We start from the raw sequence: 54433 nt of genomic DNA on the forward strand, positions 1-54433 counted from the left end.
TCGACGGTCCGGTCGCGGCCCTGCGCGTCGAAGGTGCGCCGGGGCTGGGTGCCCTCGCTGAACCGCGCGAGCCGGGTCAGCCCCTCGTCCGCGACGGCGGCGAGCAGGTCGTCGCCGTCCCACGAGAGCCGGCCGTACCGGGCGACGGTCCGGTCGAGGTCGCCCGACCACGACTCGGAGGCGCCGGGCTCCGAGTCGCCGGCGTCATCGTCAGCAGCGCCGAGGACGTCTGCGACGTACACCTCGGACGGGCGGTACCAGTTCTCGGGGTCGCCGCCGACGAACGCCAGGCGGTCGCCGTCGGGGTGCCAGCGGAGCCCGCTCGCGGTCAGGTCCGAGTCGGTCAGCTTCCGGCAGTCGCTCCCGTCGGGCGCTATCGTGTAGACGTCCATCACGTAGCTGTCGTCGGGCCGGTCGGTCCGGTTCGAGAGGAACGCGATGCGGTCGCCGTCGGGCGACCAGGCGGGCTGGAGGCCGGTCGCGGGCTCGCGGGCGCCGCCGCCGTAGGCGTCGTCGAGCCGGGTCGCCTCGCGGGTGTCGCAGTCCACCACGAACAGGTAGGTCGTCACGTCGTCGAGCCAGCCCTGCCCGTCGAACTTGTGCTGGAGGCGCTCGGTGACGATGGGGCCGTCGTCCTCCCGGCGGGACTCGAGGTATTCGCGCTGATCGTCGGTGGGGTCGCGGGCCGCGACCGCGAGGCGCTCGCCGTCGGGTCCCCAGTCGAATCCCTTGACACCCTCCTCGAAGTCGGTGAGCTGGCGGGCGTCGCCGCCGAGGTCGAGGTCGAACACCCAGACCTGGGGTTTGGGTTCGTCGGCGTCGCCCTTCGACTCGTCGTCCTCGTCGGTCTCGGCGTCGTCGCCGGATTCCGCCCCGTCCGTCGCGTCTCCGTCCCCCTCGTCGTCCGAGGCGGCGCCTCGACGAGTCACCGCGATCTCCGCGTCGGTGTCGCGGGCGGCGGTGAACGCGAGCTTCGTCCCGTCGGGGCTCCAGACCGGCGCCCCCGCGTCGGAGGCCCGGGTGAGCCGGTGTGGCCCGCGGCTCCCGTCGGTCGGGACGACGAACAGCGAGCTCCGGCGGTCGTCCTCGGCGCGGTCGAACTCGTCGGCGACGAAGGCCGCGCGGTCGCCGTCGGGCGAGACGGCGAGGTCGGTCGCGAGCGTCAGGTCGTAGAAGTCCTCGCGGTCGAGCGGGTCGCTCATGCCCGACGCGTCGGGACCGGCCACCTTCAGCGTGTGGGCACGGGCAAGCCGGGAGTCGGCGGAGGAGCGCTCCGGGCTCGACCGACCGGGCGAGCCGACGCCGGAAAACCGACTCGGCGAACCGCTCACGCCTCCGTCGACGTCGAGACGGCGTAGACGCCGACCGTCATGACGAGGCCCCCGGCGACGAACCCGGACCCGAGCGTCTCGCCCAGCAGGGCCGCGCCTAGGAGGGTCCCGACCGCGGGCTGGGCGAAGAAGAAGACGGCCACGGTGCCGGCGTCGACGTACTCCAGGCCCTTGTACCAGAGGTACCAGGCGGCCGCGGTGGACGCGAGCCCGAGGTAGCAGACCGCGGCCGCGACCGGCAGCGTGAGCGACAGCTCGCCGAGCGCGGTGCCCGTCACCGCGAGCTCGGCGGCGGCGAGGACGCCGAGCATCGGCACCGCGGCGACGGTCGAGTAGGTCGCGGTCTCCAGCGCCGAGTAGGTCCGGACCAGCGGCTTGCCGTAGACGGTGTAGGCCGCCCACGCGAAGCTCGCCGCCAGCAGCGCGGCGACCCCGACCGCGTTGCCCGACGCCATCCTGGTCAGGTCGTACCGGCCCGCGAGCACGAGGAGGGTGCCGACCGCGGCCAGCGCCATCCCGCCGACCTTCCGGCGGGTCAGCGGTTCGGAGAGCGCCGCGACCCCGAGCAGCAGGGTGAACACCGGGGTCAGCACCGTCAGCAGCGCGCCCTGGCTCGCGTTCGTGAGGTCGGTGCCGACGAACTGGGTGACGATGGTCGCGGTGACGGCGGCGCCGAGCGCGACGAACCGCCGGCGGTCGGCGCGCGAGAACGACCGGGCCGGGCGGGCGCGCCGGACCACGACCAGCAGGGCCGCCGCCCCCAGCGCGACCCGGAGGAACCCGAGCGTCACGGGCGGAATCGCAGAGAACCCCCACTTGCTGACCACGTACATCCCGCCCCACAGCGAGGCCGCGGCGAGCGGCGCGACGGCGTAGACTGGGTTCTCGGCCACGGTAGGTGGGACTGTGCGCACTCTGGTATTTGAACGTTCGTGACTCGCACCGAAGAGCCGGGACTCCGTCGGGGCTGTCCGCCGCCGGGGGCGGAAGCGGCCGGCTGAGAACCAGTATTGTGTGACGCGTGCAAAACGGTTAAGCCCGTCGGGGCCCAACCAGAGGGTAATGAGCGAAGACGAACTGGAGTCCATCCGGAAGCAGAAGCGCGACGAACTCCTCGGCGAGGCCGGAGGCGAGGCCGGTGAAACTGACGAAGGTGAGGCCACCGCCGGCGCGCCCGACGAGCCCGTCCACGTCGAGAGCGTCGAGCAGTTCTCCTCGGTGACCACCGACTACGACGTCGTCCTCGTCGACTTCTACGCGGACTGGTGCGGACCGTGCAAGATGCTCGAACCCGTCGTGGCGTCGGTCGCCGCGAACACCGACGCGGCGGTGGCGAAGGTCGACGTCGACGAGCACCAGGGGCTCGCCTCCCAGTACGGCGTCCGGGGCGTTCCCACGCTGGTGCTGTTCGCCGGCGGCGAGCAGGTCGAGCAGCTCGTCGGCGCCCAGGACGAGTCGACGCTGACGGACCTGATCGAGCGACACAGCTCGTAGCGCAGCCGCGGACGAGTAATCTTGCACGGACCGTTCACGACCCACAGTCGTTAAGGCGGACCCCGCCCCACACCGAGACGATGGGTTTCCACACGTTCGACCCCGCGTCGGCCGACAGGCTCGAGGACGAGTCGCGGTACCGCTACTGCTCGCGCGAGGAGCTGGTCGCCGCGCTCGACCTCGGTGACGGCCGGGACGCGACGGTCGCGGACCTCGGAAGCGGGACCGGCTTCTACACCGACGACGTGGCCCCGTTCGCCGGCGAGGTCCGGGCCGTCGACGTCCAGTCGGAGATGCACGACCTGTACCGCGAGAAGGGCGTCCCCGAGAACGTCGAGCTGGTGACCGCCGACATCGGGGACCTCCCGTTCGCGGACGGCGAACTCGACGCCGCGTTCTCGACGATGACGTTCCACGAGTTCGCCGGCGGCGGGCACGCCGAAGGCGGCGAAGGTGACGAAGACGACAGTGGAAGTCGTGGCGGTGACGCCGGCGGCGAAATCGAGGTCGCGCGCGTCCTCCGGGACGGCGGCCGGTTCGTCGTCGCCGACTGGACTGCCGCCGGCGACGGCGAGGACGGGCCGCCGGTCGCCGAGCGCTACGACCGCGACGAAGCCGTAGCCCTGCTGGAGGGCGCGGGGTTCGACGTCCTCAGGGCCGACGAGCGCCCCGAGACGTTCTTCGTGGTCGCGCGGGTCTAACTCGGCGAACCGGCCGTCTCGGTCACTCTCGGAGCCGCCGCCGGCGCTCCTCGAACTCCTCGTCGGAGACGTCTCCCCGAGCGTACGCCCGGCGCAACTCCGCCAGGGCCGGGTCGGTCGTCTCGCCCGCGGCCCTCCGGTAGAGCAGGTAGCCGGCGCCGACGAGCACGAGCAGCCCGGCGACCCAGAAGTCGAGCATCCACGTCGGCGTCGCGCCCCCGAACCCGCCGGGGCCGACCCGCCCGTCCGCCGGCGCGTGTATCCACCAGCCCATCCCCATCATCGGCCACGCGAACAGCAGCATCACGACCGGGAGCAGCAGGAGGACGGCGATCACCGTTATTGCCAGCCGTGAGAGTTGGGCGTTCGACGACATACCGGGCAAGACGACGTACCAAGACGTATTCTGTGTGCTGTACCGAGACGTATCGACCGATACCGGGTCCGACACACGGTACTCCGACTGGTCCTCGCTCTGTGGGTCGGTCTACTCGGTAGACGACCGGCCTGCTCCCTCGACCTGTCACCCGGAAGGTATTACTTGAGTTCCGTCCAAGTGTGAGCGAGTCCCCGCCGGCGCGCGGGCCGAGACGGACGAGCGCGGGTGCCGGTCGGCGAGCCGACTCGGCGGAGTGTCGGTCCACCCCGGAGAGCGTCGGCCGACTCGACGTCCCATGACGACGGTGCCCCGTCCCGACAACTGGCTGATCGTCCTCGGCGCCACAGTCGCGACGCTCGCCGTGGCGGCCGCCCCGACGCCCGCGGGCCTGTCAGTCGCGGGCCAGCGGGCGCTCGCGACGGCGACGTTCGCGGCCGTCCTCTGGATCACCGGGGCGCTCCCGCTGGCCGTGACCGCGCTGACGGTGCCGGTCTGGCTGGTCGTGCTGGGGGTGTACCCGACGCTGGCGGAGGCGCTGACCGGGTTCGCCGACCCCGTCGTCTTCCTGTTCCTCTCGACGTTCGTGCTGGCCGCCGCGCTCCAGAAGCACGGGCTGGACCGGCGGGTCGCGCTCCGACTGCTCGCGCGCGTCGGCACCACGCCCCGCCGGGTCGTGCTCGGCGTGATGGTCGCCACGGCGGGGCTCTCGATGCTGATCTCGAACACCGCGACGGTGGCGCTGATGGCCCCCATCGCGGTGGGCGTCGTCCGCCAGATCGACGCTGCCGCCGACCGTTCCGTGGAGAACCTCCACGCCGCGACCCTGTTGGGGGTGGCCTACGCCGGCAGCATCGGCGGCATCGGCACCCTCATCGGCACGCCGCCGAACGCCATCGTCGTCGCGCAGCTCGCCGACGCCGGCCACGAGGTGAGCTTCGCCGACTGGCTGGTCGTCGGCCTGCCGACGGTGGCCGTGACGCTCCCGCTGGCGTGGTTCCTGCTCGTCCGGCTCTATCCGCCAGAGCCGGTCGACGTCTCGGGCGCCCGGGCCGGTGCGCGTCGGGCGGCGGCGTCGGCGGGGTCGCTCGACCGGGCCGGCCGGCGCGTGGCCGTCGTCGCCGTCGCGGTCGCCGCCCTCTGGCTGCTAGGCGGGCTAGAGTTCCTCTTCGCCGGGTACCTGCCCCCAGAGTGGGTGACGACGCTGTTCGGCGGCGAGGGCGCGTGGATCTTCAGCGAGGGAGTCGCTGCACGCGGTGAGGCGGGGTATCAGGGACTGCTCTACTTCGTCGTGGTCGGCCTCGCGGCGGTGCCGGTCCTCTTCCTCGCGGGCGGCGTCGAGTGGGAGGACGTGGAGGGCATCGACTGGGGGACGCTGCTGCTGTTCGGCGGCGGCCTCACCCTCGCCGACGCGCTCTCGGACACCGGCGCGACCGGGTGGGTGGCGGGCCGGGTCGTGGCGGCCTTCGGAGACGCGCCGCTGGCGATCCTGCTCGCCGCGATCGTCGCGCTGACGGTGGTCCTGAGCGAACTCGCGTCGAACACCGCGACCGCCGCCGTGCTCGCACCCGTGCTGATCGAGGTCGGACGCGGGTTCGGGACCGTCGGCAGTGCGGTGGTCGGCGGGGGGAGTGCAGGTGCCGGCGGTGGGTTCGCCGGGCTCGGCGGCGGCGTCGAGGCGGCCGTCCTGCTCCCGCTCGCCAGCGCCGTGGCCGCGAGCTACGGGTTCGCGCTCCCGGTCGCGACCCCGCCCAACGCTATCGTCTTCGGGACCGGGGAGGTGACCCGGGGGCAGATGCTCCGGGCGGGGTCGGTGCTGGACGCGGTGTTCGTGGTCGTGACGACCGCCGTCCTCCTGGTGCTGGCGGTGACAGTGTTACCGGCGGTGGTGTGAATTATCGTCAGTCGTCGTGGAACGCTGCTCCCTGGCCTAGATCATCATTTTTCTTTTACTTTCCCACCCGACTGACCCGACTGTCTCTCCCACCCGACTGTCTCGTGATCTCTACCCCCGTCGTGCGGGTTGGCAACCACCCGCAACCTTATACGTGCCCGGTCCTAACTTCGGGTTAATCCGCTCGCCGGCATACGATTCTGTTTCGACGGGACGACCGATCACTGGCCGTCCTGGAGCGTTTCGCGGGCCGACGACGGGAGGACAATGACGAGCGACAACGACAGCGAGAGCAGACCTACTCAGTCGAGTTCCCGGAACGATTCGGCCGACTACGAGCGCCTCTACCGGGAGGCGATCCCCTCGACCGTCTCGGTACACGCCGCGGTCGAGACCGACGACGGGACCCGTCCCGCCGGGACCGGGTCCGGGTTCGTCTACGACGACGATCACGTGCTCACGAACCAGCACGTCGTCACGCCCCCCGTTCCGAGACGGGCCAGGAGGGGAGGCCGAGGGAGTGACGGACGCAGGTCCCAGTCCGAGCCGCCTCGGACGGCCGTGGGCCGGTTGGTGGAGGTCCGGTTCAGCGAGGGCGAGTGGCGGACCGGCGAGGTCGTCGGCGCGGACGCGTACACCGACCTCGCGGTCGTCCGGGTCGAGGACGTGCCCGCGTACGCCGACCCGCTGCCGATCGCCGACGAGAACCCGAGCCCCGGCCAGCGCGTCGCCGCGCTCGGCAACCCGATGGGCCTCGACGGGACCATCACCGCGGGCATCGTCAGCGGGGTCAACCGCACGACACCGACCGGATCGGGGTTCACCATCCCCGACACCGTCCAGACCGACGCCGCCATCAACCCGGGCAACTCCGGCGGGCCGCTGGTGACGATGGACGGGGCGGTCGTCGGCGTGAACCGGGCCAAGCAGGGCGAGAACATCGGTTTCGCCGTCTCGCCCGCCATCGTCCGGCGGGTGGTGCCCGAACTCGTGGCGAACGGCGAGTACCGCCACTCCTACCTCAACGTCCGGACGGTCAACGTCTCGCCGACCGTCGCCGAGGCGAACGACCTCGACGAACCCGCCGGCGTCCTGGTCGTCGACGTCCGGCTCGGTCCCGCCAGCGGCGGTCTCAGGGGGTGTCACGGAACGCGGGACGTTCGCGGCCACGAAGTGCCGGTCGGCGGCGACGTCATCGTCGGCATCTCCGGCCGACAGGTCCGCTCCCACGAGGAGCTGATGCGCTATCTCATCACGGAGACCGAACCCGACGAGGCGGTGACGGTGGAACTGATCCGGCACGGCGACCGTGTCGAGGAGCAGATTACGCTGGGCGAGCGACCGGCGCCCGGCGCCGACTCGAACCGGCAGCCGCGAGCGCGCCCGGACGAGAGTCGCGATCCGCAGCCGCGTCGGGACGATTCGGCCGCTTCTGGCCCGGATTCACACGTGGCTGGCACGAATTCACACGTGGCTTCTGGCCCAGACTCACACGTGGGGAGTGGTTCGGACTCACACCGGGGGAGTGGTCCAGACTCGGAGAGCGGTCTGGACGTGGAGGGTGATTAGAACGGAGAGGACGGTCCGGACAGGTGGAAAGTAGGCTGGCCGGGGAGAGCGGACTGAACGGGGAGAGTAGACGGAACGGGGGAGTGGACGGAATGGAGAGAGTAGACGGAACGGGGGAGTGGACGGAACGGAGAGAGTGGCCGGAACGGAGAGAGCGGACCGGACACGGAGTGCGGTTCGGGCGAAGCGAGCGGTTCGGACGGAGACGACGATGGCCGGGAAATCCCGAGTTAGGGACACATATCCCAGTAGTACGTATCGAAACTGGTGATACGGGGCGAGTTTCGTTCCTGCGTAACCCCGTCGTTTCCGCTGTTTCGAGAACAGGACGACCGATCTACTCGGTGGTCTCACGTCGTCCTGCGGCGTTTCACGCCACACTGCGGTTGTTTCACGTACGGACCACGTACGGATTCTCTCGAAGCGGAGCTAATAGGACTCGGGGGAACGATTCCGAACTGGGCGGTCAACCCCACCGTTTCCGCTGTTTCCGCGCGTTTCCCGGACCGGACGCGACTCGGTCGACGTAACACCACGATTTCCGCTGTTTCGAGTGCTGGTCCTCGAACAGTGTGTCCGGTGCTGCTTTTCATCGCTAATGTTATTCATCCCAATAGACGTTCCGGACTCCGTAGTCCGAACTCCGTAATCGGGTGTTCGGTTCCGACGTTCGGTTCGGTCCCTCACGTCCGGTTCAGTCTCTCACATCTGGTTCGGTCCCGACGTCCGCACTTCGCTATGACGTGGGTTCAGGTGAGCGAGTAACGCCTCGTCCAAGTTGAACTGCGAGAAGGACACGATGGTCGTTGCGAGATTCCATTGCGAGATTGTAACGGGGAGATCACACCCACACCACCGTTTCCGTTGTTTCTCCGTTTAGACGGTCTCCGTCCGGAGATGGTGGTTACGGAGGCGGACACCCACCCCATCGTTTCCGCTGTTTCGGCAGAGGAGGACGGTGGTGATCTACGAGTAGCTGGTTTGACCCACCTCTGAATCAAGTGTCTACCTAGTAGTCTATTTAGTCAAATTGGCCTACGGATATGGTTTCAGACGGAAGGCAATAAACCTTTCCTTTCTCTAGAGTAACTCCAACACACCTCCACCTCTACGACAAAAGCTCCGGAAACGATGGGGTGGGTGTGTCTTTAAGTTATCACGGACAGCGGAAACCCTGCTCCGTCGAAGACCGACGACTGCCTATAAAGATTCGGGACAGAAGAAACAGCGGACGCACCGCCTACCACGAGCCTTTATAAGCCCGTCCGTTCAAGGACCGCTCATGTCGTCGTTCAGCTTCGACCGGGACAACTCCCTCTACAAGAACCGGGACGCGCTGCTGGAGGAGTACACTCCCGACAACCTCGTGGGCCGCGACGAGGAGCTGGAGGAGTACCACGCCGCGCTCCAGCCCATCATCAACGGCGAAGCCCCGTCGAACATCTTCCTCTACGGGAAGTCCGGCGTGGGGAAGACGGCGGCCACCCGCTTTCTGCTCAACCGGCTCCAGAACGACGCGGCGAAGTACGACGACATCACGCTCAACGTCATCGAGATCAACTGCGACGGACTCAACTCCAGCTACCAGGTCGCCGTGCGGCTCGTCAACACGCTCCGGGACCCGTCCGAGCAGATCAGCAACACCGGCTACCCGCAGGCCCAGGTCTACAGCTTCCTCTGGGAGGAGCTCGACCAGCTCGGGGGCACCATCATCGTGGTCCTCGACGAGGTCGACCACATCAACGACAACTCCATCCTCTACCAGATCCCGCGCGCCCGGAGCAACGGCTACCTCGAACACGCCAAGATCGGCCTCGTGGGTATCTCCAACGACCTCTCGTTCCGCGACTCGCTCTCCGCCAAAGTCCGCTCGTCGCTCTGCGAGAAGGAGGTCTCGTTCCCGCCGTACGACGCCACCGAGCTCCAGAAGGTGCTCAGCCAGCGCGAGCAGGTCGCGTTCCACGACGGCGCGCTCGCCGACGACGTCATCCCGCTCTGCGCGGCCTACGGCGCCCAGGACGCGGGGGACGCCCGCCAGGCGCTCGACCTCCTGCTGGAGGCCGGCGACCTCGCCCGCAAGGAGGCGGTCGAGCAGGTCACCGACGAGCACGTCCAGGAGGCCCGCGAGAAGCTCGAGCGCGACCGCATCATGGAGGGCGTCGCCGACCTGACCGAGCACGCCCGGCTCGTCCTCTACGCGCTCACCTCGCTCGAAGCCGAGGACGAGACGCCCGCCCGCTCCCGGGACATCCGCCCGCGCTACGAGCAGCTCTGTAACCACGTCGGCACGGAACCGCTCACGAGCCGCCGGATGCGCGACCACCTCGCGGACCTCGCGATGCTCGGGGTGATCTCGTCGACCGAGAAGAACGAGGGGATGTCCGGCGGCAAGTACCGGAAGCACGCCCTGAAGCAGGACCTCCAGCTCGTCGTCACCGCGCTCGAGGACACCATCGAGTTCGCGGGCGTCCACGAGAGCATCCGCCCGTACTACCAGACGACGTTCGAGGACGGGGAGAACTGACGGTTCGAGGACGGGGAGAATCGACGGTTCGGGATGAGGAGAATCGACGGTCGATCCCCGGTCTCCCCCTACGCCCGGTCGTGATGTGTCCGTTCTCTAGCTTTCTCTCACCCACCGCTCTGTCACACTTCTGGCACCCCACTGTTTCCGCTGTTTGCGCGGAACTCCGCCCCGGCGTCGACCCCGCGATTTCCGCTGACATCCGACGCTCGCGCTCGGTCCGCACCAGATAAACTGAGGTCCGCACTCGATACACTGACCCCGTTGACCCGACTCCGCAATTTCCGCTGTCTACGCCCGGTGGATCGTAACATTTACCCGAAACCGACCAACATTCCGACGAGCCCGCACCGAGTTTTATTTGCGCCGAACGCTCGATTTTGCCGGGTCTCGACGTTGACGATACGGAGAACAGCGGAAATACCGGGGTCGGTCCTCCACCGTCGGGAACCGGCGTCGTCGGGGACAACAGCGGAAACTCCGGTGTCCGAGTGCCCACCGACCGGAACCGGTGACAGCGGAAACGGAGGGGTCGATTCAGCGGAAACACCGGTGTGGTCGGCCGAGCGCTCCCGACTCCGGACAGCGGAAACGGCGGGGTCGGGTCCGGGTCCCATCGGGCCCCGGGAGGGACCGGTCCGGCGAGCCAAGACGGTCCGAACCGGGGACGTGCCCCGACGGTAGACAGCGGAAACACCGGGGTAGATGCCGGCGCCGGTAGACCGCGACACCGATCGACCGAAATACCGGCACCGTCGCGCGCCCCACCGGCTCGAGGTCCGGCTGCGCCCCCGTCACTCTCGCCCGGCCCATCACTCCCGCCCAGCCCCGTCACTCTCGCCCGGCCCCCATCACTCCAGCCTGGCCCTGTCACGTCCGCCCGGGCCCGTCACTCCTGCTCGGTCCCCGTTACTCCCGTTCGGTCCCCGTTACTCCCGTTCGGTCCCCGTTACTCCCGTTCGGTCCCCGTCAATCCCGTTCGGTCCCCGTCACTCCCGCCCAACCCAGTCACTCCTGTTCGACTTCGAGGATACGGGCGTCGCAAGCCGAGCAGCTGACCGCGACCACGTCCACGGTGCGGCAGCACGACTCGACGGTCTCCTGCTCGACGGTGACCTCGCCGCCGCAGTCGGGGCAGTCCTCGAGGAACACGCGGAGGCCGCTCAAGACGCGGCTCCGGTTCGTGACCGCGAGGGCGTCCCAGTCGTCGTAGCGCTCGGCCAGCAGGTCCGCGGCCGCGAGGTCGGCGACAAGCGCCGCGCGGGACGCCCACTGTCCGAGGCGCCGGCCGTCGTACCGGGCGACCAGCGCGTCGTCGTACCCCTCGACCGAGAGCCGCTCGGCCTCCAGGTCGAGGACCCCGGCTAAATCCTCCCGCTCGGTCCCGTCGGTCGCGATGGCCGCCATGGTGGCGTCCCACGCCTCGCGGAACTCCTCGGCGAGACAGAGGTCGTCGACGTCGGCGCAGGGCTCGACCGCTCCCGCGTCGGCCAGCACCGCCTCGGGTTCGCGCTCGACCGCGTCGGCCGCGACGTCCCCTTCGTCGACCGTCCCGCCTCCGGGGCCGCCGACCGCTCCGCCCTCGCCGGCGCCGACCGCCCCGTCTTCGAGTTTGTCGAACTTCGCCAGCACACGGTCGGGGAGGTAGCGCTCGGTCAGCGTCGGCGTCCCGGGGACGAGGTAGCCCCGGAGGTAGATGACCCCGAGCGAGAGACCGAACGCGGCCGCCCCGGCGAGGGGTCGGGCGGCGGCCGAGACGACTCCGCTCCCGACCGCCGCGATGCCGACGTTGACGGCGGTGCAGGGCATGCACCTGTTCTCGCCGGTGTACTCCGGCTGGCGGAACCGCTCGACGACCCCCGTCGATTCCGTTCCCATTGTGTCAGTAATAATCTGCCCGGTCGTACTTAGGTGTTATTTAACCCAGCAGACGGGTCCGTACGCTCGGCTCGACCCCTCGACGCTCTCGACCCGGCCCCGACCAGCTCTCGGACTGGTCCGTCTGCCTCCCGATTCGATAACAGAGCGATCCCTGTTCGCCGCCTAAGGCGTCTCCCCGCTCCGAAACTCTCCCTGCCGGTCAGCATAGTCCCCTCACTCCGCGTTGGCCCGCCGCTCCGGGCCGTCGTCCCGCTGGGAGCCGTCCCCGAGCGTGCGCTGGAGTCGGAGCGTCACCGCTGTGCCCTCCGTGCGGTAGTCGTCGAACGCCAGTTCCCCGCCGAACTTCCCGACGATCCAGTTCGAGAGCCAGAGCCCGAGGCCGCTGCCGTGGTGGAGCGCGGTCTCCTCGCCCTCCGTGAGCACCTCCCGCTCCTCCTCGGGGATGCCGGGCCCGTCGTCGAGCACGGTCACCTCGACCCACTCCTCGTCGGGCGCCGAGACGGCGACGGTGACCGAGGGGTCCTCGCCGCCGTGTTCGATGGCGTTCTCGACGACCTCGCTGATCGCGGCGTCCAGCGTCTTGTCCGCGTACACCGCCGCGCCGTCCGGGACGTCGGTGGCGATCTCGGTGTCGGGGTACGCCTGGCGGAACTTCTCGCAGGTCCGCTCGACGCAGTCGGCCACGTCGACCCGTCGGGTCGTCGTGTCCTCGCGGTCCAGGGTCTCGCCGACCTCCCGGGCCTTCTCGCTGATCTCGATGAGCTCGCCGGCCTTCTGCCGGATGAGGTCGGCCTCGCACGCGGCCTCCGGGTGCTCCTCGGCGATGTTCTCCGCCCGGCCCAGGACCACGTTGAGGTCGTTGCGCAGGTTGTGCCGCAGGATCCGGTTGAAGACCTGGAGGCGCTGCTCGCGCCGGACGAGCTCCTTTCGCGTCTGGACCGACTCGATGGCGTAGGCGAGGGTGGTCCCGAACTTCGCGAGGACCCGCCGCTCCGTCTCGTCGAACGCGTGTCGGGCGTCCGACCAGACGCTCAACACGCCGTACGACCGGTCCTCGTAGACGAGCGGTATCGCGGCGAGGGTGAATCGCTCGGCGGGGAGCTCGAACTCCACGTCGAACCGGCGCTCGAGCTCCGGTCCGCGGACGACCTGGACGGCGCGCTCCTCGACAGCCCGCTGGGCCGGGAGCGGCTCGTCGGCCTCGCGTTCGACCTCCAGGACGACCGCGTCGAGGTGGCGCTGCTCGACGCCGGCGGCCGCCTCGGGCCGGACCGCCCGCGTCTCCGCGTCGACGGTGCCGACCCAGGCGAGCACGTACGGGCCCGAGTCGGCGAGGCGGTCGCAGACGCGACGCTCGATGTCGTCGCGCGACGTCGCCCGGAGCACCACCTGGCTCACGTCCCAGATGAGGTCGTTGACGGCGATCTGCCGGTCGGCCCGCCGCTCGGCCCGCCGGCGCGAGATGGCGTTCTCGATCCGGTTCGCCAGCACCGCGAACTGCTCCTTGCCGTCGGTCTTCCGGAGGTAGTCGGTGACGCCGGCCGAGATGGCCCGGCTGGCGATCTTCTCGCTCCCGCCGCCGGTCAGCAGGATGAACGGAACGTCGGGGTCGGTCTCCCGGACGGCGTCCAGCAGCTCCAGCCCGTCCATGCCGGGCATCTCGTAGTCGCTGACGATGCAGTCGAACCGCTCGGCCTCCAGTCGGTCGAGCGCCGCGTCGGCGTTCCCCACCCGGCACACGTCGATGCCGTACTCCTCGTCGAGTATCTCGGCCGTGACTCTGGCGAAGAAGTCGTTGTCCTCGACGTGGAGGACGCGGGGGTGGGCCTCCGGCATCTTCTGTCTCCCCGGAGTCACGGTGCCCTAATAAATGATTTCCTTCCTTTAATTTTCCAATCCGACATTTCCGTCGTGATAACCGGTTATCATCGCTGAGTACGCCCCGAGAACAGTCGGCTCACTCCCGCTCCGGCGGGTCCGCCGATCTGCCGAACGAAGGGGTCGGACCGTCGACAGGTCCGGCCCACGAGACGGCGTTGGCCACGACCTGCTGGATCTCGGGCTGGTGGTATACGGGGTACGTCTCGTGGCCCGGCCGGAAGTAGAAGACCCGGCCCGCGCCCCGGCGGTAGCAGCAACCGCTCCGGAACACCTCGCCGCCCTCGAACCAGCTCGCGAACACCAGCGTCTCGGGCGCCGGGACGTCGAACCGCTCGCCGTACATCTCGGTCTCGGGCACCTCGAACGACTCCGCGACGCCGTCGGCGATGGGGTGGCCGGGCTCGACCGTCCAGACCCGCTCGGTCTCGCCCTCGTCGCGCCACTTCAGGTCGCAGGTCGTCCCCATCAGCCGCCTGAAGATCTTCGAGAAGTGCCCCGAGTGGAGCACGACCAGCCCCATCCCGTCGAGCACCCGCTCGCGGACCCGCTCGACCACCTCGTCGCGCACCTCGTCGTGGGCCTCGTGGCCCCACCAGGTCAGCACGTCGGTCCCCTCGAGTACCTCCTCGGTGAGACCGTGCTCGGGCTCGTCGAGGGTCGCGGTCCGGACGTCGAACCCCCGCTCGTCGAGGAACTCGGCGATGGTCGCGTGGATACCGTCCGGGTAGACCTCCGCGGCGCGGCCGCCCTCGCGCTCGTGGCGGTACTCGTTCCAGACGGTGACCGCGGTCACGTCAGTCCCCTCCCGACGCGTTGGCCTCGGGCGAGTCGGCGGCTCCCCCGTGACCGCCGGCGAACACCGCGTCCAGGTCGGGGTCGTCCTCGGCGAGCGCGTACCCCTCGTCGGTCCGGTCGACGACGCCCCGGCGCTCGAGGTGGTCGAGGTGGGCCCACGCCTCGCCCGGCCCGTGCATGATGTGGATGTTCGAGAGCTCGCCGAAGAGGTCGGCGCTGACGGTCCAGGCGTCGGCGGTCCCGCGGTCCTCCAGCACCGACACCACCCGCTCGGTCCGCTCGCGGTGGTGGGCGGCGATCTCCCGCGCCCGACCCGCGGGGTCGTCGATGGGGTCGCGGTGGCCCGGCCACGCGCGGGCGTAGTCGCCCTCGACGATCCGGTCGAGCGAGCCGAGGTACGTGGCCAGCGGGTCCTCGACCCGGGGGTCCGCGCCGCCGACGTTGGGGGTGTACTTCGGCAGGAGCGCGTCGCCCGCGAGCAGTTCGCGGCCGTTCCCGCCCGAGAACGCGAACCCCGTCAGCCCGGCGGCGTGGCCCGGCAGGTGGACCGCCTCCAGCTCCGCGTCGCCGGCGGCGAACGTCGCGCCGTCGCCGAACGGCTCGACCTCGGGCGACCGGCCCTGGATCTCGTCGTGGATCGCGAGGAACTCCAGCAGCTCCTCGGCCTTCTCGTCGGGGACGCCCCAGTCGGCGAACAGGTCCCGCTGCTCGATCTCGGCCTCGTGGTTCATCCCCGCCTCGGTGACCATCGGCGCGTCGGCCTCGTGGACCCGGACCGTCGCGCCGCTCTCGGCCTGGATCTCGCCGGCGAGGCCGGCGTGGTCGTGGTGCCAGTGAGTGAGCAGGATCTGGTCCACGTCCGCGAACGAGAGGCCGTGCGCCGCCAGCCCCTCGGCGAGCTCGTCGCGGACCCCGTCGGTGGCGACGCCGGTGTCCACGAGCGTCGTCGGCCCCGCGTCGCCGTCGAACACGTACGCGTCGTTCCGACCCTCGAAGACGGTGTTGCCGAGCTGAATCCGTTGCACGGTCGTACTCCGCCCCTGACCGGTAAGTCGTTTTCTCTCTCGGCGCTCTCCCCGACGAGAACCGTTTGAGTACTCCGGTAGTAAAAATTCGTACGGAACTTTTATGATAGATACCGTCCGCGATACGAGTACGCGATGAGCGAACGACTGGAGCGACGGGAGCAGGACGCCGACCCGGTCAACTGGACGCGGACCGACGCCGGCGTCGAGATCTACGACGAGACGAACCCCGACGCGTGGGTGCGGATGGAGTTCGTCAGCGGCATCGCCCCGGACAAACGCCTCTTCGGCATCTGCGACGAGTGCGGGCTGGTCACGCCCCAGCGCGCGCTGCCGTCCGACAGCATGGCCTGCGGCGACTGCGGGACGGAGTTCGACGACTCGTAGCGCGCCGTCCCGTCGGACGGTCCGGTCCCTCCGTTCTCAGAGCAGTCTGTCGACGAACGACTCGAACTCGCCGCCCTCGGAGACCGACTCCAGTTCGTCGAGCGCCGCCCGGTCCTCGTCGCGGTTCTGTTCCAGCAGGTCGACCGCCTCGTCGTCGACGTCGAGCACGTCTGCCAGCGCGAGCAGCCCCTCGTAGGCGGTGAGTTCGATTTGCTCGGCCTTCCGGCCGACGTGGTTGTAGAGGGCGTTCTGGACCGCCTCGTCGTTAGACTCGGCGTCGGCCTCGCGCTTCTCCTCCCGGAGCGCGTCGACGGTCGGCACGGTCCGCTCGACGGGGTCGAGGTCCAGCAGGGCGAAGACCCGCTCCAAACGCTCGACGTGCTCGTCGGTCTCGTCGCGGTGGTCGGCGAACCCGTCGACGAGGTCCGCCTCGGTCGCGCTGGTCTGGAGCTCGTCGAGCAGGTCGACCAGCTGTCGCTCGGCGTAGTAGGCGCCCCGGAGCTCGTACTCGAACAGGTCCTCGGCCGTGTCGAGAGCCATGTCCGAACGAGTACCCCGCACACGTCCTTAGGCGTTTTGCAGCCTCCGGCGCTGACACCAGCGTTTTCACGGATGCCGCCGTTTGCGGTCCCATGGCCGTTCCGAAGCCCACGTCCGCGCTCGAGATCGCGGCGGTCGCCGTCGGCGCGGTGTTCGCGCTGCTGGTCGTCGTCCCGCTGCTCCCGCTCGTGCTCGACCTCGTCGTCGGCATCTTCCGGGGGTTCTTCGACGTCATCGTCCCCGGCGGCCGGACCTACGACGACGTCAGGTGATCGCGACGGGCAGTCGTCCGCGGTCGATACGCCTCGGATTCCCCGCGAGAACATGCGTGTACTCCGCCGCGGTCGATGTACTCGGACGTATTAGGCGTGCCCCGAAGCGGTCGGTGTACTCCGAAGTATTCAGTGTCCCCCGGAGCAGCCGGTCTCCCCTGAAACAGTCGGTGTACTCCCAATCGTTCGCGGTCGAATCTGCTCACCTTCCTCTGGGCGCGACCTCACTCCTCCCGTCCGAGCCGCCGCCCGACCAGCACCCCGGCCGCGAACCCGGCGCCCAGCAGCGCGAGCGACCGGCGGCGCTCGCCGAACCTGACGAACCGCGCCCCGTCGTCGGTGATCTCGAGCGCGCCGATCGGCGCGGCGGCCGCGCCGCCTCCGCCGCCTCCTCCGCGGGGCTCGGCCGCTCGCCGGTCTCCGGCCGCCGACGAGTCGCTCCCGGTCCGCTCGGTCGCCTCGCCGCCGGCGTCGCCGCCGCTACCGTAGCCGCCGCCGAAGCCGAAGGCGACCCGGGCGACCGGGACGACGGTCTTCTCGCCGCGCTCGATCGGGTCGCCGAACACCGACCGGACGTTCGCGCTCCGCTGCAGTCGCTCGACGATGGATTCGATCTGGGTGGCGCTCATTGTGTTCCCGAGAACGGGGTTCGTCCGCGGGGGAGAAAAGCGTGCGTGCCGCCGATGGCGACCGTCGGCGTCCGGTGGCGTTCGCCCCGCTACCGGACCTCGTAGGTGTCGTGCTCGGCGAGGAATCGCCCGAGGTCGGCGGTCTGGCGGTAGTCCGACGACAGCAGGTCGGCCAGCGAGGCGGCCAGTCGGTCGGCGTCGCCGTCGTCCCACTCGGCGGGGTCGCGGACCGGCACGACCAGGAACCCCCGGCCCGGCAGGTGGTCGGCGTGGAGGTCGGCCATCCGGTCGTCGCGTCCGCCGTCGGCGGTCCCGGGCTGGCTCGCCGTCGCGTCGGCTCCCTGGAGGTCCCTGTCTCCACCCGACGACACCTCGCCGTCCGGAGCCAGCAGCGCCTCGCGGGCGGCGTAGGTCCGCAGGACGTGACGGGTCGCGCGCTCGCCAACCGGCAGGAGGACGTGGGCCGCGATGGCCCGCAACTCGGCGTCGAAGAACGGTTCGAAGTCGTCGTACTCCCGGTCGGTCGGGTCGCGGCCCTCGGGGAGACAGCACATGTGGCGGTAGCTCAGGAACAGGTCCGTGGCCGCGGGCTCGTCGCTGTAGGCGTCGCCGAGCAGGCCGACCTCGTGGAGCACCGGCTGGAGGCGCTCGCCCGCCGTGCTCCCGGTGAACGGGACGCCGGTCTCCCGGCCGCCGTGGACGCCCGGGTGGTCGCCGACGACGTGGAAGTCGGCGTTGGCGTCGCCGTAGCCGAAGACGGCCCGGCGGTCGGCCGCCGCGCCCGACTCCCCGCAGTCGTGGGGACAGGGCGGCCGCATCCCGAAGGGGTTGCTGGTTCTGTCCGTGACGTTCTTCACGACGCGCGAGTAGGGGGGAGGGCGTTAAAACGGGTGCGGTTCACCGTCCACAAGCTCCTGGCGCTGGCGTTCGTGGTCCCGGTCGCGGCGCTCGCGGCGGTCCCGGAACCCGCCGAGTTCGTCGTCGGCGTCCTCCCGACCTACTGGCCGGCGAAGGCGCTGGTGGTCGGACTGGAGCGTGCGCACTGGTCGGAGGTCGTCCCCTACCTCGCGGTCGGGACCGCCTACGCGGCGGCGCTGCTCTACGGACTCGCCCGTCGGTTCGGAAGCCGACTGACCTGATTCCGGAAAAAGCGTCCGTTCACTGCGGAGGAGGGCGGCGCGGACTCCCCGGACTACTCCTCGTCTTCCTCGTCGTTGCTCTTGATCTCGTCCAGTTGGTCCAGGAGTTCGTCCTGGGACGCGTCGGAGTCGAACGAGACCTCTCCCTCGTGCGTGTGCTCGTGGACGGTGACCCCCTCGTCCTCGTCGAAGTCGTTGTCCTGGTCCTGCTGCTCGGACTCGTCGTAGCTACCAAAACCCATGTCTGAACGGAGGGACTCCGAGTAGTAAAATCGGTCGGTGTCCGCCGGCGGCGATCGGGCGGGTCGCCGGGGCGTCGGCGACTCCCGGCGGCCGGAAGTCGCGACGGCGGCGAGTCCCGGCGTCGGCCCCGCTCAGCGCTCGTTGACTTCCAGGACGCGGCCGGCCGCGATGGTCTGGCCCATGTCGCGGATGGCGAAGCTGCCCAGCTCCGGGATCTCGCTGGACGGTTCGATGCTCAGGGGCTTCTGGGGCCGGACCGTGATGACCGCGGCGTCGCCCGACTGGATGAAGTCGGGGTCCTCCTCCTCGACCTGGCCCGAGGAGGGGTCGATCTTCTGGTCGATCGACTCAAGCGTGCAGGCGACCTGGGCGGTGTGGGCGTGGAAGACCGGCGTGTAGCCGTCGGTGATGACGCTGGGGTGCTGCATCACGACGATCTGGGCGGTAAAGGTCTCGGCGACGCTCGGCGGGTCGTCGGCGGGGCCGCAGACGTCGCCCCGGTGGATGTCGTCCTTGCCGATGCCCCGGACGTTGAACCCGACGTTGTCGCCCGGGCCCGCCTCCGGGACCTCCTCGTGGTGCATCTCGATGGTCTTGACCTCACCGCCCACGTCGCTGGGCTGGAAGCTGACGTTGTCGCCGGTGTTGAGCATCCCCGTCTCGACGCGGCCGACGGGCACCGTCCCGATGCCCGAGATAGTGTAGACGTCCTGGATGGGCAACCGGAGCGGCGCGTCGGTCGGCGGCTCGGGCTCCTGGAGGTCGTTGAGCGCCTCGAGGACCAGTTCGCCGTCGTACCAGTCCATGTTCTCGCTGCGCTCGACGATGTTGTCACCCTCCAGCGCCGACATCGGGATGAAGCTGGCGTCGGCGGTGTCGAACCGGACCTGGTCGAGCAGGTCCTTGACCTCGGAGACGACCTCCTTGTACCGGTTCTCGTCGTAGTCGACCGCGTCCATCTTGTTGACGCCGACGATGAGCTCGTTGATGCCGAGCGTGCGGGCCAGGAAGACGTGCTCCTGAGTCTGCGGAGCTACCCCGTCGTCGGCCGCCACGACCAGGACGGCGTTGTCGGCCTGGCTCGCGCCGGTGATCATGTTCTTCACGAAGTCGCGGTGGCCGGGCGTGTCCACGATGGTGAAGTAGTACTCGTCGGTCTCGAACTCCTGATGGGCGATGTCGATGGTGACGCCGCGCTCGCGCTCCTCGGCGAGGTTGTCCATCACGTAGGCGAACTCGAAGCCGCCTTTCCCCTTCTCCTCGGCCTCCTCCTTGTGCTGTTCGATGACGTGGTCCGGAACGCTCCCCGTCTCGTAGAGGAGCCGTCCGACCAGCGTGCTCTTCCCGTGGTCGACGTGGCCGATGATGGCCAGGTTCTGATGCGGTTTATCTGCCATGGTTTCCCCCACCGTGTGGGTGAGATAGTCGGCCCGCGAGGACAAAATAGCTGTCGACGGCGGAGCCGGGTCGCCGACCGCTCACCGGCCGTCGGGCGCGTACCACGCCAGCGCCGCGCCGACCGCCGCGACGGCGCCCGCGAGCAGGAACGCCGGCCGGTAGCCCGCCCGGTCGATGACGGCGCCGGCCGCGATGGGCGCGGCGAACGCGCCGAACAGCCCGACGCTGGTCAGCATCGAGATGGCCGTGGTCCGGACCGCGGGCGCGACCACCTCCGGGACGTAGGTGTAGAGCAATCCGATGGTGATCTGGACCGCGAACCCCGCCACGACCAGCAGCGCGACCGCACCGGCCACCCCCGAGACGACCGTGAACCCCGTGACGGCGGGCACAGTCACGACGAACGCCAGCAGGACGACCGGTCGGCGCCTCCCGCCGAACAGCCGGTCGGAGACGAGCCCGCCCCCGGTCCGCGAGAGGGCGCCGACCGCCGGGAACACCGCGGTCAGCAGGCCGCCGGCCGCCAGCGAGACGCCCAGCCGGCCGGTCAGGTAGCTCGGGAGCCAGGAGTTGAGGAAGAGGTACAGCGAGAACGCCAGGAAGCACAGCGCGTAGAGGGTCCACGCGCCCCGGTTGGCGAACAGGGTCGCGACCTGGCCCCGGTCGGGCGTGTCGGCCGCGACCGCAAGCCGCCGGCCGCGGGTCGACGCCAGGAACACCCCGACGCCGACCACCGCGATGGCCGCGAACACCGGGAGCGCGGCCGGCCAGCCGAACCGGTCGGCCAGCAGCGGACTGCCGAACTGGCCGAGCGCGAACCCGACCGGCGCGCTCGCGGTGAACACGCCCACGGCGGTCGCCCGGAGCTCGCGGTCGACCGCCTGGCCGACCAGGTTCGCGCCGGCGTTCCACACCACCACGTAGGCGAACCCGCCCAGGATCCGGGAGGCGAACAGCCACCAGTAGGCGCCCGCCGCGGCCGCGGCCCAGCCCCACGCGCCGGCTGCGAGCAGCGCGACCGCGGCCACCGCGACCGCCCGCCGCACCCGGACGCGGTCGAGCGCCACGCCGACCGGGACGCTGGCGACGACCGCGGTCAAGTACATCACGCTCACGAGCCACCCCGCCAGGGTCGGTCCCACGCCCAGCGACTCGCGGACCAGCGGGAGGACGCTGGCCGGCGCGATCTCGTAGGCGCCCGCGGCGGTCGAGAGCGTGAACAGGCCGGCGACCAGGCCGACGGTCCGGCGGCGACCGGCCCTCGACTCGTCTGCGTCGTCGGTCACGCCAGTGTATTACCACATGAAGTATAAAACTCCGACCGTAGCGGAAGCGCTCCACGGGGCCGGACTGTCGCCGTCGGAAAAACGGGTGTTACGGGTTGCTCGCGTCCAGGTCGTTCGCGTCGTCGGTGTGGGCGCGTTGGAGCAGTTCTTTGACTTCCTCGACCGTCAGGTCGTAGTCGTCCGCGAGTTCCGCGAGCGGAATCGGAAGCTCGTTCCCGTCGATCGGTACCTTGGTCGCGCAGTTTGGACACGTCGCCCGCCGGAGTGACCCGCTGTACTCCCAGCTGTACCCACACCGATGACATTGCAGGGTTGGCACGGGTACACACCCCTCCTGTCACGGACGGGTGGCGTCGCGGCTCTTCGCCCCGACCCACCGCGCCGGGGGAACGACGTCCCCCGGGTCGGCGTCGCAGGAGGTCCGCGCCGGAGTTACGCCTGCTGGCTGCGCGTCTCGCCGTGGGTCTGGTGGGCGCGCTGGCGGATCTCCTCGCGGACGTGGTTCATCAGCTCCTCGCCCGAGGCGTTATCGCTGGCGCGGCTCTGGACCTCCTGTTCGATCTGCTCGGCGGCCTGGCGCACGCGGTCGGGCGCCTGGTTGCCGGTCACGCCCTCGTAGAGGTTGACCAGCCAGTCGGCGCCCTCGCCCTCGATGGACTGGCGGAACTCGTCGGGGCTCATCTGGCTCACGCCTTCGTCCCACTGGTGGGAGACGTTCTGCGAGATGTCGTTCTCGGAGACCCCGAGGAAGTTGGCCAGGCCGCGTCGGTAGTCGTCCTGGCTCTCGGTGACGCCCTGCTTCCACTGGTCGGCCGCACGTTCGAGGTGCGACTCCCAGAGGGCCATCGCTTCCAGTTCGTCCTGCATCTCGTTCTGACTGCCGCCTTGTCCTGCTGACATTGGAATCACGGGAGCATCGCGCCGCTCCCGTCGGTAGTAGAAGACGTTCGCCCGTAAACATCTCTTGGCCGTCGAGATTATACTTACAATCTTACCGTGTCAAAAATACGCACCTGTTGCGCTAGAATCGGCAACCTCTAGGCGTGACCGTGAGGTCGATTCGCGTATCTGTGTCGTGTCCAGCACCAGGCGCCACGGTGCCATCGACGCGGTACGTCCGCGCCCGTTGCGCGTCGCTGGCCGGTCCAGCGATCTGGCCACCGACGCGGATCGGCGACCCGACGCGGGAGAACCCACCTTCGACCGGTCGGCGTCCAGTGTCCAAAAGCTGCCGTCGCCACGCCGAAACCGACGTAAGATGCCGCTATCTCGCGGAGGACACTCGGCGCCGCGGCGGAGCGCCCGGACTTACTCGTACGCTGTCTCGATGCGTTCGAACTGGTCGTCGGAGAGCGAGACGTCGGCGGCGCCCAGGTTCTCCTCCAGCTGGTCGACGGTCCGGGCGCCCACGATGGGGACGCACTGGAACTCGCGCTGGTCGGCCAGCCACCGGAGCGCCACCTGCGCGGGGGTCGCGCCCGCCTCGTCGGCCACGTCCCGGATCGCGTCGAGGACCCGCCACTGGCGGTCGTCGAACCGGTCGTCCCACTCGTAGAGGTCGCCGCGCGAGCCCTCGGGACCGCTGCCGTCGCGCTCGTACTTGCCGGTGAGGAACCCGCCCTCCAGCGGCGAGTACGGGCAGACCGCCAGGTCCTGGTCGGCGCAGACGTCGAGGTAGCCCGCGACCGGGTCGCGGTAGGCGGCGTTGAACCGGGGCTGGGTCACCTCGAAGCGCTCGAGGCCCTCGACGTCGCTGGTCCACAGCGCCTTGGTCAGCTGCCAGGCCGCCATCGAACTCGCCGCGAGGTAGTTGACCTTCCCGTCGCGGACCAGGTCGTTCAGGGTCCGCAGCGTCTCCTCGATGGGCGCCCCCTCGTCCCAGCGGTGGATGTAGTATACGTCGAGGTAGTCGGTCCCCAGGCGCTCGAGGGTGCCGTCGATCTGGTCGCGGATGTGCTTGCGCGAGAGGCCGCGGTCGTTCGGACCGTCGTCGAACCCGAAGTACACCTTCGAGGCCAGCACGAAGTCCTCGCGGTCGTAGTCGGCCAGCCAGTCGCCGATCCACTCCTCGGCGGTCCCGTTGGGGTCGCCGTAGACGTTCGCGGTGTCGATGAAGTTGACCCCGCGCTCCCACGCCGCGTCGAGCAGGTCGTGGGCGGTCCCGCGGTCGGTCTCGACGGTGCCGTCGGACTCCTTGGCGAACCGCCACGTGCCGAAGCAGATCTCCGAGACCCTGGTGCCGGTCGAACCGAGTCGGACGTAGTCCATACGCATCGTGACTGGGCTTTCGGCCTTAGTTCTGTGCGTGACGGAAACCGAACTGAACCGACAGAGTTCCCTGAGGCGAGTGTTCTGGTACGGGTCGTTACGATTTGCATCCATTTCGTCTCAGAAAGCCCCCGGTCGCTCGACGACCCGCGTCTGGCGAGACTCGCTGCGCTCGTCTCGCCGAGTTCCGCTCACTCCGTTCGCGGAATATTCGCTGCGCTCCTCGCTTCGCTGCGGTGCTTGCATCGTCGGGGGCCGGTCGAGCGACCGGCCCCTTTCAGTCCCGCCCGACGGTGGACTGGTCAGCAAGCTATCGCTTGGAAGATGAACGACTTGCCGCGTGCAGGCGCGGCCGGCGTGCCGCGCCGAACCGCGCGAGGTCTGCGCGAGCGGAGCGAGCGCAGGCCCGTCAGAGCTCTGCTCTGACGGTGGATGAGCATCGCAGGCCGAAGGCCGAGAAGCGCAATCGGTTGGGGAGGGTGTGGCCTCGTTTGGGGTAGATGAAAGGGGCCGACAGCGACCGGTCGGGGGCTTTCTGTCGGTTCTTCTTCCTGGCCCGATCGACGCTGTCACCCGAACCAAAACCCACGACTCCTGGCCGCGACCCACCGATTTAACTCGCCACGAACCGACCCCCAGCGCATGAGAGCGGCAGTCCTGCGCGAGTACGGCGAACCCCTCGCGATCGAAGACGTCGACCGGCCCGAGCCCGACCCCCACGGGGTCGTGGTCGAGACCGAGGCCTGCGGCATCTGTCGGAGCGACTGGCACGCCTGGCAGGGCCACGGCGAGTGGGCCGACGACCGGGTACCCAGAGGTCAGATCCTGGGCCACGAGCCCGCCGGCACCGTCGTCGCGGTCGGCGAGGACGTCTCGCGGTTCCGCGAGGGCGACCGGGTCGCGGTCCCGTTCAACCTCGGCCGGGGCACCTGCGAGCAGTGCCGGAACGGCCGGGGCAACGTCTGCGAGGACGGCCTGGCGCTCGGGTTCGAGGCCGACGCGCCCGGCGCCTTCGCCGAGGCGGTCCACGTCCCCTACGCCGACTACAACGCCGTCGAGCTCCCGGCGGGGGTCTCGCCGGTCGAGATGGCCGGCCTGGGCTGCCGGTTCGCGACCGCCTACCACGGGCTGGCCCACCGGGCCGACCTGACGTCGGGCGACTGGGTCGCGGTCCACGGCTGCGGCGGGGTCGGCCTCTCGGCGGTCCACGTCGCCGACGCGCTCGGGGCGAACGTGGTCGCGGTCGACCTCGCCGACGAGAAGCTGGCGAAGGCCGCGGGACTGGGCGCCGACGAGACCGTGAACGCCGGCGAAGCGGCCGACGTGCCCGGACGCATCCGGGAGATCGCGGGGAACGGCGCTCACGTCTCAGTGGACGCCCTTGGCGTCGCCGAGACCTGCCGGAACTCCGTGGCGTGCCTGGGCAAGCGCGGCCAGCACCTCCAGCTCGGGCTGACCACCGACGAGGAGCGCGGGGAGGTGTCGCTGCCGACCGACGCGATGGCGATGAACGAGATTACCTTCCTGGGCTCGCGCGGGATGCCCCCGACCCGGTACGGCGAGCTCCTCCGGATGATGGACCGCGGCACCGTCTCGCCCGCCGCGCTGGTGACGAAGGAGGTCGGGCTGGCCGACGTGCCCGACCGCCTCGCGGCGATGAGCGACTACGGCACGGTCGGCATCGAGGTCGTCACGGAGTTCTGAGTCCGGTCGCGCACCCCCGTTTGCGTTTACGTTTTCGTAAACGAGGGCGGCCGGACGAGGCTCCCGCTCAGTCGCTCGTCTGGCTGTACTTATCGACCCACTCCTGCAGCGTGATGCCCATCGCCGACTGGGTGATGGCGTTCGAGCTCGCGGAGTTGGCGCTCTTGACCAGTTCTGCCTCCAGGGTCCGGTCGGGCACCTCGCCGAGGAAGTGGGGGATTGCGCGCTGGACCGCCATCGGGCAGCCGACCTCGTGGGCCAGCGCGTACCCCGAGATGGAGTGGGGGATGGTCTCGCCGGCGTAGCGCGGGTCGGGGTCGAGCAGCGCCTCGTCGTCGACGTGGTCGACGTACTCGTAGCACTTGCCCACGTCGTGGAGCAGGCAGGCCGCCCGGATCACGTCGAGGTCGGGGTCCGCGCCGTGGAAGTCGCGCTGCTCTTCGGCGGACTTCGCGGCGATGCGGGTCACGCCGCGGACGTGCTCGACGTTGGTCACCTCGTGGATGTTCCAGGCGTAGGGGACGTCCCGGACGTCGCGCCACCCGCCGCGGTCGAGGCCGAGCGTCCACGCCTCGACCACCTGCTCGCGCAGGTCCTCGTCCTCGATGTCGTCGATCTCCGGGAGGGCCTCGCGCACCTGGGCCGCGTAGTCGGGCGTCTCGTCTGTCATGGGTTCGAACTCTCCGGGCGGACAGGTAAGGGTTGGTGTGGCGAGGGCGTTCGGCCCTCAGGGTACTGCGCTCGGCTGGCTGGCGAACGCCGCGCGCAGGGTGTCTCGGTTTCGGCGCGCGCTGGCGGGCCCCGGTGGCGCGCCAAGATGCGCGAGGGAGGCGGCCGCGGTCAGGCGGCCGCCGAGGTTGGGGAGGCGTGAGGCCGCCGTCGCGGTTGCGGTGCTGGCTGTGCGGGACGGAGGTGATGGCAGTAGCTAGCTCCCACCTCGATTCGAACGCGGCGCCATCATTGCGGAACGGTCCTCCCACCTCTCGTCGTGGCCGTAATTGTCACGGCGGCAGCGTTCTCCTGGGGGCCAGCAGCCACTTCCGGACCACTCCCGTACTCCGGGTGCATGCGAACAGCATTCCACCTCACGAGCGGTGACGAGGACCACCAGAAGACCGTCCTCACCATCGCGGAGAACCTCTCGAACGACGAGACCATCGAGCTGGACGACATCGCGGTCGTCGCCCAGTCGAAGGGCATCGCCCCGCTCACGAGCGACGGCGCTCACAGCGACACCGTCCGGGAGCTCATGGACGCGGGCATCTCGTTCAAGGCCTGCAGCAACACGCTCGAGATGATGGACATCGACGACGCCGACCTCGTCGAGGGCGTCGAGAAGGTCTCCTCGGGCGCGAGCGAACTCACCCGGCTCCAGGACGACGGGTACGCCTACCTCCGGCCCTGACCGGTTGGCGGCGTCGCGGCGCGTCTCCCCGAACTACGTCGCGTCGAACAGCTGGAACCGCCGGAGGTAGACCGCGAAGGCGTCCTGGTCGCGGAATCGCCGGACCACGTACTCGGTCGGGTAGAACCCCGACCGCGGGAAGGCGTCGGGGGTCGCGACGCTCGTGATCTCACGGCCGCGGAGGTTCCGGAGGTAGTCGACGGCCACCATGGGTTCGAGGAACGTCAGCTCGCCGTCGAACGACCCGTAGATCCAGGTGTGCGTGAACGGTTCGCCCCGGAACTCGGGGGCGTCGACGTTCACCCAGTGGTTGCCCATCCGCGGGACGATCTCGTCGGTCGGCTCGTACCCCGGCGGTCGCTGCGACGGCGGAACCGGCTCGGTCCCGCGTTCCAGCACGTCGCACGGCACTCCGGCGTCCGGCGTGCCGTCCCCGTCGACGTCGCAGAGGCCGGGTCGGACCTCGCGCTCGACCACCGCCTGCGGTTGGAGGTAGAAGTGGAAGTCGAAGTGCGGCACGTCGTACACGTCCGCGGGAACGTGGCCCTCGGGATTCCAGTCGGCGGTGACCCACCGCACCGGCGACCCGTTCTGGGCGGCCGCCGGCAGCGGCAGCGTCGTCACGTGCGCCGGAGAGTGCCCGCCGTCGGGCAGTCCGTCGAGCGCGTCGGCGGTGAACCAGACGCCGAGGTAGCGCGGCGTCCCCGACCGGCTCTCGGTGAAGAACGTCGCCATCGTTCCCTCGCCCAGCTGCTGCGGTCGCCCCCAGCGAGTCCGCTTGCTCGGCGGGAATCGCTGCTGGGCGCTGGCGGCCCCGGCGCCGAGTCCGGCCGCGAGCAGTCCGCCGCCCAGCGATCTGAGCATCGTTCGTCGTCCGACCCGAGTTCGCCGTCCCGCTCGGAGTCGTCCGTCGGTGCCGCCACGGACAGTGTCGCGTCCGTCAGTGTTCTTTCGGTCGATTTCGGCATCGCGTCGGTCGGTTTCCTGTTGGTCGTCCATGTCTCCCCACCCCATCCGAACGGGATACGCCGACCGCCGAGAAATAGTTGCTGTACGCTCGGTGACAGCTACCCCTGCGTCGTCCCGCACTCGGTGCAGGTGAGCTCGAAGCGCCCGTCGCCCATCGCCACGTCCTGGGTCGTCTCCGCGTCGCACTCGGGGCAGTGGGCCCGCGACTGGAGCTCGTCCCAGTCGTGGCTCGCGCCGGGCGTGCCGAGCGCCCACCCCTCGACGGTCGCCTCGCCGTCGTTGTACCCCTTCTGGAACTCGCCGGGCGGGAACCGGATCAACTCGCCCGCGTCCACGACGACCTCCTCGCGCTCCACGCCGACCTCGAAGGTGGCGGTGCCCGACTCGACGTAAAACACCTCCTCCTGGTCGTGGTGGGTGTGGAGGCCGCCCGAGAACGACTCGCCCGGCTCCAGCACGAAGGTACTGTCGGCTGTAGTTGATTGAATCAGCACGTAACAGGGCGTGAGGTCCCGCGGTCTACGAAAGGTGTCTCGAATCGGAATCTACACCGAGCTACAGCCGACAGTACAGTTCATCGCGAAGTGGTCGGTGCCGAGCGCCCGCGAGACCGGCTTGCGGACGCTGTGGACCTTCATCGGGTTGCGCTCGTTGTCGACCTCGTCGACGGCGACTTTCTCCATGGCGGCGGAATTGTGACTACAGCGATAAGAGAGTGGGGGTCGCCAGCCAACGTTCAGCTCACGTGTGGGAGAGAACTTGACCGCCGTTTCGTTCTCGAAAGCCCCCGCCCGGTCGCGGTCGCTCGCCGACGTATCCGCGCCTCACAGCAACCCACCGCATCGGCGCGGATAGGGGCCGGCGAGACGACTAAACTGCACGCGACCGGCCGGCCCCTTTCAGTCCCCCCGGAAATTAGGACAGGCCGTCGTCCGCGGTTCGTCAGTGAGGGTTCGGTACTGAGGCTGTCGCCGCGCATCGCTCCAGCGCCGGACCGACCGCCACGCGACGTAGGCCAGCACCTCGAAGGCGGTGAAGGCGGCCCACGGGCCGACCCCCGTGAACGACGACCCGGCCGTCGCCCGGACGTAGGCGACGGCGAGCAGGTTGACCGCGAGCAGTCCGGCGACGGCGTACCACGTCGGCGTGTTCGGCTTCGTCACGCGACCCACTACTCCAGCGGGTCCAGCCCCTCCTCGGCCCGGAGCGCGTCGATGTACTCCCGGAAGCCGGCCTCCAGGTCGTACTCCGGTTCGTACCCCAGGTCCTCCTCGGCGTCGGTCATGTCGAGCTTCTGGGTCCAGGGGAGTTCGCCCTCGTCGCTGACCTCGATCTCGGCGTCCGGCATGATCTCTTTCACTGTCTCGGCGGCCTCCCGGATGGTGGCGACCTCGCCGCGGACGTTGTAGATGCGCTGGCTCAGGTCCGCCTCGGGGGCGAACGCGGCCTTCCGGAACGCCTGGGCGATGTCCTCGACGTACTGCCAGTCGACGACCTGGTCGCCGTACTCGACCGAGAACGACTCGCCGACCGCGGGCTTCTCGACGATGTTCGCGAGGAAGGCCGACCCGCCGGTCTCCCGGTAGGGCCCGTAGGCGACCGTCGGGCGGAGGCCGACGTGGCTCACGTCGTGGTCCTCGAAGTACACCTTCGCCTGGTGCTCGTTGTACTCCTTGGTCGCGCCGTACAGCGTGTCCGGGTACACCAGGTCCTCCTCGTCGACCCAGCCGTGGTCGTAGTTTGCGGGCGGGGCGTACACCGCGGCCGAGGACGCCCAGGCGACGCGCTCGACCTGGTCGTCGAGCGTCCGGGCGGCCTCGAAGACGTTGTTCGTGCCCATGACGTTGACCTCGGCCGCGCCGCGGGGGTTCTCGCGGGCGAGGTTGGTCAGCAGCGCCGCGAGGTGGACGACCCGCGTCGCGCCCGACTCCCGGACCGCCCGGACCACGCTGGTCGGGTCGGTGATGTCGCCCCGGACGACCTCGACGTCGTCGGCGACGCCGAGCTCGTCGAGAATCCGCGTGTCGGTCGAGAGGTCGTAGGCCACCACGTCGTGGCCCGCCTCGACGAGGTCCCGCGCGACGTACGACCCGATGAAGCCGGTCCCGCCCGTGACGAGTACGGTCGCTGATTCGGTCATCGTCCGCAATTCTATCCGGAACCATAAAAAAAGTGCCAGCCGCTCTGTATCCTATCCCCCGTCGGCGCTCGTCCTCCACCGCCGACGGACCCCCGTCACGTACAAGGCTCGCTCGCCCCTACGTCCGACGATGACCGGAAGCCAAGTCGTGGGCCAGGGCATCGGCGACGCCATCCGGGCGGCGGTCCCGCCGTGGCTCGTGCCGGTGTTCGTCGCCATCACCCGGCTGGGGAACCCCGCGTTCTTCCTGGCGGTGTTCGCGCTCGACTACTGGTTCGGCGACCGCGAGCGGGGCGCCCACGCGCTCGCGCTGGCCATCGCCGGCATGGGCGTGGTCACCGCGCTCAAGACGTTCTTCGACGCGCCTCGCCCGTCCGAGATGGTCGCGGTCGTCCCCATCTCGGGCTACAGCTTCCCCAGCGGGCACGCCACGGGGGCGACCATCGGCTACGGCATCCTGGCGTACGACCTCGAGTGGGGGTCGTGGCGCCAGCGGTACGCCGTCGCCGGCGCCATGATCCTCCTCGTCGCGCTCTCGCGGGTCGTCCTCGGCGTCCACTTCGTCCGGGACGTGGTCGCGGGGATCGCCGTCGGGACGCTGTTCCTCGCGGGCGCGGTCTGGCTGACCGAGCACGACCCCGAGCAGGGGTTCGTCGTCGCGGTCGCGATGGGCGCTGCCGCGTTCGTCGTCAGCGGCGCGAGCCGCGACGGCACCGCCGTGCTCGGGGCCGCCCTGGGCGGCGGGCTCGCGTGGAGCCGCATCGACGCGGTGCCGAGCCTAAAGTCGCTCCGGAGCAGGCTCGCGATCTCGGTCGGCGTCCTCCCGGCGCTCGCGGTCCTCGGGTACGTCGGCGTCGAGATGCACGTGCCGGTGGCGCTCACCTTCCTCATCACGGTCGTGCTGATGGCCGGCGTGCTCGCGGCGCCCCGGATCGCCGCGCGGGCCGACTGACCGGACGGCGTGCCCGCTTCCCGTCCCTGAACACCGATCCAGCGACCCGGGTCGAGCTCGCACCGCCCGCGCGCTATCGGGTCCCGGCGTACCGGATCGGCAGCGACTCGACGCCGTAGACGAACGAGCTCCGGGTCGGTTCGAGCTCCGCGGCCGCGAGCTCGACGCCCTCGACCCGGTCGAGCAGCTCCGAGAGCGCGATCCTCCCTCCAGGCGCGCCAGCGGCGCGCCCAGGCAGTAGTGGGTGCCGTGGCCGAACCCGAGGTGGCCGGTCGGCGACCGGTCGGGCCGGAACTCGTCGAGGTCGTCGAACTGCCGCCCGTCGCGGTTCGCCGACCCGAGCCAGACGATGATGCGGTCGCCCGCCGCGACGTCCCGCCCGCGCAGCGTGACGTCCTCGGCCGCGACGCGGCTCATCGCCTGGACCGGCGACCGGTGGCGCAGCACCTCCTCCAGGGCAGTGCCGAGCCGTCGCTCGTCGCCCCGGAGCTCCGCGAACAGGTCGGCGTCGGCCTCGGCGAAGCACCGGACCGCGTTGGCGATGAGGTTCGTCGTCGTGATGTTGCCCGCGATGAGCAGCAGGATGCACATGCCCAGCGCCTCCTCCCGGGAGAGCCGCTCCCCGTCGCCGGTCTCGGCGGTGACGATCTGGGACATCAGGTCGTCCCGCGGGTCCTCCCGTCGGTCCTCGATCATCTCCACGAAGTACTGGGCCATCTCCATCTGGGTCCGCTGCTGACGCTGGACGAACTCCTCGCCGCCCTCGTCGTCGCTCGCGGCCGCGACCAGCGTGTCCGACCACGCCTTGAACCGGTCGCGCTCCTCGGCCGGCGCCCCGAGCAGCTCGGCGATGACCGTCACCGGGAACGGGTACGCCAGGTCGTCGACGACCTCGAGCTCGCCGCCGCCCTCCCCGACCGCGTCGTCCAGCAGATCGGCCGCCAGCTCCCGGAAGTGGGGCTCGCGCTCCCGCAGCGTCCGGGGCTGGAACTCCTCGTCGACGACGGCCCGGAGCTCGTCGTGGCGCGGCGGGTCCTGGAACAGCATCGTGTCGAAGATGAGCCCCTCGCCCGGGTTGTCGGGCTCGACGAAGTCGCTGGCGAGCCGGGGGTTCACCGAGAACGTCTCGTCGTCGTCCAGCACGCGCTTGACGTCGTCGTACCGGAACACGTCCCACGTCCGGCGGTCCTCGTCGTACCGGACCGGGGCCTCCTCGCGCATCTCCCGGTACCAGTCGAACGGTTCGAGCCACGACTCCCGGCTCTCCAGTTCCTCGGGGAACGCCTGCAGCCCCTGCGGGTCGGCGGAACTCATGTCACCTCGATACGGGCTTGCCCCGTTAAACACCTCGGATGAGTAACGTCTCTGACGTTCCGGCACCGGGTCTTTCTCGTGTCACGGTCCCCTGGTTCGGAACGATGACCGACCGCGAAGACGGGGACGAGCGCGCCGATCCCGCTGCCCCCGAGGACCCCACAGTCGACCGGGAGCGTCCGGCCCCCGGGACCCCCGATTCCGAGAACTCGGCCCACCGGAACCGCGGGTTCCGTCGCCTCTTCGGGGACGCCGGAGGAGACGAGGCGTCGGCCGGCGACCCCTGCGACCGCGACTTCACCGTGGGCCTGTTCTTCCCCATCGCGACCGACGCGGCCGACCCCGCCGACCCCGCCGCGCTGGACGACCAGCTGGCGCTCGCCGAGTACGCCGAGGAACTCGGGTTCGACGCGCTCTGGGTCCGCGACGTCCCGACCTACTGGCCGAAGTTCGGCGACGCGGGCCAGGTGTACGACCCCTGGGTCTACCTCGGGCAGGCGGCGGCCCGGACCGACGAGGTGGCGCTGGCGACCGGCAGCGTCGTCCTCCCGCTGCGCCACCCGCTCCACGTCGCGAAGGCGGCCGCGTCGGTCGACCGGCTCTCGGACGGTCGGCTGGTGCTGGGGGTCGGCTCGGGCGATCGGTCGCCGGAGTACGCGGCGTTCGGCGTCGACGAGGCGTCGCGGGGCGAGCGGTTCCGCGAGCACGTCCGGGTCCTCCGGCGGGTCTGGGCCGAGGAGTTCCCCGAGGTGGCGTCGTCGTACGGCGCGATGGACGGGAGCCTCGACCCGGTCCCGAAGCCGACGACCGAGTCGCTGCCGCTGCTGGTGACCGGCCACTCGCGCCAGTCGCTCGACTGGATCGCCGACCGGGGCGACGGCTGGCTCCAGTACCGGTTCCCCGAGACCACCCTGGAGCGCGTCCTCGCCGACTGGCGCGAGGCCGCGGGCGACAAGCCCTACGCCCAGGCGATGACCGTGGAGCTGCAGGCCGACCCCGGCGCCGAGATGGCGCACGTCCACCAGGGGTTCGCCGCGGGCAGCGAGTGGCTGGTCGACCACGTCCGGGACCTCGCCGACCGGGGCGTCGACCACCTCGCGGTCGGCCTCCGGGGCGGCGACCGCGACGCCCGGGCGGTGCTGGCCCAGTTCGCCGACGAGGTGCTGGACGAGCTCTGACTCGCGGCGGCGACGTCCCCCTACGCGGCCTGCCACTCCTCGAACACCAGCGCGAGGATCTTCTGCTCGGCCTTCCGGACGTGCTGGGAGAAGGTCGCCAGCGAGATGCCGAGCTCCGCGGCGATCTCCTCGCCGGACTTCCGGCGGGGCCAGTCGTAGTACCCGCCGGCGTAGGCGGCCACCACCACCTCGCGCTGGCGGGGCGTCAGCGCCTCGTCGACCGCGCGCTGGAACTCCCGCCGGGTGAACAGCGGGGCGGTGTGGCCCTTCTGGCGCTGGGCGACCACCTCGACCGACGGGTGGGCGGCCGTGAACGCCTCGACGACCTCCTGGACGCTGTACATCCCCGGGATCTCGGCGACGATGTGGGCGGCCCCGTCGGCGCTCCAGAGGTCGGTCGGGATCGCCCCGGCCTCGGTCAGCGCGACCACGAAGTGCTCCTCGGGGTCGCGCACACGGACCTCGACGATGCCCTCCTCGTCCCCCCTGGTCACGACGTGGCCCTCGACGCCCTCGGAGTCCGCGAGCAGCGCGACGATCTCCTCGGGGTCGGCCCCCTCGACGCTGTAGAAGATGGCGTAGGAGTTCTGGCTCCGCGGGACGATCTGCTGGACGCGGGCCCGACACCCCGTCCGCGCGGGGATCGCGACCAGCGGGTACGCCGGGTCGCGCACCTCGAACTCGACCTCCACGACGGCGTTCGGATCGCGTGCCGGCGTCGCGGTCGACACGTGGACAACTACAGAACCCAGACAGTTGAGGGCTGCGGGCGCGTGTCACGCGCACTGGCGGTTCGGACGCGCCGCCGGCCTACGAGAGGCTCCCGCCGCGCCCTCACTCGTGGAGGCCGCCGACCTCGGCGTAGAACGACGACTGCAACTGGTCGGCCATCTCCTCGTCGCGGTCGATGCGGACGTCCACGACCGTGGGCACGTCGTTGTCCTTCCCCTCGCGGAGCGCCACGCCGAGCTCGTCGGGCGTGGTCGCCCGGACGCCCTCGGCGCCGAACCCCTCGGCGACGGCCACGAAGTCGGTGTCGTGGAACTCCACGCCCGCGATGTCGCCGTCCGCCGCCTGCATCTGGCGGACCATCCCGAGGCTGGTGTCGTTGAGCACGACGAACGTCGGCGCGACCCCCTGCTCGACCGCGACCTCGACGCTGGTCATCGTCATCGCGAACCCGCCGTCGCCCGCCACACCGACGACGTCCCCGTCGGTGGCGATGGCGGCCGAGACCGCGGCGGGGGTCGCCCACCCCATCCCGCCGACGCCGCCCGACCCGAAGTAGGTCCGGATCGCGGGGGTCTGGAGGTAGTTCAGCAGCCAGAACCGGTTGTTGCCCGAGTCGGCGGTCACGATGGTGTCCTCGTCGACGACCGCCTCGATCTCCTTGACCGCGCGCTGGGGCTTGATGGGGACGGCGTCGGACTCGCACTTCGGGTCCGCGAACGACTCGCGGGCCGACGCGGCCCGGTCGCGCGCCCAGTCGTTGCCGGCGCTCTCGCCCGGACCGCCCGGTTCGGCCGCCGCCACGAGCGCCCGGAGGCTCTCGCTGGCGTCGCCGATCAGCCCCACGTCCGCGGGGTAGACCCACCCGGCGTTGCGGGTGTCGACGTCGGCGTGGACTATCGTCTGCTCGTCGGGCCGGACGAAGCTCGGCGCCTGCCAGTTGGTGTCCATCGGGTTGAGCCGGCAGCCGACCACCAGCAGCGCGTCGGCCTCACTCACGACCCGGTTCGCGCCCTCGTGGCCGAACGACCCGATGACCCCGGCCGCGAGGTCGTGGGTCTCCGGGATTGTCGACTTCCCGAGGTAGGAGGTCGCGACCGCCGCGTCGTAGGCCTCCGCCACCGACTCCAGTTCGTCGTAGGCCTGCGCGGCGTGGACCCCGTTGCCGGCGATGATGACGGGCCTCTCGGCCTCCGCCAGCGCCTCGGCCGCGGCCGCGACGTCCCGGTCGGTCGGCGCGGCGTCCCAGTTGCGGACCTGCTCGCCGGCGTCCCAGACCGGCGGAATCGGGTCCTCGGGCACAGCCTCGGTGATCGCGTCGCCGTCGAGGATGACCGCGGTGGGCCCGGGCCGGCCCGCGGTGGCGTGCTTGAACGCCAGCTGGACGCTCCGGAGCGTCTCGGTCGGCGACCGGGGGAACCAGTGCTCCTTGGTCACGGCGTCGAGGATCTTCGGCAGGTCGAGGCCGCCGTAGTCGCCCCGCGACTGCTGGTAGGGCGCCAGCGTCGAGTAGTCGCCCCGCTCGCTGGCCTCGGTCAGCGCGACCATCGGCGACGACGACAGCCGGGCCTCCATCTGGCCGATGGTCCCGATGCTGCCGACCCACGGCCCCTGGCCCGCCAGCACGCCGGGGGTCTGGGTCAGCCGGCCGTACATCTCGGCCATGACGCTGCCCTCGCGCTCGTCGCGCGGCCGGACCACCTCGACGTCCGACTCCGGTAGCTCGTCGAGCAGTTCGATGATCCGGCCGCCTGGGTAGCCGAAGACGTACTCGACGCCCAGGTCCTCGAGCTGGTCGACGAGCGCCTCGCTGGTGTGGGTCATCGGGCCGGAACCTCCCGCGGTCCGGTAGGTCGGTGGGCGAGCGTGCGCGCCATCGCTTGCTTCGACGACCGGCCGCGACTTATCCTTTGGTGGGCGGTCGGGAATACTTCGCCGGTGCGCGGCACTGAGCGGTACCGGAGTACCGAACGGCGTCGTGCGGCGGCGGGCGCCGTCGGTCCGCTCGGGGTGTTAGTCGAGAGGCTTCAGGAGCGACGGTCGGCGCGGCCCGGCGCGCGGCTCGTCCCTCCACCCCCTGCGCTCTCCGGACCCGACACTTTATACCGAACCGACAGAAACCCGGCCGGCATGGACCGCCGCGAGTTCCTCACCGCCGGCGCGACCCTGGCGATCGCCGTCGCGGGCGGCTGCACCGGCTGCGCCAGGGCGCCCGCCGCCGCCCTCCGCATGCGGCCGACAACCGACCGCGAGATCGCCGAGCGGGTGACCTACCGGCTCCACGAGGGGTCCTCGCCGGGCTACCGGCTGGTCGCCGGCGCGGTCGAGAACGGCTCGGCGACCGCCGAGGGGACCGACCCGCCGCTGCCGGCGAACCGGTCGGTCGTCTACGACGGCGCGGTGTACCGACTCGGCCGCGAGGTCGTCGACTCCGTTCCCGCGACCGCGTTCTCTTTCACGCTCGACCCGGTCGACGGGTCGGTCTCCGAGAGCGAGACGGTCGGGTTCGAGGACCTGCCCGCCGTCGACCGCGAGAAGCTCGCGGCCCGGGGGTGGGCCGACGGCGACCCGCTCGGGGTCGGGTCGTCGCTGCGGTACCGCGAGCGCGAGGTTCCCGAGTCCGCGCTCGTCCCGGAACCCGACCGCCCGGTCATCGTCTGGGACGACGAGACCAGCGGTCGGTTCGAAGTCGACGGCTCCCGCGAGACCAGCCTGAAGACCTACCGCTACCGGGCCGAGCAGGTCGACCCCTCCGCCGAAGCGTACGGCGCAGAGGTCCGCGAGCGATACGCGTTCGCGCTCTCGGGCCTGTCGAGCGCCGAGCGCGATATCGTCTCGCAGGCCATCGAGGACGAGGGTGGCTACTACGTCCCCGGCGGCGAGAAGCCGCCCGACGCGGTCTGGAACCTGGCCCGGCGGTTCCGCCCCCGCGAAGAGGTCCGGTCCGCCTGGGAGGACGACGAGGACGGCCGCACGGTGCCCGGCGTCGACGGGACGTACCTCGTGCGGTACGACGGCGAGGTGTACTGGACCGAGATCCGGGTCTCCCGGGAGGCGTTCACCACGACCGCGAGCGACGAGTGGCTGTGACCGGCGGCTGCTCCGCCCTCAGCGCAGCTCTTCGTACAGCTGCTCGGCCGCGGTCCGGACCGCCTGGGCGCTCTCGCGCTCGGGGGCCCAGCCGATGGCGCTGGCCTTCTCGATAGAGAGGCGCATCTTGGGGACGTCGCCGGTCCAGCCCCGGTCGCCGCCGGTGTACTCGAACTCGGGGTCGGCGCCCACCACGTCGCTGACGATCTCGGCGATCCGGGTGACCGAGACGGTCGTCCGGGTGCCCAGGTTGTAGAGGTTGGTCGGCTCGTCGGTGTGCTCGACGACGTGGGCCATCCCGCTCACGCAGTCCTCGACGTGGAGGTAGGACTTCTCCTGGCGGCCGTCGCCGAGGATCTCGAGGCTGGAGGGGTCGTCGAGCAGCTTCTCGATGAAGTCCGAGATGACGTTGTTGCGCTGGTGGGGACCCACGACGTTCGAGAAGCGGAACATCCAGGTCGTGAAGCCGTGGGAGTGGGCGTACGTCGAGAGCAGCCCCTCGCCGGCCAGCTTGCTCGCGCCGTAGGTGCTGACGGGCTCGAGCGGCGCGAAGTCCTCGGGCGTGGGCCGGGGCGCCTCGCCGTACACCGCCGAGGAGGAGGCGAAGGCGATCTTCGAGACGCCGACCTCGTCCATGCGCTCCAGCAGGTTGTAGAGCATCGCGTTGTTCTCCTCGAACACCCGGCGGTGGTCGCCCCGGTTGACGTCCGAGAGCGCCCCGAGGTGGAAGACGACGTCCAGGTCCCCGGTGACGACCTCGGCCACGTCGTCGGGGTCGGTGAGGTCGCAGTCCGCGAACGCCGCGGTCTCGGGCACCCATTCGCGGTTGCCCTTCGAGCAGTTGTCGGCGACCAGCACGTCGTTGTCCGCGGCGAGCGACTCGGTGAGGTGGGTGCCGATGAGCCCGGCACCGCCGGTGACGAGGACCGACTTCCCTGAGAGCTCCATGCCGGACGTAGCGACGGAGCGACGGAAATATCTTTACGTCCGCGTGTGGGCGTCGCTCTCACGGCTCCACGCGAGGGTTCTCGGTCACGGCCCCGTTCGGGGTTCGCGGGTCCGGGAGGCGACGCCGTCAGGGGTCGCCGGACCGCTGCATCGAGCCGCCACCCGGCGATGCCTCCGGCGCCGACCGGCCACGCCAACACCTAAATAGCTGCCTTTGCTACCAGTTGCCATGGACGAGACCGACCCGTGGGCCGCGAGCGCGCTGTCGGTCCGCGAGACCCTCCGGGAGGCGGTCGACGAGGCGACCGCCGAGGGCGACGCGACCGCGGCGCTCGCCACCGTGGTCGGCGTCGAGGGGTCGGCCTACCGGCGGCCCGGCGCGAAGCGGGTCGTCGCCGACGGCGCGGCCGCGGGCGCCGCCACGGCGGGGCGCCTCGACGGCCCCGTCGCCGACCTCGCCGAGGCCGCGCTGACAGACGGTCCCCGGTGCGAGACGTTCGACCTGACGGGCGAGGACGACACCCGGGCGTTCGGGCTGGGCTGCAACGGCGTCGTCGACGTACTGGTCGAACCCGCCGACGCCAGCCTCCGGCCGGCGCTCGACCGCGTCGCCGACGGCGAGCGCGTCGCCCTGCTCACGGTCGTCGGCGGCGACCGTTCGGACGCGGACAGCGACGGCTCCGCCGCCGACGCAGATGCGGAGGGCGACGGACCGGTCCCGGTCGGCGCCCGGGCGCTGGTCGACGAGGCGGGCGCTGTCGAGGCGACCGACGCCCGGCCGGCGCTCCCCGACGACCTGCTGGCGGCGCTCCGCGACCGCGCGGCGGCGTTCGCGGCGGCCGGCCGGTCCGACACCGTCGAGGCGGAGACCGACCGCGGGACCGCCGCCGTCTTCGTCGACGGCCTCGAACCCGCGCCGGAGCTGCTGATATTCGGACACGGCGGGGACGTCCGGCCGGTCGCGCGCCTCGCCCGCGACGCCGGCTTCCGGGTGACGGTCGCCGCCGCCCGCGGCGCGCGGGGCGACCCCGAGCGGTTCCCGGCCGCCCACGACGTCGTGGCCACCAGACCGTCGGACCTGGCCGACGTCGTCTCGCAGCCGACCGACACCTACGCCGTGCTGATGAGCCACGGCTTCGCCGACGACCGGCTGGCGCTCGAATCGCTGCTCGACACGCGGGTCCCGTACCTCGGCCTGATGGGCCCGCGCAAGCGGTTCGAACAGATGCGCGAGGCGCTGGCCGACGACGGCGTCGAGCTCTCGCCCGCCGACCGCGACCGCGTCGCGACGCCGGTCGGCCTCGACCTCGGGGGCGGCGAGCCGGCCCAGATCGCCCTCTCGGTCGTCGGCGAGGTGCTGGCGGTCTCGAACGGCCGGTCGGGCGGGCGGCTGACCGACGCCGAGGGGCCGGTTCACGCCCGGTCGGCGTCGGACGCCGCCGGCGCTGACGCTCCGGGGGGAAGCTCCGGCCCGCCGTCCGACGTCGACCCGGACGACCCGTCGGATGGCGATCCGGGCCGGACGCGATGACTACCGCGACGCGGAGCTGGGGACCGACACGCCGTCTGACCCCACCGTCAGCGCGTCCCGGAGCCGGCCGGTGAACTTGTCGGCGTTGTTCAGGCACTCCCTGAGGAAGGGACCGGGGTCCTCGCGCGACAGGTAGTCGAAGTTAGGCTGGTCGTACAGCGACTTGGCGATCTCCCAGGCGCGCGTCGAGAACCGCGGCGGGTCGACCACCGGGTTGTCGTGGGCGAGCACGTTGTAGAGGTGGACCGCCTCGCCGCTGAGCTGGTGGGTCCCGACGCCGACCTCGTACGCCTCGTCGACCTCGACGGGCTCGCCGGTGGCCAGCTGCCAGTAGTAGTACGGGAAGTCCCGTCCCGCGTGGATGGCGCAGGTCACCGACCCCCAGAGCCGGGGGTTGACCTCGATCAGCTTGAACTCGCCCGTCTCGTCGTCGCGGATGAACTGGACGCAGCCCGGCCCGTGCCAGTCGAGGTGGTCGAGCAGCGCCTTGCCCGCCTCGCGGAGCGCCGGGATCGAGACGGTCTCGCGGTAGACGCTGGACCCGCCGGCGTAGGTGACCGACCGGGTCTGGACCTTCTGGCAGGTCGCCAGCGCCTCGCCGCGGTCGTACATCGCCCAGAACGCGTACTCCTCGCCGGAGACCCGCTCCTGGGCGATGGGCTCGTGGCCCATGTCCTCGCGGACGCGCTCGGCGTCGGGCTCGTCCCCCGGCTCGAAGTAGAGGGTGTTGACGCCGGCGCCGTAGTCGGACGGCGCGTACTCGTCGACGTACTCGTCGACCAGGACCGCGTACCGCGGCTTGACGATCCAGTCGCGGCCCCAGTCCTCGACGTCGCCCAGCACCTTCGTCTCGGCGACGTCGACGCCCGCCCGCTCGGCCGCGTCCATCAGCGACACCCGGTCGTGGGTGATCCGGAGCATCTCCGTGGTCGGCCAGACGTGCCGGAGGTGCTCCTCGAACTCGTCGCGGTACCGCGCCAGCACGTACACGTCGATCTCGCGGAGCGGGGTGATGGCCCGCACGTCGGGCCGCCGCGCCAGCGCCAGCAGTCCGTTCTTGTACGCGACCACGTCGTCCCTGAACGAGGGGAGCGACTCGGTCTCGTCGCAGTGGCGCGACCAGAACGCCGGCGGCGAGTCCTGCTCCGAGGCCGCGATGGTGTGGACGCCGCGCCGGCTCAGCGACCGCAGACAGTAGACCGAGCTCGCGGTTCCGATGGCCGGCACGACGACCGACTCGCGCTCCGGGTCCTCGCCCGGGCCGCTCCGGGACCGAACGGACTCTAACATGAGCGTATCGGCCACCCGTTCGGCAAAAAGTATGAGTCGCGTACGGCTCGGCCGCGCGCCGAGAAGACGGTGCTTATCGCCGGCCGTCCGGGCGGAAGGGCGGCGTTGACTCCCGGCCGAGGACGCTCGAACCGGCGGCAGTCGTCGGTCCCGCTGTCCTTCCGTTCGCGCCGGTTACTCGACGGCCGCGACCTCGTCGAGGAACGGCGTGACGTCACCGGTCCGTGCGAGCGTCGCGGTGTTGTCCGCCTCGTCGTAGTCGACCACGCCGGCGTCGGCCAGTTTGGGCAGGTGGACGTGGTGGAGCGCCTCCGCGACGTCGTCGGTCGCGGCCGGGGTCGCGTCGGGGGTCGGGCTCGCTGGCGCCGCGGTGCCGGACGCCTCGCGGGGCGGCCCGTCGGCGTCGGCCGCCTCGCGCCTCGCGACCGCCGCGGCGAGGCCGTCCAGCGCGACCGGCGACTCCCGGTCCGCGAGCGCGCGGAGCGCGAAGCGGCGGCGGCGGTCGCGCAGGAGCGCGAAGACGGTGTCCAGCGACTGTGCGTCGGTCGAGAGGGGGTGTGCGTCTGTCGTCATGTGTCGTGTCCAGTGGTCCTTCCGGTCGTCGGGCCGCGTCGGGGGACGGCGCCGACAGACCGGGGCGTGACAGTGAGCCAGCTAGCACCCCAAGTGAGTTAAGCGGAGCGACACTTCCACCGGAACAACAGCTCCGGTGTTGCGTGCGGAGTAACGCCCGATTCGGGCGGCTGACAGATTCCCGCCGGCCGTCACTGCCACAGCCCCTACAACTCTCCCGACCGTCTCCCCGGTATGGACGACGAGGAGGTCGCGGCGAACGCGCTGGAGCAACTGGGACTGACCGAGTACGAGGCCCGGTGTTTCGTCGCGCTGACCCGGATACCCCACGGCACCGCCAAGGAGGTGGCGAAGGTGGCCGACGTCCCGCGGTCCCGGGTGTACGAGACGATGGACCGGCTCCAGGACCGGGGGCTGGTGGAGGTCCAGCAGGGCGAACCCCGGACCTTCCAGGCCGTCTCGATCGACACCGCCGTCAGAATCCTCCGCAAGGAGTACGAGTCGCACGTCGACACGGTCGAGCGCACCCTGCGTCGGATGGAGCCGGTGTACAAGGAGTCCCAGCAGGCGGTGTGGGCCATCAGCGACCACGAGCAGGTCACCGAGCGCGTGCTCGACCTCGTGACCGACGCCGCGGACGAACTCGTGCTGATCGCGCTCGACGAAGAGCTCGTGTCCGAGCGGGTACTGACCGCCGTCTCGGAGGCCGAGGACCGCGGCGTCTCGGTCCACCTCGGGACCGACGACGAGACGGTCCGCGAGGCGTTCGCGGACCGCGACCTCGGCGAGGCGGTGTTCACGACGTCACTCGTCGAGTGGTTCGGCTCCAGGGACGAGCCGCCCAGGATCGGTCGGCTGCTCATGGTCGACCGCGGCCCGGTGCTGGCCAGCGCCGTCCACGACGGGGGGCTGCCCGGGGTGCCCAACGAGACGGCGGCGTGGAGCGACGGCGTCGACCACGGCTTCGCGACGTTCGCCGAGCGCGTGCTGAGCTACGAACTGCTGGAACACGTCACCGACGGCTCCGTGTCCGTCGAGGACGTCGCGGACTCGTCCGACGACGGCGAGTGAGCGGGTCGACGCCTCGGGCCGGAGCACGGTCGTTCCGCCGCGACCGAACGGCCGGGCCGGCGCCCGCCCGTCGCGGACGGCTACCGGTGTGTTTATGCCCGCCGTCTCTCCAAACCTACCCATGCATCTCACACCCACAGTCACTTCGCGGGCGTCGTCGCGGCCACCGTCGGTGGAACCGCCGGCACCGGCGGGTGAGTCGCCGTGAGCGGCGACGACTTCGAGGAGGTCAAGGACGACTTCGCGCCCGAGGGTCCCGGTCCGGGCCCGGACTCCGAGTCGGGCCGCGAACCCGCCAGCTTCGTCGAGTACGGCATCGACGACAGGCCGCCGCTCGGCGAGTCGGTGCTGCTGGGCGTCCAGCACTACCTCACGATGATCGGTGCCAACATCGCCATCCCGCTGGTGCTGGCGGGCGCGATGGGGATGCCCGCCTGGGCGACCGCCCGGCTCATCGGGACGTTCTTCGTGGTCTCGGGCGTCGCCACCCTGGCCCAGACGACCATCGGGAACCGCTACCCCATCGTCCAGGGCGGGACGTTCTCGATGCTCGCGCCGGCGCTGGCCATCGTCGGGGTGCTCCAGACCAGCGGCGCAGGCTGGGAGACGATGATCCTCCAGCTCCAGGGCGCGGTCATCGTCGCCGGCGCCGCCGAGGTGCTCATCGGCTACTTCGGCGTGATGGGCTGGCTCAAGCGCCACATGGGTCCCATCGTCATCGCGCCGGTCATCGCGCTCATCGGGCTCTCGCTGTTCAACGTCCCCCAGATCACCGCCGCCGACCAGAACTGGTGGCTCGCGGGACTCACGGTCGCGCTCATCGTGCTGTTCTCCCAGTACCTCAAGACCAGCCACCGGGCGTTCCGGCTGTTCCCGGTGCTGCTCGGGCTGGTCACCGCCTGGCTGATCGCAGCCGTCCTCTCGGTGACGGGCGTCTACGCGCCCGGCACCGCGGGCTACGTCGACTTCTCGCGGGTGTTCGAGGCGTCGCTGTTCGTCCCGATCTACCCGTTCCAGTGGGGCGTGCCCATGTTCCGCGGCTCGTTCGTCATCGGGATGTTCGCGGGCATGCTGGCCTCGGTCATCGAGAGCTTCGGCGACTACCACTCGGTCGCCCGGATGGCCGGCCGGGGCGCGCCCAGCGCGCGGCGCATCGACCACGGCATCGGCATGGAGGGGCTGGGCAACCTGTTCGCCGGCGTCATGGGCACCGGCAACGGCTCGACCTCGTACACCGAGAACGTCGGGGCCATCGGCATCACCGGCGTCGCCTCGCGGTACGTGGTCCAGATCGGCGCGGTCGTCGCCATCGTCGTGGGCTACGTCGGCTTCGTCGGCCAGCTGTTCGCGACCATCCCGACGCCCATCGTCGGCGGGCTGTTCGTCGTCATGTTCGGCCAGATCGCCGCGGTCGGCCTCTCGCAGCTCAAGTACGTCGACCTCGACGAGAACCGCAACATCTTCATCGTCGGGTTCGCGCTGTTCACCGGCCTCGCCATCCCGAACTACGTGTCGGCGGTCGGCAGCGCCGAGGCGTTCCAGTCGGGCCTGGCGGGCGTCGCGGTGCTGGGGCCGGTCCTGGGCTCGGAGTTCGTCGCTCAGACCCTCTACGTCATCGGCGGCACGGGGATGGCGGTCGGCGGCATCGTCGCGTTCTTCCTCGACAACACCATCCCCGGCAGCCGCGAGGAGCGCGGGCTGACCGCCTGGGCGGACATCACCGAGGACGACAGCGAGTTCCGGTCGTTCTGGGACCGCCGGTCGTCGGACGCCGACGCCGAGGAGCGCGCGCCCGGCGCCGACTGACGGTTCGGCAGTTCGCGGTGGGACTGTCGCACTCAGCTCCCGTCAGCGAAGGGGTAACGCAAAACGTGTCGTGCTGAACACCTCGGATGTCCGCGACGGACCGCGATGTCGTCAGCGTCTCCTGCTGGGACGTCGGCAGTTGGACAGCCTTCCGAATCTGCAAATCGAAGTGTCGCAGTAGAGAACGCACGTCGTGGACAACCCGACCGTACCGGAGGCGCGTGCTACCGTAGGTGGGCGTCCCCCGTTCCTCGCGGCGGTTCCGACCCGCGCGCTGTCAGCCGCACACCAGTCGTGGCAGCCGCGATTGGGACCACAGACTCCCTCGGAACGAAGGAGTGCGGCTCACTCGAGCGGTTCGATGACGTCTCCGGGCCGAATCCTCCCGTCTTCGAGAACGTCCGCCCGGAGTCCCCCTCGGTGAGTGAGTGCCTGCAGTACGCCGTCCTGAGTGATGCGCTGGAGGTGACTGCACGGTTCACACAGCCGATCCCCTCGACAGACGGCGTCACCGATCCGAAACCGTTGTCCGACGAGGTGGTTGAGTGCGACGTCACGGGTCTCGACGTTCCGCCGGTGTTCCCCCGGTGCGAGTTCGATCCCCGCCTCGCGTTCGATCGCCGCAACGGCCTCCCGCTCGATCAGCGTGAGGTCGTACCCGTCGCGGCGTTCCTCGTCCGGCTCCCACTCGACGAAGGTCCCCGTCTCGATCTCGCTGAAGTAGCGGTCGCCTCGGAGCCCCTGCCCGGCGACCGCTTCGACGTCGGTCTGTTCCTCCATCTCGGCTTCGGCCTCGGGTGCGGTGAAGACCCGCTCGACGGTGCCGCTTCTGGTCATGCGTCCTACGCCGTCCGACTGGAACATAAACGCCCGGGTACCGGTCCCGGTGGCCGGCGAAGTGGAAACCGGCTGGGAACCGTCACCTGGCGGGACCCGACGGGGCCGACCGACCCTTTTTCGACCCGCCGGCGCAACCCCACGACGATGACCGACGTGTCCGACGCGCTCGCCGAGGGCGAGACCGTACGCGAGCGACTGGCCCTGCGGACCGGCGGCTCGGTCGCGCTGACCGACGACCACCTGCTCGTGGTGACCGACGCCGGAGCGGGCGCGGACGCCCGGATAACCCGGGTCGCGCTCGACGACGTGGCCGAGGTGACCGTCGAGGAGGTCGACTACTTCCTCGCGATTCTGAGCGTCCTGCTCGCGGGGTACGGGCTCTACTCGGTCCCGCGCAACGCCGCGCTCGGACTGGCGTTCGCGGCGTTCGGCGGGCTCAGCCTCTACTGGACGTACCGCAAGCGCGGGAAGGTCCGCATCAGGGTGGCCGGCCGCCCGAAGCCCGTCTCGGTGTTCCCGGCCGACACCGGCGCGTTCGTCGACGGCCTGGAGCCGTTCCTGGCCGGGGAGCCGGGCGACGCCGTCGACGAGGCGGACGAGAACTGATCGCCGGGCCCAGCGACCCCGCCTCAGTCGTCGGCGACGGCCGCGGTCGGGTCGTCGGTGAGGTCGGCGTCGCGCCAGGTGCCCCGGCGGAACCACGCGTAGGCGAGCACGGCCGCCAGGAAGTTCGACACCGCGAAGCCGAGCCAGATGCCCCGCGACCCCAGCGAGAAGGCGAACAGGTCGGCGACCGGGGTGCCGGCCAGCACGTCGGTCTCGAACGCGCCGAGGCCGGGGACCGCGAACTCGAGCACCGACACGTCGACGTCCCGGGAGGCGACCCAGGCGACCGGCAGGCGGATGAACCCGAGCATCAGGATGGCGAGCGCGGCCGATACCATGACCTTCCCGGCGCCGCGGAACCCGCCGGAGTAGGCCCGGACGACGCCGATGAACCCGAACGTCGGGGCGACCCACTGGAGGAACTCGGCGCCGACCCGGACCACCTCGGGGTCGTCGCTGAACACGCTGACGACGGCCGGGGCGGTGAAGAACACCACGACGCCCACCGCGGCCAGCACGAGGAACGACGCCTTCGCGGCGAAGTGGTTGGCGGTCGCGGCCCGGTCGGGCTTGTCGGCGCCGATGTTCTGGCCGGTCATCGTCTCGACGCCGCGGTCGACGGCGATGGCCGGCATGAAGATGAGCGAGAAGATGCGAGTGCCGACCCCGAACGCCGCGACCACGGGGGTCGAGAACGTGCTCACGACGACCAGCATCAGGTTGACCGAGATCGAACGACCCGTCCCCTCGATGGAGGCCGGCACGCCGATGCGGACCAGCCGGGGGACGTACTCGGGATCCGGCAGCATCTCGCTCGGTCGTATCCGGACGCCGCGGTGGCCCCGGAGCATGATGCCCAGGCCGACGACCATCGCCACCGCGCGCGAGAAGATGGTGGCGATGGCCGCGCCCTGGACGCCGAGTTCGGGGAACGAAACGGTGCCGACCAGCGGGGCGCTCTCGACCACGGTCCAGCCGAAGATGAGGAACGGGTCGAGCAGGACGTTGAGCACCACGGTGCCGAACATCACCAGCATCGGCGTGACGGTGTCGCCCGAGCCCCGCATCAGCGCGATGAACACCAGGAAGCCGAACATCGCCCAGAGGCCTACCGACATGACCTCGAGGTAGGCGGTGGCGCCCGGCAGCACCTTCGGCGAGGCGCCCAGCAGCCTGAGCAGCTCCTCGACGAAGAAGTAGCCCAGCACGCCCAGCGTGAGCGACACCAGGAACGCGAACGTGACCGTCTGGGAGGCGGCGTACTGGGCCTTCCGGGGCTCGTCGGCGCCGGTGTGCTGGGCCACCAGCACGCTGCCGGCGACCGAGACGCCCATCCCCAGCGAGATGAGGAAGAAGACCAGCGGGAAGCCGAAGGAGATGGCCGCCAGCGCCACCGTGCTGTACTGGCCGAGCCAGAAGGTGTCCGCGAGGTTGTACGCGACCTGGAGCAGGTTCGTCACGATGATCGGCAGCGAGAGGAAGAACAGCGGCCGGCCGATGTCGCCGCTGGTCAGGTCGAGCTCGTCCTGGCCCTTGAACAGGTCGCCGACCCGGTCGGCGATCCGGCGGAGGAGACCGGGGCCGCGTCCCCCGGTCCCGGGCGGTCCGCGGTCGCTCACGGCCGACCCTCCGGGCCGGCCAGCAGGTGGCTGTCGACGTGGGCCTCGAACGCCGCCATCGCGGCGTCGGGGTCGTCGCCGGCGACGACGTGGCGCGACTGGGCGCCGTCCGCCAGGGTCAGCACGAACTGGGCGACCGCCTCGGGGTCGACCGACTCGCGGTAGACGCCCGCCTCGATGCCGGCGGCGACGGCCGCGCTCACGTTCTCGGTGATGTGGTCGTCGAACCGGGCGAGCCGCTCGCGGAACGCCTCGTCGTAGGGCGCCTGGGCCTTGATCTCGAGCACCGCGGTCCGGAACTGCCGGACGCTGTCGTCGCCGTCGTCCGGCGGGTGGAGCACGTCGTCGACGAACGCCCGCAGGAACTCGTCGGGGTCGTCGGCCGCCGGGTCGAACGACCCGACCCTGTCCGTGAACCGCTCGAAGAGGTGGTCGAGGAACGCGAGCATCAGCCCGTGCTTGCTCTCGTAGTGGTAGTGGAGCGAGGCCTTGCTCCGATCGGCCTGTTCCGCGATGTCACGCATGGTGACGTCGGCGTAGCCGCGCTCGCAGAGGGCCAGGAATGTCGCCCGCATGATGTCCTCGGAGGGGTCGCTCATTGACAGTACCTAACCGACCGGTCAGCCAAAACGCTTTGGAAGTCGGCGGGCGAGGCCGACTCGCAGGAGGGCAGAGCGCGCGATTCGGCGGCACGGAGCGGAGGAGGGCGTTCGCACGCCTCCGGCGCGTCGCTCTCGATTGTCGGTGGAGGACTAGCCCGACACCGTCTCCGCGCGGTCGCCGATGGCGTCGAAGACGGCCGGCACGAACCGCTCGGCCAGCGGGGAGAGCTCGTACACCCGGCTGCGCCCGTCGCGGAACTTCCCGACGAGCCCCGCCTCCTCCAGCGCGTTGAGGTGGTGGTACAGGTCGTTCTGCCGGCGGTCGAGCCGGTCGGCGAGCTCGCCGCTCCGGAGCCGACCCTCGGTTGCGAGCAGGTACAGGACCACGAACCGGGTCGGTTCGCCCATCGCGGCGAGCCGGTCGGCCTCGCGGTCGAGGTCCAGGACGCCGCCCAGCAGCTCCGCCTCGACCTGTGCCCGGGCCTCGGACTGCTCGTCGCTCGGGACCTCGCGTTCGCTCATACCAGCGTGTTGCGCCCTCGGACACTTATCCTTAACGCTCGTTAAGACATCTGGATTACCGCTCGTTTTAACCGACCCCGGTACGAGGCCGGAGACGAGATGCGCGACCTGACGGCGTACCGGGGCCGGGACGTCGAGACCGTCGTCGCCGACTCGATCCCCGGTGCCGACCCAGACGACGTCTTCGTCTTCCTCATGGGACCGTACCGCCTCCTCGACCCGTCGTACCTCTACCCCGACGAGGGCTACCCGCTCCCGCCGGACCCGCTGGCCCCCGCGAGCGACGGGGCGGCCCCGGACCGCATCGAGGCGACGCTCCGGACGGTCTGCGAGCGGGTCTCCGCGGAGACGGGGGCGACCGCGTTCATCGCGAGCGACGTCGATATCCCCACCAAACGGGAAGTCGAACGCAGGGATTTGGACGAACCGGGGATGGCCGTCATCGACCAGTCGGTCGCGTTCGCGAAGGCGAGCGCCGGGAGCGCGTTCGTCTTCACGAAGGCCGGTCTGACGACCGGTGCTGGCGCCGAGGCGGGCGCGATTCCGGAGCACTTCCGGCTCCGCTCGCCCGACGAGCGGCGACGCGACCCCCGGACCCTGGCCGTCCTCGCGGAGGCCGAACCGAGCGACGACGACCGGAACACCTACGTCCCGAAGTTCAGCAGCGCCTCCATCGACGAGATGGACGACGCCTACGACCTCCGGTTCCGGTACTTCACCGACCGCGACGACCTGGTCGGGAAACTGGTGGACTTCGTGGAGTCGTACGTCGTTCCCCTTTCGATGTCGCGGTAGCCGGCGATCGGCGCCGTGGTGACTCTCACCGCGGCTTGCGCCGAAGCCCGACTGTTGCACTTCTCGTCGAGCATCCGGGGGTCCGTCGCTAAAGCGCGTTCTTCAGTTCTCCCACGAGCGCGGCGAGGGGGTAACGGGCCGATACCGGCCGATCCGCCGATTCGGCGGTGCTCCGGGCGAGCCGCCGCCGGCGTTACCGGTCCGTCCGGCGATCGTACCGACCGATACTCCCCCGTGTCCTGATTCCCGTCACCAAATAACAAAGCACGCGCGAGACCGACTTACTCGGCACATGTCCGAGAGACACAGCACCGAGCGACAGCAACTGAAGGCGGTCGACCTCCACGACTTCGAGGGCGCCGACGTCTGGCAGGAGGGTGACGAGCGCGCCAGACTGCGGGGGTACTTCCCGCTCTCGCCCGGCACGCCCAACGCCGGCGACGTCTCGGCCGAGGACCTGATGGTCGTCAGCTTCGAGCTCGAACCCGGCAACTACCTGCCCACCCACAGGGACAGCAACGAGGAACTGCTGGTCGTCACCGCGGGCGCGGTCGAGGCGACCGTCGGCGACGAGTCGGTCTAGCTCGCGACGGGCCAGTGCGCGGTCGTCCCTGCGGACGTCCCCCACATGGTCGAGAGCGTCGGCGACGAGCCGGCCCGCGTCGTCGGGTTCTTCCCGAACGACGAACTCACTTCGACGTTCGAGCAACCGCTCCAGCCGTTCGGGACCGCCGAACTGACGGTCGAATCGAACCCCGACGAGGGGAGTGGCGAGGGGGCGAGCGAATGACCGACGGAGACGAGACCGCGGACGAGGAGGGCGGGGCCCAGACCGTCGAAGAACGGAACAAGGAGAACCTCGCCCGACTGCTCGAGGAGACCCACCGCGAGAACTTCGACGTCGTCGACGAACTCGCCACCGAGGACGTGACGACCCACGGGTTCTTCGGGATGGACGCGACCGACCGCGAGAGCTACCGGCGGTTCTACGAGGACTTCGCCGCGGCGTTCGGCGACCAAGAGTTCGAGGTCGAGGACCTCATCGCCGAGGGAGACAAGGTAGTCGTCCACTTCACCATCACCGCCACCCACAGGGGCGAGGTGCTGGGCATCGAACCGACGAACGAGCGGCTGTCGTGGTCCGGCGTCGCCATCGACCGCTTCGAGGACGGCAGGGTGGCCGAGGCGTGGCTCTCCCCCGACTACCTGGCCATCCTCTCGCAGCTCGGCCTGCTGCCGGACGAGGTCGAGGCGTAGCCGTTCCGGCCTGCCCCTTCCCGGTCGCTTTTGAGCCCCGGTGCGCAACTCCCTCGCATGACCGACCCCGACCCGGACCGATTCGAGTCCCGACGCTCGACAGTGTACGCGCCGAACGGCCTGGTCGCGACCAGCCAGCCGCTCGCGGCCGAGGCGGGCGTCCAGTTGCTCCGCGAGGGCGGCAACGCCTTCGACGCCGCGGTGGCGACCGCCGCGGCGCTCAACGTGGTGGAGCCGACCAGCACCGGCCTCGGCGGCGACGTGTTCGCGCTCTACCGGACCGCCGACGGCGAGGTGGGCGCGATGCGCTCCTGCGGCGGCGCGCCGGCCGAGGCGACCGTCGAGAACGTCCGCGAAGCGCTCGACGACGACCCGAACGCCGGCGACTACTACCCCGAGTCGCGGGGCTACGCCACCGACTCGCCCGAGGAGGCGGGGATGCCGTTCCTCGGCCCCCACGCGGTCACGGTGCCGGGCACGGCCCGCGGGTGGGAGGCAACCGTGCGGGAACTGGGGAATCTCTCCCTGGCCGACGCGCTCGGACCGGCCATCGAGTACGCGACCGAGGGCTACCCGGTCTCGGAGATCATCGCCGGCCACTGGACCGGCGCCGAGGAGCTGTTCACCGACGAGCACGCCCGCGAGGCGTACCTCAAGGACGGCGGCGCGCCCGAGGTGGGCGAGACGATGCGCCTGCCCCGGCTGGGCGAGTCGATGCGGAAAATCGCCGAGGAGGGCGCGGACGTGGTGTACGAGGGCGAGATCGCCGAGCAGATCGCCGACGAGATTCAGTCGAAGGGCGGATTCATGACGGTCGAGGATCTCGCCGGCTTCGAGCCGGAGTTCCTCGACCCGGTGTCGACCACCTACAACGGCGCCGAGATATACGAGCTCCCGCCGAACAACCAGGGGCTCGTCGCGCTCGAAGCCCTGAACATCGCCGAGGAGATCGGCGCGGGCGACCACCCGCTCGACTCGCCCGAGCGCATCCACTACTTCGCCGAGGCGATGAAGCGGGCGTTCCACGACGGCCACCGCTACATCACCGACCCCGAGTACGAGGAGATCCCGCCGCTGGGCTCGAAGGAGTGGGCCCGCGAGCGGGCCGAGGGCATCGGCGAGACCGCCGACAGCGACGTCTCGTTCGGCGTGCCCGACTCGCACGCCGAGGACGCCGATACCGTCCTCCTGACGGTCGCCGACGGCGAGGGGAACCTGGTCTCGTTCATCAACTCCCGGTTCGCGGGCTTCGGCTCCGGACTCGTGGCGGGCGACACCGGCATCGCGCTCCAGAACCGCGGGGCCTCCTTCTCGCTCGACCCCGACCACCCCAACAGCCTCGAACCCGGCAAGCGCCCGTTCCACACCCTGATCCCCGGACTCGCGCGGTTCGACGAGGGCGATTGGGCCGCGTTCGGCGTGATGGGCGGGTACATGCAGCCCCAGGGCCACGTCCAGGTGATCTCGAACGTCGTGGACTACGACCTGCCGCTGCAGGCCGCGCTCGACCGTCCGCGGTGGCGCTACCGCGAGTCGGGCGAGCTCGCGGTCGAGGGCCGGCTCGACGGCGCGATCCAGTCGAAGCTCGCCCGGAGGGGCCACGACGTCCGGGTGCTCCCGCCGGTGATGTTCGGCGGCGCCCAGATCACCCGGGTCGAGGGGCTGGACGGCGACGACCCGGTCATCTCGGGCGCGACCGAGCCCCGGAAGGACGGCAACGCGACGGGGTACTGACGGGTCGCGCCGCGAACTCGCAGTCGAAAAGAGACGGCCGCCTCACTCCCCGTTCCCGTCCTCGTCGCCGTCGATGGTGATCTCGGTCGGTTCGCTCGCGGCGTCCTGCCACTCGCCGCCCCCGCCGTCCCCCCGCGAGCCGAGGGCGTATCCCAGTGCGAACGACAGCGCCAGCAGCGCGAGCGTTCCGAGCGGCGACCGACCGCCGGCTGACCGGGTCTGTTGGTCCATGTCTGGCCCGACGGGCGAGAGTGACTTTGCGGTTGCGGCGCCGAGTCGACCGACCCGGCGTCCGTGTACCGAGCGCTCCGACCGAATCGGTTCGTCCGTCGCCTCGCTCTGCCGCGACGGCTCACCCCTCGTGGCGCCTGATCTTGTCGAGGAAGCCGGTGAGCGGCGGCCCGATGGCGATGTCGGTCACCTTCCCCTCCTCGTCGTCGTAGACGATGACCCCCATCTCCTGGAGCTTCGGCAGGTGGGTGTGGTGGAGCGCGGTGGCGATCTGGGTGCGCTTCATCATCGACACCCTGTCGGGCGGCTGCTGGAACTCCCGGCCCGCGACCTGGTCGGTGAGCCCCTCGAGCGTGACGGGGGCGGGCATCCCGTCGAGGCAGGCGAGGGCGTGGCGCCGATAGCGGTCGCTGAGGAGGCTCAGCGCGTCGTCCATGCCGAGTGACCCGCCGCGGTCGTCACCCCCGGCGGAGTCGCCGGTCATACGCGACAATTCCCCTTCTCGCTTAAACGGCTATCGCATTGCGTCTCGGGGAGCTACCGGCACCTTTCGCCGCTATCGGCCGGGAATTCGCGCAGTACTCCGCCACGATCGGACCGAGAGGAACGACACACCGGAAACGAAGGTGCGGGAATCACCGCGGAAGAACCGCGAACCGAGACCGACCGAGGAGCGTCGGGATTACCCGAGGCTGCCTTCCATCTCGAGTTCGATGAGGCGGTTGAGTTCGACGGCGTACTCGATGGGCAGTTCCTCGGTGATGGGTTCGATGAACCCCGAGACGATCATCTGCTTGGCGTCGTCGTCGTCGAGCCCCCGGCTCTGGAGGTAGAAGACGTCCTCGTCGCCGATCTTGCCGACGGTCGCCTCGTGGGCGACGTCGACGGTGCTCTCGTCGATCTCCATGTACGGCATGGTGTCGGACGTCGACTCGTTGTCGAACATCAGCGCGTCGCACTCCACGCTGGTGCTGGAGTCCTCGGCGCCCTCGGAGATGTGGACGAGGCCGCGGTAGTTGGTGCGGCCCCCGTCCTTCGAGATCGACTTGGACTCGATGGTCGAATTCGTACGCGGGGCGTTGTGGTAGACCTTCGCGCCGGTGTCGATGTCCTGGCCCTCGCCCGCGAACGCGATACTGATGTGGTTGGCGGAGGCGCCGCGACCCTTCAGGATCGAGGAGGGGTAGAGCATGGTGGCCTTCGAGCCCATGCTGCCCGACACCCACTCCATCCGGCCGCCCTTCTCGACGATGGCGCGCTTGGTGTTGAGGTTGAAGGTGTTCTTCGACCAGTTCTGCACCGTCGAGTACTGGACGTGGGCGTCCTCGCCGACGAACACCTCGACGCCCCCGCTGTGGAGGTTGTGGGTGCCGTACTTGGGCGCCGAACAGCCCTCGATGTAGTGGACCTCTGAGCCCTCCTCGGCGATGATGAGAGTGTGCTCGAACTGGCCCATGCCCTCGGAGTTCATCCGGAAGTACGCCTGGACGGGCATCTCGACCGTGACGTCCTCGGGGACGTACACGAAGCTCCCGCCCGACCAGACCGCGCCGTGGAGCGCCGCGAACTTGTTGTCGCTCGGGGGCACGCAGGAGGTCATGAAGTGCTCCTTCACGAGGTCCTCGTGTTCCCGGACGGCCTCGTCCATGTTGCAGAACACGACGCCCTTCTCCTCCCACTGCTCCTGCATGTTCTGGTAGACGACCTCCGACTCGTACTGGGCACCGACGCCGGAGAGGGCCTTGCGCTCGGCCTCCGGGATGCCCAGCTTCTCGAAGGTGTCCTGGATGTCCTCCGGGAGGTCGTCCCAGCTGTCGGCGCCCTCGCGCTTGTCGACGTCGGGGCGGATGTAGGGGACGATCTCCTCGACGTCGAGTTCGGAGAGGTCCGGCTG

55 protein-coding genes and 2 pseudogenes (2 of these 57 cut by a window edge) are annotated in these 54433 nt (G+C 70.3%); 22 read left to right on the forward strand and 35 right to left on the reverse strand.

Features of this window, described 5'->3' with window-relative positions; all coding sequences use genetic code 11:
* Together ACQUQF_RS24160 and ACQUQF_RS24165 are read right to left on the reverse strand one after the other, a co-directional pair.
* Positions 1–1202, reverse strand: partial view of a prolyl oligopeptidase family serine peptidase gene (locus ACQUQF_RS24160; protein WP_435181971.1) — the 5' portion only. It extends 940 nt beyond the left edge of the window; 1202 of the gene's 2142 nt are visible here — the first part of the coding sequence; the start codon lies at positions 1200–1202; the stop codon falls past the left edge of the window.
* Between the two features lie 125 nt (positions 1203–1327).
* On the reverse strand, positions 1328–2224 hold the full coding sequence (locus tag ACQUQF_RS24165; RefSeq protein ID WP_435181973.1) for a DMT family transporter: 897 nt from the start codon (positions 2222–2224) through the stop codon (positions 1328–1330).
* 169 nt (positions 2225–2393) lie between these two features.
* On the opposite strand from ACQUQF_RS24165, the gene trxA reads away from it, so the two are divergent.
* A complete protein-coding gene (gene trxA / locus ACQUQF_RS24170; RefSeq protein WP_435181976.1) occupies positions 2394–2825 on the forward strand; it encodes a thioredoxin in 432 nt (143 codons plus the stop codon).
* An 80-nt stretch (positions 2826–2905) separates the two neighbouring features.
* A complete protein-coding gene (locus ACQUQF_RS24175) occupies positions 2906–3526 on the forward strand; it encodes a class I SAM-dependent methyltransferase (RefSeq protein ID WP_435181978.1) in 621 nt (206 codons plus the stop codon).
* Positions 3527–3548: 22 nt separating this feature from the next.
* On the opposite strand, the gene ACQUQF_RS24180 is transcribed toward ACQUQF_RS24175, so the two are convergent.
* Complete coding sequence (locus ACQUQF_RS24180; protein WP_435181980.1) at positions 3549–3902, reverse strand: SHOCT domain-containing protein; 354 nt, start codon at positions 3900–3902, stop codon at positions 3549–3551.
* Positions 3903–4200: 298 nt separating this feature from the next.
* Between ACQUQF_RS24180 and ACQUQF_RS24185 the strand changes: the two genes are divergently transcribed.
* From ACQUQF_RS24185 to ACQUQF_RS24195, 3 genes are all read left to right on the forward strand, one after another.
* Positions 4201–5796, forward strand: coding sequence for an SLC13 family permease (locus ACQUQF_RS24185; protein ID WP_435181981.1), 1596 nt, complete (start codon positions 4201–4203; stop codon positions 5794–5796).
* 267 nt (positions 5797–6063) lie between these two features.
* Positions 6064–7365, forward strand: coding sequence for a S1C family serine protease (locus ACQUQF_RS24190; protein ID WP_435181982.1), 1302 nt, complete (start codon positions 6064–6066; stop codon positions 7363–7365).
* A gap of 1282 nt (positions 7366–8647) precedes the next feature.
* A complete protein-coding gene (locus ACQUQF_RS24195; protein ID WP_435181983.1) occupies positions 8648–9889 on the forward strand; it encodes an orc1/cdc6 family replication initiation protein in 1242 nt (413 codons plus the stop codon).
* A gap of 1008 nt (positions 9890–10897) precedes the next feature.
* On the opposite strand, the gene ACQUQF_RS24200 is transcribed toward ACQUQF_RS24195, so the two are convergent.
* The 4 genes from ACQUQF_RS24200 to ACQUQF_RS24215 all read right to left on the reverse strand — a co-directional run bounded on the left by ACQUQF_RS24200 (position 10898) and on the right by ACQUQF_RS24215 (position 15471).
* On the reverse strand, positions 10898–11767 hold the full coding sequence (locus ACQUQF_RS24200; protein WP_435181984.1) for a hypothetical protein: 870 nt from the start codon (positions 11765–11767) through the stop codon (positions 10898–10900).
* A 216-nt stretch (positions 11768–11983) separates the two neighbouring features.
* Entirely contained in the window at positions 11984–13627 is a 1644-nt protein-coding gene (locus ACQUQF_RS24205) for a response regulator (RefSeq protein WP_435181985.1), read from the reverse strand.
* 100 nt (positions 13628–13727) lie between these two features.
* Positions 13728–14444 (reverse strand): ThuA domain-containing protein, encoded by a 717-nt coding sequence (locus ACQUQF_RS24210; protein WP_435181986.1) that lies wholly within the window; start codon positions 14442–14444, stop codon positions 13728–13730.
* Position 14445: 1 nt separating this feature from the next.
* Positions 14446–15471: an MBL fold metallo-hydrolase gene (locus ACQUQF_RS24215; RefSeq protein ID WP_435181987.1), complete on the reverse strand. Its 1026-nt coding sequence runs from the start codon at positions 15469–15471 to the stop codon at positions 14446–14448.
* A 135-nt stretch (positions 15472–15606) separates the two neighbouring features.
* Between ACQUQF_RS24215 and ACQUQF_RS24220 the strand changes: the two genes are divergently transcribed.
* Entirely contained in the window at positions 15607–15858 is a 252-nt protein-coding gene (locus ACQUQF_RS24220) for a hypothetical protein (RefSeq protein WP_435181988.1), read from the forward strand.
* 36 nt (positions 15859–15894) lie between these two features.
* On the opposite strand, the gene ACQUQF_RS24225 is transcribed toward ACQUQF_RS24220, so the two are convergent.
* Positions 15895–16398, reverse strand: a complete 504-nt coding sequence (locus tag ACQUQF_RS24225) for a ferritin-like domain-containing protein (protein WP_435181989.1) — start codon at positions 16396–16398, stop codon at positions 15895–15897.
* Positions 16399–16490: 92 nt separating this feature from the next.
* On the opposite strand from ACQUQF_RS24225, the gene ACQUQF_RS24230 reads away from it, so the two are divergent.
* Complete coding sequence (locus ACQUQF_RS24230) at positions 16491–16670, forward strand: hypothetical protein (protein ID WP_435181991.1); 180 nt, start codon at positions 16491–16493, stop codon at positions 16668–16670.
* 224 nt (positions 16671–16894) lie between these two features.
* Here ACQUQF_RS24230 and ACQUQF_RS24235 read toward each other — a convergent pair whose 3' ends face one another.
* Both ACQUQF_RS24235 and ACQUQF_RS24240 read right to left on the reverse strand, forming a co-directional pair.
* Positions 16895–17299 (reverse strand): GerW family sporulation protein, encoded by a 405-nt coding sequence (locus ACQUQF_RS24235; RefSeq protein ID WP_435181992.1) that lies wholly within the window; start codon positions 17297–17299, stop codon positions 16895–16897.
* An 89-nt stretch (positions 17300–17388) separates the two neighbouring features.
* Positions 17389–18156: a uracil-DNA glycosylase family protein gene (locus ACQUQF_RS24240; protein WP_435181993.1), complete on the reverse strand. Its 768-nt coding sequence runs from the start codon at positions 18154–18156 to the stop codon at positions 17389–17391.
* Between the two features lie 33 nt (positions 18157–18189).
* Between ACQUQF_RS24240 and ACQUQF_RS24245 the strand changes: the two genes are divergently transcribed.
* Positions 18190–18438, forward strand: coding sequence for a hypothetical protein (locus tag ACQUQF_RS24245; RefSeq protein WP_435181994.1), 249 nt, complete (start codon positions 18190–18192; stop codon positions 18436–18438).
* Positions 18439–18491: 53 nt separating this feature from the next.
* Here ACQUQF_RS24245 and ACQUQF_RS24250 read toward each other — a convergent pair whose 3' ends face one another.
* The 6 genes from ACQUQF_RS24250 to ACQUQF_RS24275 all read right to left on the reverse strand — a co-directional run bounded on the left by ACQUQF_RS24250 (position 18492) and on the right by ACQUQF_RS24275 (position 23633).
* Positions 18492–18680 carry a DUF5786 family protein gene (locus tag ACQUQF_RS24250; RefSeq protein WP_435181995.1) on the reverse strand — a complete coding sequence of 63 codons (189 nt, stop codon included), beginning with the start codon at positions 18678–18680 and terminating at the stop codon, positions 18492–18494.
* Between the two features lie 132 nt (positions 18681–18812).
* Positions 18813–20078 (reverse strand): translation elongation factor EF-1 subunit alpha, encoded by a 1266-nt coding sequence (tuf, locus tag ACQUQF_RS24255; RefSeq protein WP_435181996.1) that lies wholly within the window; start codon positions 20076–20078, stop codon positions 18813–18815.
* A gap of 81 nt (positions 20079–20159) precedes the next feature.
* Positions 20160–21365: an MFS transporter gene (locus ACQUQF_RS24260; RefSeq protein WP_435181997.1), complete on the reverse strand. Its 1206-nt coding sequence runs from the start codon at positions 21363–21365 to the stop codon at positions 20160–20162.
* A gap of 88 nt (positions 21366–21453) precedes the next feature.
* Entirely contained in the window at positions 21454–21684 is a 231-nt protein-coding gene (locus tag ACQUQF_RS24265; protein ID WP_435181998.1) for a hypothetical protein, read from the reverse strand.
* Positions 21685–21797: 113 nt separating this feature from the next.
* A complete protein-coding gene (locus tag ACQUQF_RS24270; RefSeq protein WP_435182000.1) occupies positions 21798–22265 on the reverse strand; it encodes a hypothetical protein in 468 nt (155 codons plus the stop codon).
* A 408-nt stretch (positions 22266–22673) separates the two neighbouring features.
* Complete coding sequence (locus ACQUQF_RS24275) at positions 22674–23633, reverse strand: aldo/keto reductase (RefSeq protein ID WP_435182001.1); 960 nt, start codon at positions 23631–23633, stop codon at positions 22674–22676.
* 642 nt (positions 23634–24275) lie between these two features.
* On the opposite strand from ACQUQF_RS24275, the gene ACQUQF_RS24280 reads away from it, so the two are divergent.
* Entirely contained in the window at positions 24276–25337 is a 1062-nt protein-coding gene (locus ACQUQF_RS24280) for a zinc-dependent alcohol dehydrogenase family protein (protein WP_435182002.1), read from the forward strand.
* A gap of 67 nt (positions 25338–25404) precedes the next feature.
* Here ACQUQF_RS24280 and ACQUQF_RS24285 read toward each other — a convergent pair whose 3' ends face one another.
* Positions 25405–26007 (reverse strand): HD domain-containing protein, encoded by a 603-nt coding sequence (locus ACQUQF_RS24285; protein WP_435182003.1) that lies wholly within the window; start codon positions 26005–26007, stop codon positions 25405–25407.
* A 396-nt stretch (positions 26008–26403) separates the two neighbouring features.
* On the opposite strand from ACQUQF_RS24285, the gene ACQUQF_RS24290 reads away from it, so the two are divergent.
* Positions 26404–26742: a DsrE family protein gene (locus ACQUQF_RS24290; protein WP_435182004.1), complete on the forward strand. Its 339-nt coding sequence runs from the start codon at positions 26404–26406 to the stop codon at positions 26740–26742.
* A 33-nt stretch (positions 26743–26775) separates the two neighbouring features.
* Here the strand turns inward: ACQUQF_RS24290 and ACQUQF_RS24295 are convergent, their stop codons facing one another.
* From ACQUQF_RS24295 to ACQUQF_RS24315, 5 genes and pseudogenes are all read right to left on the reverse strand, one after another.
* Positions 26776–27606 carry a hypothetical protein gene (locus tag ACQUQF_RS24295; RefSeq protein WP_435182005.1) on the reverse strand — a complete coding sequence of 277 codons (831 nt, stop codon included), beginning with the start codon at positions 27604–27606 and terminating at the stop codon, positions 26776–26778.
* A 203-nt stretch (positions 27607–27809) separates the two neighbouring features.
* Complete coding sequence (locus tag ACQUQF_RS24300) at positions 27810–28205, reverse strand: cupin domain-containing protein (protein ID WP_435182007.1); 396 nt, start codon at positions 28203–28205, stop codon at positions 27810–27812.
* Between the two features lie 78 nt (positions 28206–28283).
* Positions 28284–28394 (reverse strand): annotated as a pseudogene (locus ACQUQF_RS24305) (cupin domain-containing protein); the annotation flags it as partial.
* Positions 28395–28610: 216 nt separating this feature from the next.
* The gene (locus ACQUQF_RS24310; RefSeq protein WP_435182008.1) at positions 28611–28874 is read right to left on the reverse strand and encodes a hypothetical protein; all 264 of its coding nucleotides are present in this window, start codon (positions 28872–28874) and stop codon (positions 28611–28613) included.
* An 8-nt stretch (positions 28875–28882) separates the two neighbouring features.
* Positions 28883–29851, reverse strand: a complete 969-nt coding sequence (locus ACQUQF_RS24315; RefSeq protein ID WP_435182010.1) for an NAD-dependent epimerase/dehydratase family protein — start codon at positions 29849–29851, stop codon at positions 28883–28885.
* A gap of 130 nt (positions 29852–29981) precedes the next feature.
* Between ACQUQF_RS24315 and ACQUQF_RS24320 the strand changes: the two genes are divergently transcribed.
* Positions 29982–30803 (forward strand): phosphatase PAP2 family protein, encoded by an 822-nt coding sequence (locus tag ACQUQF_RS24320; protein ID WP_435182011.1) that lies wholly within the window; start codon positions 29982–29984, stop codon positions 30801–30803.
* Positions 30804–30876: 73 nt separating this feature from the next.
* Here ACQUQF_RS24320 and ACQUQF_RS24325 read toward each other — a convergent pair.
* Positions 30877–32117: pseudogene (locus tag ACQUQF_RS24325) on the reverse strand (cytochrome P450).
* Between the two features lie 104 nt (positions 32118–32221).
* Between ACQUQF_RS24325 and ACQUQF_RS24330 the strand changes: the two are divergent.
* The gene (locus tag ACQUQF_RS24330) at positions 32222–33295 is read left to right on the forward strand and encodes a TIGR03571 family LLM class oxidoreductase (RefSeq protein WP_435182012.1); all 1074 of its coding nucleotides are present in this window, start codon (positions 32222–32224) and stop codon (positions 33293–33295) included.
* A gap of 20 nt (positions 33296–33315) precedes the next feature.
* On the opposite strand, the gene ACQUQF_RS24335 is transcribed toward ACQUQF_RS24330, so the two are convergent.
* Positions 33316–34026, reverse strand: a complete 711-nt coding sequence (locus ACQUQF_RS24335) for a bacterio-opsin activator domain-containing protein (RefSeq protein ID WP_435182013.1) — start codon at positions 34024–34026, stop codon at positions 33316–33318.
* Positions 34027–34129: 103 nt separating this feature from the next.
* Positions 34130–35848, reverse strand: a complete 1719-nt coding sequence (locus ACQUQF_RS24340) for a thiamine pyrophosphate-binding protein (protein WP_435182015.1) — start codon at positions 35846–35848, stop codon at positions 34130–34132.
* Between the two features lie 306 nt (positions 35849–36154).
* Here ACQUQF_RS24340 and ACQUQF_RS24345 point away from each other — a divergent pair, with 306 nt between their 5' ends.
* Positions 36155–37114 carry a twin-arginine translocation signal domain-containing protein gene (locus ACQUQF_RS24345; RefSeq protein WP_435182016.1) on the forward strand — a complete coding sequence of 320 codons (960 nt, stop codon included), beginning with the start codon at positions 36155–36157 and terminating at the stop codon, positions 37112–37114.
* A gap of 18 nt (positions 37115–37132) precedes the next feature.
* Here ACQUQF_RS24345 and ACQUQF_RS24350 read toward each other — a convergent pair whose 3' ends face one another.
* Positions 37133–38062, reverse strand: a complete 930-nt coding sequence (locus tag ACQUQF_RS24350) for an NAD-dependent epimerase/dehydratase family protein (protein ID WP_435182017.1) — start codon at positions 38060–38062, stop codon at positions 37133–37135.
* 229 nt (positions 38063–38291) lie between these two features.
* On the opposite strand from ACQUQF_RS24350, the gene ACQUQF_RS24355 reads away from it, so the two are divergent.
* Positions 38292–39593: an XdhC family protein gene (locus ACQUQF_RS24355; protein ID WP_435182019.1), complete on the forward strand. Its 1302-nt coding sequence runs from the start codon at positions 38292–38294 to the stop codon at positions 39591–39593.
* Here ACQUQF_RS24355 and ACQUQF_RS24360 read toward each other — a convergent pair whose 3' ends face one another.
* Both ACQUQF_RS24360 and ACQUQF_RS24365 read right to left on the reverse strand, forming a co-directional pair.
* Entirely contained in the window at positions 39594–40883 is a 1290-nt protein-coding gene (locus tag ACQUQF_RS24360) for an ATP-grasp domain-containing protein (RefSeq protein ID WP_435182020.1), read from the reverse strand.
* A gap of 174 nt (positions 40884–41057) precedes the next feature.
* A complete protein-coding gene (locus ACQUQF_RS24365; protein WP_435182022.1) occupies positions 41058–41456 on the reverse strand; it encodes a DUF7344 domain-containing protein in 399 nt (132 codons plus the stop codon).
* Positions 41457–41690: 234 nt separating this feature from the next.
* Between ACQUQF_RS24365 and ACQUQF_RS24370 the strand changes: the two genes are divergently transcribed.
* The gene (locus tag ACQUQF_RS24370) at positions 41691–42527 is read left to right on the forward strand and encodes a TrmB family transcriptional regulator (RefSeq protein ID WP_435182023.1); all 837 of its coding nucleotides are present in this window, start codon (positions 41691–41693) and stop codon (positions 42525–42527) included.
* A 204-nt stretch (positions 42528–42731) separates the two neighbouring features.
* The gene (locus ACQUQF_RS24375; protein ID WP_435182024.1) at positions 42732–44333 is read left to right on the forward strand and encodes a uracil-xanthine permease family protein; all 1602 of its coding nucleotides are present in this window, start codon (positions 42732–42734) and stop codon (positions 44331–44333) included.
* Between the two features lie 345 nt (positions 44334–44678).
* Here ACQUQF_RS24375 and ACQUQF_RS24380 read toward each other — a convergent pair whose 3' ends face one another.
* A complete protein-coding gene (locus tag ACQUQF_RS24380) occupies positions 44679–45170 on the reverse strand; it encodes an MOSC domain-containing protein (protein WP_435182046.1) in 492 nt (163 codons plus the stop codon).
* A gap of 147 nt (positions 45171–45317) precedes the next feature.
* On the opposite strand from ACQUQF_RS24380, the gene ACQUQF_RS24385 reads away from it, so the two are divergent.
* Entirely contained in the window at positions 45318–45779 is a 462-nt protein-coding gene (locus tag ACQUQF_RS24385) for a hypothetical protein (RefSeq protein ID WP_435182025.1), read from the forward strand.
* 23 nt (positions 45780–45802) lie between these two features.
* Here ACQUQF_RS24385 and ACQUQF_RS24390 read toward each other — a convergent pair whose 3' ends face one another.
* From ACQUQF_RS24390 to ACQUQF_RS24400, 3 genes are all read right to left on the reverse strand, one after another.
* Positions 45803–47341 carry an MATE family efflux transporter gene (locus ACQUQF_RS24390; protein ID WP_435182048.1) on the reverse strand — a complete coding sequence of 513 codons (1539 nt, stop codon included), beginning with the start codon at positions 47339–47341 and terminating at the stop codon, positions 45803–45805.
* Between the two features lie 53 nt (positions 47342–47394).
* Positions 47395–47997 (reverse strand): TetR/AcrR family transcriptional regulator, encoded by a 603-nt coding sequence (locus tag ACQUQF_RS24395; RefSeq protein WP_435182026.1) that lies wholly within the window; start codon positions 47995–47997, stop codon positions 47395–47397.
* Positions 47998–48150: 153 nt separating this feature from the next.
* Positions 48151–48522: an ArsR/SmtB family transcription factor gene (locus ACQUQF_RS24400; protein ID WP_435182028.1), complete on the reverse strand. Its 372-nt coding sequence runs from the start codon at positions 48520–48522 to the stop codon at positions 48151–48153.
* A 99-nt stretch (positions 48523–48621) separates the two neighbouring features.
* Between ACQUQF_RS24400 and ACQUQF_RS24405 the strand changes: the two genes are divergently transcribed.
* The 5 genes from ACQUQF_RS24405 (at position 48622) to ACQUQF_RS24425 (ending at position 52308) form a co-directional block, all read left to right on the forward strand.
* Positions 48622–49317 carry a DUF7509 family protein gene (locus tag ACQUQF_RS24405; protein ID WP_435182029.1) on the forward strand — a complete coding sequence of 232 codons (696 nt, stop codon included), beginning with the start codon at positions 48622–48624 and terminating at the stop codon, positions 49315–49317.
* 292 nt (positions 49318–49609) lie between these two features.
* A complete protein-coding gene (locus tag ACQUQF_RS24410; RefSeq protein WP_435182030.1) occupies positions 49610–49900 on the forward strand; it encodes a hypothetical protein in 291 nt (96 codons plus the stop codon).
* A 45-nt stretch (positions 49901–49945) separates the two neighbouring features.
* Positions 49946–50107, forward strand: coding sequence for a hypothetical protein (locus tag ACQUQF_RS24415; protein WP_435182032.1), 162 nt, complete (start codon positions 49946–49948; stop codon positions 50105–50107).
* Positions 50104–50574 (forward strand): ester cyclase, encoded by a 471-nt coding sequence (locus ACQUQF_RS24420; RefSeq protein WP_435182033.1) that lies wholly within the window; start codon positions 50104–50106, stop codon positions 50572–50574. The genes ACQUQF_RS24415 and ACQUQF_RS24420 overlap by 4 nt, the downstream gene beginning before the upstream one ends.
* Before the next feature lie 57 nt (positions 50575–50631).
* On the forward strand, positions 50632–52308 hold the full coding sequence (locus tag ACQUQF_RS24425; RefSeq protein WP_435182034.1) for a gamma-glutamyltransferase family protein: 1677 nt from the start codon (positions 50632–50634) through the stop codon (positions 52306–52308).
* Positions 52309–52350: 42 nt separating this feature from the next.
* Here ACQUQF_RS24425 and ACQUQF_RS24430 read toward each other — a convergent pair whose 3' ends face one another.
* The 3 genes from ACQUQF_RS24430 to sufB all read right to left on the reverse strand — a co-directional run.
* Complete coding sequence (locus tag ACQUQF_RS24430; RefSeq protein ID WP_435182035.1) at positions 52351–52539, reverse strand: hypothetical protein; 189 nt, start codon at positions 52537–52539, stop codon at positions 52351–52353.
* Positions 52540–52660: 121 nt separating this feature from the next.
* A complete protein-coding gene (locus ACQUQF_RS24435) occupies positions 52661–53023 on the reverse strand; it encodes a DUF7344 domain-containing protein (RefSeq protein ID WP_435182037.1) in 363 nt (120 codons plus the stop codon).
* Between the two features lie 198 nt (positions 53024–53221).
* On the reverse strand, positions 53222–54433 hold the 3' portion of the coding sequence (gene sufB / locus ACQUQF_RS24440; protein WP_435182038.1) for a Fe-S cluster assembly protein SufB. It continues 213 nt past the right edge of the window; only the last 1212 of its 1425 coding nucleotides appear in the window; its start codon lies off the right edge, out of view — the gene reads right to left on this strand; its stop codon occupies positions 53222–53224.

This window comes from Halorussus sp. AFM4, from assembly GCF_051194995.1.
Taxonomy (GTDB): Archaea; Halobacteriota; Halobacteria; order Halobacteriales; family Haladaptataceae; genus Halorussus.

Excerpts from the sequence above, each read along its gene's own strand:
- tuf (WP_435181996.1), bottom strand. The coding sequence starts at position 20,078 with ATGGCAGATAAACCGCATCAGAACCTGGCCATCATCGGCCACGTCGAC.
- ACQUQF_RS24315 (WP_435182010.1), bottom strand. The coding sequence starts at position 29,851 with ATGACCGAATCAGCGACCGTACTCGTCACGGGCGGGACCGGCTTCATC.
- ACQUQF_RS24435 (WP_435182037.1), bottom strand. The coding sequence starts at position 53,023 with ATGACCGGCGACTCCGCCGGGGGTGACGACCGCGGCGGGTCACTCGGC.
- ACQUQF_RS24420 (WP_435182033.1), top strand. The coding sequence starts at position 50,104 with ATGACCGACGGAGACGAGACCGCGGACGAGGAGGGCGGGGCCCAGACC.
- ACQUQF_RS24250 (WP_435181995.1), bottom strand. The coding sequence starts at position 18,680 with ATGGGTTTTGGTAGCTACGACGAGTCCGAGCAGCAGGACCAGGACAAC.
- ACQUQF_RS24235 (WP_435181992.1), bottom strand. The coding sequence starts at position 17,299 with ATGAGCGCCACCCAGATCGAATCCATCGTCGAGCGACTGCAGCGGAGC.
- ACQUQF_RS24200 (WP_435181984.1), bottom strand. The coding sequence starts at position 11,767 with ATGGGAACGGAATCGACGGGGGTCGTCGAGCGGTTCCGCCAGCCGGAG.
- ACQUQF_RS24275 (WP_435182001.1), bottom strand. The coding sequence starts at position 23,633 with ATGGACTACGTCCGACTCGGTTCGACCGGCACCAGGGTCTCGGAGATC.
- ACQUQF_RS24220 (WP_435181988.1), top strand. The coding sequence starts at position 15,607 with ATGAGCGAACGACTGGAGCGACGGGAGCAGGACGCCGACCCGGTCAAC.
- ACQUQF_RS24365 (WP_435182022.1), bottom strand. The coding sequence starts at position 41,456 with ATGACGACAGACGCACACCCCCTCTCGACCGACGCACAGTCGCTGGAC.
- ACQUQF_RS24350 (WP_435182017.1), bottom strand. The coding sequence starts at position 38,062 with ATGGAGCTCTCAGGGAAGTCGGTCCTCGTCACCGGCGGTGCCGGGCTC.
- ACQUQF_RS24330 (WP_435182012.1), top strand. The coding sequence starts at position 32,222 with ATGACCGACCGCGAAGACGGGGACGAGCGCGCCGATCCCGCTGCCCCC.
- ACQUQF_RS24195 (WP_435181983.1), top strand. The coding sequence starts at position 8,648 with ATGTCGTCGTTCAGCTTCGACCGGGACAACTCCCTCTACAAGAACCGG.
- ACQUQF_RS24320 (WP_435182011.1), top strand. The coding sequence starts at position 29,982 with ATGACCGGAAGCCAAGTCGTGGGCCAGGGCATCGGCGACGCCATCCGG.
- ACQUQF_RS24405 (WP_435182029.1), top strand. The coding sequence starts at position 48,622 with ATGCGCGACCTGACGGCGTACCGGGGCCGGGACGTCGAGACCGTCGTC.
- ACQUQF_RS24230 (WP_435181991.1), top strand. The coding sequence starts at position 16,491 with ATGGCCGTTCCGAAGCCCACGTCCGCGCTCGAGATCGCGGCGGTCGCC.
- ACQUQF_RS24400 (WP_435182028.1), bottom strand. The coding sequence starts at position 48,522 with ATGAGCGAACGCGAGGTCCCGAGCGACGAGCAGTCCGAGGCCCGGGCA.
- ACQUQF_RS24430 (WP_435182035.1), bottom strand. The coding sequence starts at position 52,539 with ATGGACCAACAGACCCGGTCAGCCGGCGGTCGGTCGCCGCTCGGAACG.
- ACQUQF_RS24410 (WP_435182030.1), top strand. The coding sequence starts at position 49,610 with ATGTCCGAGAGACACAGCACCGAGCGACAGCAACTGAAGGCGGTCGAC.
- ACQUQF_RS24415 (WP_435182032.1), top strand. The coding sequence starts at position 49,946 with ATGGTCGAGAGCGTCGGCGACGAGCCGGCCCGCGTCGTCGGGTTCTTC.
- ACQUQF_RS24185 (WP_435181981.1), top strand. The coding sequence starts at position 4,201 with ATGACGACGGTGCCCCGTCCCGACAACTGGCTGATCGTCCTCGGCGCC.
- ACQUQF_RS24285 (WP_435182003.1), bottom strand. The coding sequence starts at position 26,007 with ATGACAGACGAGACGCCCGACTACGCGGCCCAGGTGCGCGAGGCCCTC.
- ACQUQF_RS24225 (WP_435181989.1), bottom strand. The coding sequence starts at position 16,398 with ATGGCTCTCGACACGGCCGAGGACCTGTTCGAGTACGAGCTCCGGGGC.
- ACQUQF_RS24380 (WP_435182046.1), bottom strand. The coding sequence starts at position 45,170 with ATGACCAGAAGCGGCACCGTCGAGCGGGTCTTCACCGCACCCGAGGCC.
- ACQUQF_RS24425 (WP_435182034.1), top strand. The coding sequence starts at position 50,632 with ATGACCGACCCCGACCCGGACCGATTCGAGTCCCGACGCTCGACAGTG.
- ACQUQF_RS24395 (WP_435182026.1), bottom strand. The coding sequence starts at position 47,997 with ATGAGCGACCCCTCCGAGGACATCATGCGGGCGACATTCCTGGCCCTC.
- ACQUQF_RS24270 (WP_435182000.1), bottom strand. The coding sequence starts at position 22,265 with ATGTCAGCAGGACAAGGCGGCAGTCAGAACGAGATGCAGGACGAACTG.
- ACQUQF_RS24290 (WP_435182004.1), top strand. The coding sequence starts at position 26,404 with ATGCGAACAGCATTCCACCTCACGAGCGGTGACGAGGACCACCAGAAG.
- ACQUQF_RS24360 (WP_435182020.1), bottom strand. The coding sequence starts at position 40,883 with ATGTTAGAGTCCGTTCGGTCCCGGAGCGGCCCGGGCGAGGACCCGGAG.
- ACQUQF_RS24190 (WP_435181982.1), top strand. The coding sequence starts at position 6,064 with ATGACGAGCGACAACGACAGCGAGAGCAGACCTACTCAGTCGAGTTCC.
- ACQUQF_RS24280 (WP_435182002.1), top strand. The coding sequence starts at position 24,276 with ATGAGAGCGGCAGTCCTGCGCGAGTACGGCGAACCCCTCGCGATCGAA.
- ACQUQF_RS24385 (WP_435182025.1), top strand. The coding sequence starts at position 45,318 with ATGACCGACGTGTCCGACGCGCTCGCCGAGGGCGAGACCGTACGCGAG.
- trxA (WP_435181976.1), top strand. The coding sequence starts at position 2,394 with ATGAGCGAAGACGAACTGGAGTCCATCCGGAAGCAGAAGCGCGACGAA.
- ACQUQF_RS24355 (WP_435182019.1), top strand. The coding sequence starts at position 38,292 with ATGGACGAGACCGACCCGTGGGCCGCGAGCGCGCTGTCGGTCCGCGAG.
- ACQUQF_RS24180 (WP_435181980.1), bottom strand. The coding sequence starts at position 3,902 with ATGTCGTCGAACGCCCAACTCTCACGGCTGGCAATAACGGTGATCGCC.
- ACQUQF_RS24345 (WP_435182016.1), top strand. The coding sequence starts at position 36,155 with ATGGACCGCCGCGAGTTCCTCACCGCCGGCGCGACCCTGGCGATCGCC.
- ACQUQF_RS24370 (WP_435182023.1), top strand. The coding sequence starts at position 41,691 with ATGGACGACGAGGAGGTCGCGGCGAACGCGCTGGAGCAACTGGGACTG.
- ACQUQF_RS24175 (WP_435181978.1), top strand. The coding sequence starts at position 2,906 with ATGGGTTTCCACACGTTCGACCCCGCGTCGGCCGACAGGCTCGAGGAC.
- ACQUQF_RS24340 (WP_435182015.1), bottom strand. The coding sequence starts at position 35,848 with ATGACCCACACCAGCGAGGCGCTCGTCGACCAGCTCGAGGACCTGGGC.
- ACQUQF_RS24295 (WP_435182005.1), bottom strand. The coding sequence starts at position 27,606 with ATGCTCAGATCGCTGGGCGGCGGACTGCTCGCGGCCGGACTCGGCGCC.